The organism is Shinella pollutisoli (assembly GCF_024609765.1).
Taxonomy (GTDB): domain Bacteria; phylum Pseudomonadota; class Alphaproteobacteria; order Rhizobiales; family Rhizobiaceae; genus Shinella; species Shinella pollutisoli.
Map to the genome: position 1 here is coordinate 111,593 of NZ_JANFDG010000006.1, position 54,506 is coordinate 166,098.

At 69.4% G+C, this 54,506-nt stretch carries 54 protein-coding genes, 1 tRNA gene, 2 pseudogenes and 2 riboswitches (2 of these 59 running past the window's edge); of the genes and pseudogenes, 29 read left to right on the plus strand and 28 right to left on the minus strand.

What is annotated here, in order from left to right; translation table 11 throughout:
* Both NNZ72_RS06880 and NNZ72_RS06885 read right to left on the minus strand, forming a co-directional pair.
* A protein-coding gene (locus NNZ72_RS06880; protein WP_257314396.1) for a bifunctional diguanylate cyclase/phosphodiesterase crosses the window boundary here: on the minus strand, positions 1-697 show its 5' end (the start). 1,892 nt of this gene lie to the left of the window's left edge; only the first 697 of its 2,589 coding nucleotides appear in the window; the start codon lies at positions 695-697; its stop codon lies beyond the left edge, outside the window.
* Positions 698-785: 88 nt separating this feature from the next.
* Positions 786-1,346, minus strand: a complete 561-nt coding sequence (locus NNZ72_RS06885; protein WP_257314397.1) for an RBBP9/YdeN family alpha/beta hydrolase — start codon at positions 1,344-1,346, stop codon at positions 786-788.
* A gap of 193 nt (positions 1,347-1,539) precedes the next feature.
* On the opposite strand from NNZ72_RS06885, the gene NNZ72_RS06890 reads away from it, so the two are divergent.
* Positions 1,540-2,343, plus strand: coding sequence for a DUF2189 domain-containing protein (locus NNZ72_RS06890; RefSeq protein WP_257314398.1), 804 nt, complete (start codon positions 1,540-1,542; stop codon positions 2,341-2,343).
* Between the two features lie 73 nt (positions 2,344-2,416).
* Here NNZ72_RS06890 and purB read toward each other — a convergent pair whose 3' ends face one another.
* The 6 genes from purB to NNZ72_RS06920 form a co-directional block, all read right to left on the minus strand.
* Positions 2,417-3,724: an adenylosuccinate lyase gene (gene purB, locus NNZ72_RS06895; protein ID WP_257314399.1), complete on the minus strand. Its 1,308-nt coding sequence runs from the start codon at positions 3,722-3,724 to the stop codon at positions 2,417-2,419.
* A gap of 64 nt (positions 3,725-3,788) precedes the next feature.
* Positions 3,789-4,295 carry a hypothetical protein gene (locus tag NNZ72_RS06900; RefSeq protein ID WP_257314400.1) on the minus strand — a complete coding sequence of 169 codons (507 nt, stop codon included), beginning with the start codon at positions 4,293-4,295 and terminating at the stop codon, positions 3,789-3,791.
* 2 nt (positions 4,296-4,297) lie between these two features.
* Positions 4,298-5,032: a DUF2259 domain-containing protein gene (locus tag NNZ72_RS06905; protein WP_257314401.1), complete on the minus strand. Its 735-nt coding sequence runs from the start codon at positions 5,030-5,032 to the stop codon at positions 4,298-4,300.
* Entirely contained in the window at positions 5,029-5,706 is a 678-nt protein-coding gene (rpe, locus tag NNZ72_RS06910) for a ribulose-phosphate 3-epimerase (RefSeq protein ID WP_257314402.1), read from the minus strand. The genes NNZ72_RS06905 and rpe overlap by 4 nt, the downstream gene beginning before the upstream one ends.
* 229 nt (positions 5,707-5,935) lie before the next feature.
* Entirely contained in the window at positions 5,936-6,931 is a 996-nt protein-coding gene (locus NNZ72_RS06915; RefSeq protein ID WP_257314404.1) for a P1 family peptidase, read from the minus strand.
* On the minus strand, positions 6,928-7,992 hold the full coding sequence (locus NNZ72_RS06920; protein ID WP_257314406.1) for an ABC transporter substrate-binding protein: 1,065 nt from the start codon (positions 7,990-7,992) through the stop codon (positions 6,928-6,930). Before NNZ72_RS06920 ends, NNZ72_RS06915 begins: the two co-directional genes overlap by 4 nt.
* A 144-nt stretch (positions 7,993-8,136) precedes the next feature.
* On the opposite strand from NNZ72_RS06920, the gene NNZ72_RS06925 reads away from it, so the two are divergent.
* The 8 genes from NNZ72_RS06925 (at position 8,137) to NNZ72_RS06960 (ending at position 16,102) form a co-directional block, all read left to right on the plus strand.
* Positions 8,137-8,619: a flavin reductase family protein gene (locus NNZ72_RS06925; protein WP_257314542.1), complete on the plus strand. Its 483-nt coding sequence runs from the start codon at positions 8,137-8,139 to the stop codon at positions 8,617-8,619.
* A 78-nt stretch (positions 8,620-8,697) separates the two neighbouring features.
* Positions 8,698-9,573 carry an AAA family ATPase gene (locus NNZ72_RS06930; RefSeq protein ID WP_257314544.1) on the plus strand — a complete coding sequence of 292 codons (876 nt, stop codon included), beginning with the start codon at positions 8,698-8,700 and terminating at the stop codon, positions 9,571-9,573.
* Between the two features lie 3 nt (positions 9,574-9,576).
* A complete protein-coding gene (locus NNZ72_RS06935; protein ID WP_257314408.1) occupies positions 9,577-10,806 on the plus strand; it encodes a vWA domain-containing protein in 1,230 nt (409 codons plus the stop codon).
* Positions 10,799-11,131, plus strand: a complete 333-nt coding sequence (locus NNZ72_RS06940; protein WP_257314410.1) for an XdhC family protein — start codon at positions 10,799-10,801, stop codon at positions 11,129-11,131. Before NNZ72_RS06935 ends, NNZ72_RS06940 begins: the two co-directional genes overlap by 8 nt.
* Complete coding sequence (locus NNZ72_RS06945) at positions 11,131-11,829, plus strand: XdhC family protein (RefSeq protein WP_257314412.1); 699 nt, start codon at positions 11,131-11,133, stop codon at positions 11,827-11,829. Before NNZ72_RS06940 ends, NNZ72_RS06945 begins: the two co-directional genes overlap by 1 nt.
* A complete protein-coding gene (locus NNZ72_RS06950) occupies positions 11,826-13,439 on the plus strand; it encodes an NTP transferase domain-containing protein (protein WP_257314414.1) in 1,614 nt (537 codons plus the stop codon). The genes NNZ72_RS06945 and NNZ72_RS06950 overlap by 4 nt, the downstream gene beginning before the upstream one ends.
* Positions 13,440-13,442: 3 nt before the next feature.
* A complete protein-coding gene (locus NNZ72_RS06955; RefSeq protein WP_257314415.1) occupies positions 13,443-13,763 on the plus strand; it encodes a TfoX/Sxy family protein in 321 nt (106 codons plus the stop codon).
* A 215-nt stretch (positions 13,764-13,978) separates the two neighbouring features.
* A complete protein-coding gene (locus NNZ72_RS06960; RefSeq protein WP_257314417.1) occupies positions 13,979-16,102 on the plus strand; it encodes a TonB-dependent receptor domain-containing protein in 2,124 nt (707 codons plus the stop codon).
* Between the two features lie 3 nt (positions 16,103-16,105).
* On the opposite strand, the gene NNZ72_RS06965 is transcribed toward NNZ72_RS06960, so the two are convergent.
* From NNZ72_RS06965 to NNZ72_RS06985, 6 genes and pseudogenes are all read right to left on the minus strand, one after another.
* Positions 16,106-16,519, minus strand: coding sequence for an NUDIX domain-containing protein (locus NNZ72_RS06965; protein ID WP_257314419.1), 414 nt, complete (start codon positions 16,517-16,519; stop codon positions 16,106-16,108).
* Positions 16,520-16,530: 11 nt separating this feature from the next.
* A pseudogene (locus NNZ72_RS25650) lies at positions 16,531-16,740 on the minus strand (DEAD/DEAH box helicase); the annotation flags it as partial.
* A gap of 68 nt (positions 16,741-16,808) precedes the next feature.
* Positions 16,809-18,036, minus strand: a pseudogene (locus NNZ72_RS06970) (DEAD/DEAH box helicase); the annotation flags it as partial.
* A gap of 186 nt (positions 18,037-18,222) precedes the next feature.
* A complete protein-coding gene (locus NNZ72_RS06975; protein ID WP_257314422.1) occupies positions 18,223-19,509 on the minus strand; it encodes a M23 family metallopeptidase in 1,287 nt (428 codons plus the stop codon).
* Positions 19,510-19,598: 89 nt separating this feature from the next.
* Positions 19,599-20,423 (minus strand): ferritin-like domain-containing protein, encoded by an 825-nt coding sequence (locus tag NNZ72_RS06980; RefSeq protein ID WP_257314424.1) that lies wholly within the window; start codon positions 20,421-20,423, stop codon positions 19,599-19,601.
* A gap of 25 nt (positions 20,424-20,448) precedes the next feature.
* Positions 20,449-20,916, minus strand: coding sequence for a peroxiredoxin (locus NNZ72_RS06985; protein ID WP_257314425.1), 468 nt, complete (start codon positions 20,914-20,916; stop codon positions 20,449-20,451).
* A 149-nt stretch (positions 20,917-21,065) separates the two neighbouring features.
* Here NNZ72_RS06985 and NNZ72_RS06990 point away from each other — a divergent pair, with 149 nt between their 5' ends.
* Positions 21,066-24,464, plus strand: a complete 3,399-nt coding sequence (locus NNZ72_RS06990) for a DUF3971 domain-containing protein (RefSeq protein ID WP_257314426.1) — start codon at positions 21,066-21,068, stop codon at positions 24,462-24,464.
* A gap of 23 nt (positions 24,465-24,487) precedes the next feature.
* Here NNZ72_RS06990 and tyrS read toward each other — a convergent pair whose 3' ends face one another.
* Positions 24,488-25,741, minus strand: coding sequence for a tyrosine--tRNA ligase (gene tyrS / locus NNZ72_RS06995; RefSeq protein ID WP_257314428.1), 1,254 nt, complete (start codon positions 25,739-25,741; stop codon positions 24,488-24,490).
* 88 nt (positions 25,742-25,829) lie between these two features.
* Here tyrS and NNZ72_RS07000 point away from each other — a divergent pair, with 88 nt between their 5' ends.
* Both NNZ72_RS07000 and NNZ72_RS07005 read left to right on the plus strand, forming a co-directional pair.
* Positions 25,830-26,966, plus strand: coding sequence for an anhydro-N-acetylmuramic acid kinase (locus NNZ72_RS07000; protein WP_257314430.1), 1,137 nt, complete (start codon positions 25,830-25,832; stop codon positions 26,964-26,966).
* A gap of 79 nt (positions 26,967-27,045) precedes the next feature.
* Complete coding sequence (locus tag NNZ72_RS07005) at positions 27,046-28,257, plus strand: GGDEF domain-containing protein (protein WP_257314431.1); 1,212 nt, start codon at positions 27,046-27,048, stop codon at positions 28,255-28,257.
* Between the two features lie 16 nt (positions 28,258-28,273).
* Here NNZ72_RS07005 and NNZ72_RS07010 read toward each other — a convergent pair whose 3' ends face one another.
* On the minus strand, positions 28,274-28,951 hold the full coding sequence (locus NNZ72_RS07010) for an alpha/beta hydrolase (RefSeq protein ID WP_257314433.1): 678 nt from the start codon (positions 28,949-28,951) through the stop codon (positions 28,274-28,276).
* Between the two features lie 197 nt (positions 28,952-29,148).
* Between NNZ72_RS07010 and NNZ72_RS07015 the strand changes: the two genes are divergently transcribed.
* From NNZ72_RS07015 to NNZ72_RS07055, 9 genes are all read left to right on the plus strand, one after another.
* Positions 29,149-30,318 (plus strand): cysteine desulfurase family protein, encoded by a 1,170-nt coding sequence (locus NNZ72_RS07015; protein WP_257314435.1) that lies wholly within the window; start codon positions 29,149-29,151, stop codon positions 30,316-30,318.
* A 139-nt stretch (positions 30,319-30,457) separates the two neighbouring features.
* Entirely contained in the window at positions 30,458-31,927 is a 1,470-nt protein-coding gene (gene sufB, locus NNZ72_RS07020) for a Fe-S cluster assembly protein SufB (protein WP_257314437.1), read from the plus strand.
* 121 nt (positions 31,928-32,048) lie between these two features.
* Positions 32,049-32,210, plus strand: a complete 162-nt coding sequence (locus NNZ72_RS07025; RefSeq protein ID WP_257314439.1) for a hypothetical protein — start codon at positions 32,049-32,051, stop codon at positions 32,208-32,210.
* Between the two features lie 45 nt (positions 32,211-32,255).
* Complete coding sequence (sufC, locus tag NNZ72_RS07030; RefSeq protein WP_257314440.1) at positions 32,256-33,011, plus strand: Fe-S cluster assembly ATPase SufC; 756 nt, start codon at positions 32,256-32,258, stop codon at positions 33,009-33,011.
* A gap of 22 nt (positions 33,012-33,033) precedes the next feature.
* On the plus strand, positions 33,034-34,308 hold the full coding sequence (gene sufD, locus NNZ72_RS07035) for a Fe-S cluster assembly protein SufD (RefSeq protein ID WP_257314441.1): 1,275 nt from the start codon (positions 33,034-33,036) through the stop codon (positions 34,306-34,308).
* 32 nt (positions 34,309-34,340) lie between these two features.
* Positions 34,341-35,582 (plus strand): cysteine desulfurase, encoded by a 1,242-nt coding sequence (locus NNZ72_RS07040; protein WP_257314443.1) that lies wholly within the window; start codon positions 34,341-34,343, stop codon positions 35,580-35,582.
* A gap of 11 nt (positions 35,583-35,593) precedes the next feature.
* On the plus strand, positions 35,594-35,974 hold the full coding sequence (locus NNZ72_RS07045; protein ID WP_257314444.1) for an SUF system Fe-S cluster assembly protein: 381 nt from the start codon (positions 35,594-35,596) through the stop codon (positions 35,972-35,974).
* 178 nt (positions 35,975-36,152) lie between these two features.
* Complete coding sequence (gene sufA, locus NNZ72_RS07050; protein ID WP_257314446.1) at positions 36,153-36,545, plus strand: Fe-S cluster assembly scaffold SufA; 393 nt, start codon at positions 36,153-36,155, stop codon at positions 36,543-36,545.
* 107 nt (positions 36,546-36,652) lie between these two features.
* Positions 36,653-38,497: a sensor histidine kinase gene (locus tag NNZ72_RS07055; protein WP_257314447.1), complete on the plus strand. Its 1,845-nt coding sequence runs from the start codon at positions 36,653-36,655 to the stop codon at positions 38,495-38,497.
* Between the two features lie 33 nt (positions 38,498-38,530).
* On the opposite strand, the gene gcvP is transcribed toward NNZ72_RS07055, so the two are convergent.
* The 4 genes from gcvP to NNZ72_RS07075 form a co-directional block, all read right to left on the minus strand.
* Complete coding sequence (gene gcvP / locus NNZ72_RS07060) at positions 38,531-41,392, minus strand: aminomethyl-transferring glycine dehydrogenase (RefSeq protein ID WP_257314448.1); 2,862 nt, start codon at positions 41,390-41,392, stop codon at positions 38,531-38,533.
* Positions 41,392-41,754 (minus strand): glycine cleavage system protein GcvH, encoded by a 363-nt coding sequence (gene gcvH / locus NNZ72_RS07065; RefSeq protein ID WP_257314449.1) that lies wholly within the window; start codon positions 41,752-41,754, stop codon positions 41,392-41,394. The genes gcvP and gcvH overlap by 1 nt, the downstream gene beginning before the upstream one ends.
* A 170-nt stretch (positions 41,755-41,924) precedes the next feature.
* Entirely contained in the window at positions 41,925-43,064 is a 1,140-nt protein-coding gene (gene gcvT / locus NNZ72_RS07070) for a glycine cleavage system aminomethyltransferase GcvT (RefSeq protein ID WP_257314450.1), read from the minus strand.
* A 78-nt stretch (positions 43,065-43,142) separates the two neighbouring features.
* Positions 43,143-43,220, minus strand: a riboswitch (glycine riboswitch).
* Positions 43,221-43,323, minus strand: a riboswitch (glycine riboswitch).
* A 103-nt stretch (positions 43,324-43,426) separates the two neighbouring features.
* Positions 43,427-43,690, minus strand: a complete 264-nt coding sequence (locus NNZ72_RS07075) for a hypothetical protein (protein ID WP_257314451.1) — start codon at positions 43,688-43,690, stop codon at positions 43,427-43,429.
* A gap of 212 nt (positions 43,691-43,902) precedes the next feature.
* Here NNZ72_RS07075 and NNZ72_RS07080 point away from each other — a divergent pair, with 212 nt between their 5' ends.
* The 6 genes from NNZ72_RS07080 (at position 43,903) to NNZ72_RS07105 (ending at position 47,832) form a co-directional block, all read left to right on the plus strand.
* Positions 43,903-44,139, plus strand: coding sequence for an Lrp/AsnC ligand binding domain-containing protein (locus tag NNZ72_RS07080; RefSeq protein ID WP_024271053.1), 237 nt, complete (start codon positions 43,903-43,905; stop codon positions 44,137-44,139).
* 59 nt (positions 44,140-44,198) lie between these two features.
* Positions 44,199-45,191: an RluA family pseudouridine synthase gene (locus tag NNZ72_RS07085; RefSeq protein WP_257314454.1), complete on the plus strand. Its 993-nt coding sequence runs from the start codon at positions 44,199-44,201 to the stop codon at positions 45,189-45,191.
* Positions 45,191-45,856: an HAD-IA family hydrolase gene (locus NNZ72_RS07090; protein ID WP_257314456.1), complete on the plus strand. Its 666-nt coding sequence runs from the start codon at positions 45,191-45,193 to the stop codon at positions 45,854-45,856. Before NNZ72_RS07085 ends, NNZ72_RS07090 begins: the two co-directional genes overlap by 1 nt.
* Positions 45,849-46,634, plus strand: a complete 786-nt coding sequence (locus NNZ72_RS07095) for an ATP12 family chaperone protein (protein WP_257314457.1) — start codon at positions 45,849-45,851, stop codon at positions 46,632-46,634. The genes NNZ72_RS07090 and NNZ72_RS07095 overlap by 8 nt, the downstream gene beginning before the upstream one ends.
* A gap of 76 nt (positions 46,635-46,710) precedes the next feature.
* The gene (locus tag NNZ72_RS07100; RefSeq protein WP_257314458.1) at positions 46,711-47,358 is read left to right on the plus strand and encodes a hypothetical protein; all 648 of its coding nucleotides are present in this window, start codon (positions 46,711-46,713) and stop codon (positions 47,356-47,358) included.
* Positions 47,359-47,439: 81 nt separating this feature from the next.
* On the plus strand, positions 47,440-47,832 hold the full coding sequence (locus NNZ72_RS07105; RefSeq protein ID WP_257314460.1) for a DoxX family protein: 393 nt from the start codon (positions 47,440-47,442) through the stop codon (positions 47,830-47,832).
* Positions 47,833-47,835: 3 nt separating this feature from the next.
* On the opposite strand, the gene sugE is transcribed toward NNZ72_RS07105, so the two are convergent.
* The 7 genes from sugE to NNZ72_RS07140 form a co-directional block, all read right to left on the minus strand.
* Positions 47,836-48,150 (minus strand): quaternary ammonium compound efflux SMR transporter SugE, encoded by a 315-nt coding sequence (sugE, locus tag NNZ72_RS07110; RefSeq protein WP_257314461.1) that lies wholly within the window; start codon positions 48,148-48,150, stop codon positions 47,836-47,838.
* Between the two features lie 162 nt (positions 48,151-48,312).
* Complete coding sequence (gene fghA, locus NNZ72_RS07115) at positions 48,313-49,149, minus strand: S-formylglutathione hydrolase (RefSeq protein ID WP_257314462.1); 837 nt, start codon at positions 49,147-49,149, stop codon at positions 48,313-48,315.
* A 23-nt stretch (positions 49,150-49,172) separates the two neighbouring features.
* Entirely contained in the window at positions 49,173-49,802 is a 630-nt protein-coding gene (locus NNZ72_RS07120) for a DUF1345 domain-containing protein (protein WP_257314463.1), read from the minus strand.
* Positions 49,799-50,278: a YaiI/YqxD family protein gene (locus tag NNZ72_RS07125; protein WP_257314465.1), complete on the minus strand. Its 480-nt coding sequence runs from the start codon at positions 50,276-50,278 to the stop codon at positions 49,799-49,801. Before NNZ72_RS07125 ends, NNZ72_RS07120 begins: the two co-directional genes overlap by 4 nt.
* Positions 50,275-50,736 (minus strand): hypothetical protein, encoded by a 462-nt coding sequence (locus tag NNZ72_RS07130; RefSeq protein ID WP_257314466.1) that lies wholly within the window; start codon positions 50,734-50,736, stop codon positions 50,275-50,277. Before NNZ72_RS07130 ends, NNZ72_RS07125 begins: the two co-directional genes overlap by 4 nt.
* A gap of 62 nt (positions 50,737-50,798) precedes the next feature.
* Positions 50,799-51,926 carry an S-(hydroxymethyl)glutathione dehydrogenase/class III alcohol dehydrogenase gene (locus NNZ72_RS07135; protein WP_257314467.1) on the minus strand — a complete coding sequence of 376 codons (1,128 nt, stop codon included), beginning with the start codon at positions 51,924-51,926 and terminating at the stop codon, positions 50,799-50,801.
* Positions 51,927-52,008: 82 nt separating this feature from the next.
* Positions 52,009-52,413, minus strand: coding sequence for a helix-turn-helix domain-containing protein (locus tag NNZ72_RS07140; protein ID WP_257314468.1), 405 nt, complete (start codon positions 52,411-52,413; stop codon positions 52,009-52,011).
* Positions 52,414-52,571: 158 nt separating this feature from the next.
* On the opposite strand from NNZ72_RS07140, the gene NNZ72_RS07145 reads away from it, so the two are divergent.
* Positions 52,572-53,525: a DMT family transporter gene (locus tag NNZ72_RS07145; protein WP_257314469.1), complete on the plus strand. Its 954-nt coding sequence runs from the start codon at positions 52,572-52,574 to the stop codon at positions 53,523-53,525.
* Here NNZ72_RS07145 and lipB read toward each other — a convergent pair.
* Positions 53,516-54,235, minus strand: a complete 720-nt coding sequence (lipB, locus tag NNZ72_RS07150) for a lipoyl(octanoyl) transferase LipB (RefSeq protein WP_257314470.1) — start codon at positions 54,233-54,235, stop codon at positions 53,516-53,518. The genes NNZ72_RS07145 and lipB overlap by 10 nt on opposite strands.
* Before the next feature lie 196 nt (positions 54,236-54,431).
* Here lipB and NNZ72_RS07155 point away from each other — a divergent pair.
* Positions 54,432-54,506, plus strand: a tRNA-Leu gene (locus NNZ72_RS07155) (it continues 10 nt past the right edge of the window).

Genomic DNA, 54,506 nt, shown 5'->3' on the forward strand with positions numbered 1-54,506 from the left:
CCCAATGGCCATCGCGGTGCTTCTCTCGGTAGGCGAAGACGCTGAACGGCGCCTCGCCCGTCTCCTGGCGACGGATCTGCTCGCGCACATGGGCGTGGTCGTCGGGATGGACGGTCTTGATCCAGCTTTCCAGCGCCGGCTCGATCGGATCCTCGGGCTTGAGGCCGCGGATCGCGCGCCACTGGCGGGAATAGAACAGGTCGCCGCGCGTGAAATCGTGGTCCCAGACGCCTTGGCCGGCGGATTCGAGGGCGTGGTTCCAGCGGCTCTCGCGCTCGGCGAGCTCGAGCGCGTTGCGCTTGCGCTCGTCGACGTCGACCGTCTGGACGATCAGGGCGGGGCCGTCCTCCCCGCCCGGGAGAAAGGGCGGCTCGATGAACGAGGCCAGCACCCAGAACTCGCTGCCGTCGGCGCGCCGGAAGCGCAGCTCCCACGGCGTCTGCCCGGGCAGGCGCGATTGCCGCGCGACGGAAAGCACGGCGCGATCCTTCGGCGACACGGCCTCCTCGAAAGGCGGCAGGTCGGCGATCCCCGCCGCGCCGAAGGGGCGGAGGAACGCCGCGTTCGCCTCGACGATGCGTCCTTGCCCGTCGATCGCCGCGTAGCCGAAGCCGGATCTGTCGAGGAGGTGCCGATGCGACGGCGCGCGGTCTGCTTCTCGCACGGGAATGGAGGTCGAACCGGATGGTTTGGCCATGAGATGCGGCGCCTGCTTGTAACTCGACCCTCGCAAGGTGGAGGAATTGTATGAAATTCCCCTTAATCGAGGACTCTCGGATCTGGGGTCAGGCGGGCGGCTTCAGCCGGCTCAGGAAGCGGGCGAAGACCATCGTGCCCTCCGGCCAGGGGCCGTGGCCGGACTCCGTGTTGATGTGGCCGGAAGGGCCGGCGTCGAGCAGCAGCGAGCCCCAGGCGGCGGCGATGTCGTCGGCGTGCTCGTAGGTGCCGAACGGGTCGTTGCGGCTGGCGACGACCAGCGAGGGGAAGGGCAGCGGATCGCGCGGGTAGGGGCCGAAGGTCATCAGGTGCTTCGGGCGGATCGCCGGATTGGCGACGTCGGGCGGTGCGACGAGGAAGGCGCCGGCGACCTTGCCGCCGAGCTGCGGCACGGCATGGACGGCGGCGGCGACGCCCAGCGAATGGGCGACCAGCACCACCGGCCGGGTCGCGGCGGCGACCTCCTCGACGACGCGGGCGACCCAGTCCTCGCGCACCGGCTTCGACCATTCGGCCTGCTCGACGCGGCGGGCGGTCGCGAGCTTGCCCTGCCAGCGGCTCTGCCAGTGGTCGGGTCCGGAATTGGTGTAGCCGGGGACGATGAGGATGTCTGCTTCGGAGGCTTTCATGCGCCGGCATGTGCGTTCACGAAGAGCTGAAGTCAAGAGGGGAGGACAAGCGGCCGCCCCGGTGTATACTTGCGCTTCATCAATGCCAGTCGCGGAGCCCGTCACGGGCGGCCGGGGTGGCGGACGATCGCCCTCCACCCGCAGCCCAGCGTGGCGGCTCCTGCCGGCGGCAGAACCGGCAAGGAGGACTACCATGGCGACGTTTCATGTGATGGCGGGGCCGGACGAGATGGTCGCGCGTCCGGCGATCCGGCGGATCGGCTTTTCCGACGTCTTCGACGCGTTGTCCCGCGGCTTCGACGATTTCCGCGCCAGGCCGTCCCACTACGCCTTCCTGTGCCTGATCTATCCGATCTGCGGCGTCGTGCTCGTCACCTGGAGCTCGGGCGCCAACATGCTGCCGCTGATCTTCCCGCTGATGGCGGGCTTCGCGCTGCTCGGACCCTTCCTCGCGGTCGGGCTCTACGAGATCAGCCGGCGGCGCGAGCTCGGGCTCGATGCCTCCTGGCGGCATGCGCTCGCGGTGCGCCATTCGCCGGCGCTGCCGGCGATCCTCGCCGTCGGGGCGATGCTGACGGTGCTGTTCGTCGCCTGGCTGCTGGTGGCGCAGGACCTCTATGTGAGCCTCTTCGGGCCGGAGCCGCCGCAATCGCTGGCGCTGTTCCTCGCCTCGATCTTCGCCCGCGAGGAGGGCACGCTCCTGATGCTGGCCGGCAACGCGATCGGCTTCTGCTTCGCGCTGGTCGCGCTGTCGACCACGGTGATCGCCTTCCCGCTGCTGATCGACCGCGACGTCGGCGCCGTCTCGGCGGTCGCGACCTCGCTGCGCGCGACGCTGCTCAACCCGGCGCCGGTGGCGCTCTGGGGCCTGATCGTCGCGGCGCTTCTCGTCGTCGGCACGATCCCGCTCTTCGTCGGCCTCGCCGTCGTCATGCCGATCCTCGGGCACGCGACCTGGCATCTCTACCGCAAGCTGGTGGCGGACGAGCGCGCTTGAAGGGCGTTCCGTGAATGCGGGCGCCCTCCGGAGGGGAGCGATGGCGCCACCGGCGCCATCGCCGCCGGCCCGGCTATGCCGTGCCGAAGACGCGGCGGAAGATCGTGTCGACGTGCTTGGTGTGGTAGCCGAGGTCGAATTTCTCGCGCAGGTCCTCCTCGGAAAGCGCGGCGCGCACCTCCGCGTCGGCGAGCAGCTCCTCGAGGAAATCCTTGCCCTGTTCCCAGACCTTCATGGCGTTGCGCTGGACGAGGCGGTAGCTGTCCTCGCGCGAGACGCCGGCCTGCGTCAGCGCCAGCAGCACGCGCTGCGAATGGACAAGCCCGCGGAACTTGTCGAGGTTCTTCATCATGTTGTCGGGATAGATCACCAGCTTGTCGATGACGCCGGCAAGCCGGTTCAGCGCGAAGTCGAGGGTGATGGTCGTGTCCGGACCGATGCCGCGCTCGACGCTCGAATGGGAGATGTCGCGCTCGTGCCAGAGCGCCACGTTCTCCATGGCGGGCGTGACGGCCATGCGCACGAGGCGGGCAAGCCCCGTCAGGTTCTCGGTCAGCACCGGGTTGCGCTTGTGCGGCATGGCCGAGGAGCCCTTCTGGCCGGGCGAGAAATATTCCTCCGCTTCCAGCACCTCCGTCCGCTGCATGTGGCGGATCTCGATCGCGACGTTCTCGATCGACGAGGCGATGACGCCGAGCGTGGCGAAGAACATGGCGTGGCGGTCGCGCGGGATCACCTGGGTCGAGACGGGCTCCGGCACGAGGCCGAGCTTCGCGCAGACGTGTTCTTCCACGCGCGGGTCGATATTGGCAAAGGTGCCGACGGCGCCGGAGACCGCGCCGGTCGCGACCTCCGCGCGGGCGGCGACAAGGCGGGCGCGACCGCGCGCCATCTCGGCATAGAAGCGGGCGAGCGTCAGGCCCATCGTCGTCGGCTCGGCATGGATGCCGTGGCTGCGGCCGATGCGCACCGTGTCCTTGTGCTCGAAGGCGCGGGCCTTCAGCGCGGCGAGCAGTCGGTCCATGTCGGCGATGAGGATGTCGGCGGCGCGCACGAGCTGGATGTTGAAGGTCGTGTCGAGCACGTCCGACGACGTCATGCCCTGGTGCACGAAGCGGGCGTCGGGGCCGACGATCTCGGCGAGATGCGTCAGGAAGGCGATGACGTCGTGCCTGGTGACGGCCTCGATCTCGTCGATGCGGGCGACGTCGAAGGTGGCAGCCCCCCCTTTCTCCCAGATCGTCTTCGCCGCTTCCTTCGGGATCACGCCGAGCTCGGCGAGCGCGTCGCACGCATGCGCCTCGATCTCGAACCAGATGCGGAACTTCGTTTCGGGCGACCAGATGGCGACCATGTCCGGTCGGGAATAGCGAGGGATCATCGGCTCGGGACTTTCTTGGGCTGGGAGAGGATTGGCGCCGCTTTAGCAAAGATGGCGGGCAAGCTCAACGCATGGTCTTCGCAAGCCACAGGCTGGCGCCGGCGAGCAGCGGCAGGCCGACCGGCAGGTAGAGCGAGAGCCCCATCACGGCGAACTGGTAGACGGCGCCGGCCGAGGTGAAGACGAACTGGTACACCCAGATGCGCGTGCCGAAGGGCTGGTGCCACTGCGCGTAGAACAGCCGGTACTGCATGGCGAAGAGGAAGGCCGTCATGGCGATAGTGCCGACGCCGAGCAGCACGAAATGGGCGGCGAAGCGCGTTTCGGCGGCGTGGCGGCGGGTGAGCCAGCGGGCGAGCGGCAGCACGATCGGCCAGGCGGCGACGCCGCCGCAGAAATAGAGCGCCAGCAGCTTCGCCAGATGGAAGGTCTGCCAGCGCTCGTGCAGCAGGAGCGAGACGAGGGCGCAGGCCGCCATCAGGAGCCCCCAGCCGACCGCCCCGCCGAGACAGAGCGTCAGCGACGGGAACACCGCCGCCGTCCGCCGCTCCGTGCCGGGGGGGACCGCCATCGTCACGGCCGGAAGGGGACCGCGAGCCAGCGTCCGTCGCTGCCCTCGAAGCCGAAGCTGCGCACCAGCACCAGCGCGACATGGACCGGCTCGCCCGGATACGGATGGAAGGTCACGGCGCCGGAGATCTGGTAGGAGAGCGGGCAGTTGCGGCTGTCGGGGATGCGCGTGTCGGCGTGGAGGACGCGGTCGGCGGGCGCGCCGTCCCGCTCGACGAGGCGGAGGCGGAAGCCCTTGCCGCCCTCGGGCGTCAGGTCCCTGCATTTCTCCGGGACGGGGAGGGCGATCTCCTCCAGTTCCAGCGCATAGCGCCCGCCCGGCATCGGCTCGACCGCGTGCGGGAAATAGGCGATGCGGCTCCGGTCGACGCCGGCCTCGCCCATCGGGTTGAAGGCGGCGAGCACGCCGGGATTGGCAAGAAGCCCGTGCGTCCCGATCAGTGCGTCCGCCGTCTCACGGCTCTTGGCGCGCGCGGTCGCGAGGTCGGCGGCCTCGTCGTCGAGGCGCACGCGCACCGGCGTGCCGGGAAGGAAGGCGTCCTTCTCCGTGTCGAGGAAATAGAGACTGGAATAGGGAAAGCCGGAGCCGTCCTGGACGCCGAATTCCTCGAAGGCGAAGACCTTGCCGTCGGCGGAGAAGCCGATGGGCTGGAAGGCCGCGAAATCGCCCGCCCCGGCCGGGGCGGCGAGAAGCAGGCAGGCGGCGAGGCCCGCCGCCAGGCCCGCGCGGGCTCTCATGCCCGCGCCCCTTGCGCATTGGCGCGCAGCGTCTCGACGGTCTTGCGGTAGGCGTCGACATGGCCGCCGCCGAAGATCGCCGAGCCGGCGACGAAGGCGTTGGCGCCCGCGCGCGCCGGCACGGCGATCGTGTCCAGCGCGATGCCGCCGTCGACCTCGATGTCGATCGGCCGGTCGCCGACGAGCGCGCGCACGCGGCGGATCTTCTCCTCCATCGCCGGGATGAACCTCTGGCCGCCGAAGCCCGGGTTCACGGTCATGACGAGGATGAGGTCGATCTTGTCGAGGAGATAGTCGAGCACGCTTTCCGGGGTCGCCGGATTGATGGCGACGCCCGCGCGTTTCCCCAGCGCCTTGATCGCCTGCACGGAGCGGTCGAGATGGGGGCCCGCCTCCGCATGCACGGTGATGCCGTCGCAGCCGGCCTTGGCGAAGGCCTCGAGATAGGGATCGGCGGGCGCGATCATCAGGTGGCAGTCGAAGAAGGCGTCGGTCTGCGGGCGCAGCGCCTTGATGACGTCCGGGCCGAAGGAGATGTTCGGCACGAAATGGCCGTCCATGATGTCGAGATGGACCCAGTCGGCGCCCGCCGCCACCACGTCGCGCACTTCCTGCCCCAGTTTCGCGTAGTCGGCGGCGAGGATGGACGGGGCGATGCGGATGGGCTGGCTCATGTCTGGCTCCGTGAGGATGGGGTCGGCGACGGCATAGCATCGCCGGCAGGGGCGAACAACGGGGCAATTGGAATGCATCTTCTCCGCTCTCCCCTTCTCTCCGGCGGGAGAAGGCCGCGGCAGCGGGATGAGGGGGACGCCGAAGGCGGGATTGCGGTACGTTCCACCCCCTCCTCATCCGACCCTTCGGGCCACCTTCTCCCGCCGGGAGAAGGAGAAAGGCGCACCGTCAGAGTGTCGACGCCCAGGCGGGCGAAAGGTCGCCGGGGCGCGGCTCGGCGTCGTGCACGCCGCGGGCGATGGCGCGCGCCATGGTGGCGGCCGCCGCCGCGCAGAGGTCGATGAAATCCATGGGCTCCGGCGTGCGGCCGGCCCGGCCGGTGGCGAGCGCGAAGACGAGGTCGCCGTCGAGCGGCGTGTGCGCCGGCCAGAGCGCGCGGGAAAAGCCGTCATGGGCGGCGATCGCCAGCCGCTTCGCCTCCGCCTTGGTGAGGGCCGCGTCGGTGGCGACGACGGCGATGGTGGTGTTCTCCGGGCCGGCGGAAAGCTTGGTGCGCGGCAGCCTTGCCTCGGCGGGGAAGGGCGAGGGCAGGCCGAGGCCGCCGAACTCGCCGTCCTCCTCGAAGGGGGCGGCCCAGAAATGGCGCGTGCCGCCGACCGTCGCCGAGCCGAGCGCATTGACGGCGACGAGTGCGCCGACGGTGAAGCCGTTTCCAAGCGCGGCCGACGCGGTGCCGAGCCCGCCCTTGAAGGTGGCGGTCGTCGCCCCCGTGCCGGCGCCGGCGCTGCCGGTCGCAAAGTCCGCCGCGACCGCGGCGAGGGCCGCGTGGCCCAGCTCGCGGTAGGGCGGGAAGCGGCCCCAGCCCTTGTCCCCGCCGTTCGCAAGGTCGAAGAGGATGGCGGCCGGCACGATCGGCACGCGGAACGGGCCGACTTCGAAGCCGCGCCCCCGCTCGCGAAGGCCCGCCTGCACGCCGGAGGCCGCGTCGAGCCCGAAGGCCGAGCCGCCGGACAGCACGACGGCATCCACCGCCGCGACCGTGTTGTGCGGCTCGAGCAGGTCCGTCTCGCGCGTGCCGGGCGCGCCGCCGAGCACCTGCACGGCCGCCGTCGCCGGCTCCTCGCAGAGGACGACGGTGACGCCGGAGCGCAGCGCATGGTCGGTGGCGTTGCCGACCAGGAGGCCCGCGACGTCGGTGATGCGGTTGCGCGGCCCAGGCCTCATCGGGCGGCACCCTCCGCGGGCACGAAGGCGCCGTCCCGCCATTCCAGCAGGCGGTAGGGGTTTTCGCGAAGCTCGTGGTCGGCGCCGAAGGCGACGGGGCCGAGCGCCGTGGCGAAGGTCTTTCCCTCCAGCGCCCCGGCGAGCGCGCCGCCGTCCTTCGCCGCGGCCGCAAGCAGCGTCACGGCGGCATGGGCCGGCAGCACGTAGCCTTCGGCGACGATCTTCTCCTCCTTCAGCGCCGCGGCGACCGGTGCGCCCTCGGGAAGGGCGGCGTAGTCCGGAAGGGCGATCGCCTGCACGCCGTCCGTCATCGGCACGAGCGGATCGGCCGCGACGAGCTGCTCGCCGCCGAGCAGGCGGAAGCTCGCGCGCTCGGCCGCGGCATCGCGGGCGATGATCGCCGTGTCGGTGCGGTCGCCGCCGACGAAGACGCGGGTGACGCCGGTCTTGGCGAGCCGGCGCACCAGCGTGATCTGCTGCTCCTGCGCCGGGCGGAACGTGTCGACGAAGGTCGCCTTCATGCCGATCTCCTCCAGCCTCAGGCGGATCGCCTCGGTGAGCTCGCGCGCATGGATCGTGCCGTCGTCGATCAGCGCGAAGGGTTCCGCGACCCAGTCGCGGGCGATGACCTCGACGGCCTTCTCCGCCTCGGCCTTCGGCGCGGGGGCGAGCCGGAAGAGGGGCCAGCCCTTCTTCAGCGCGTCCTCCATCAGGATGCCGGAGCGCACGGAGAGCGTGACCGCCGGCACGCCCGCCTCGGCAAGGGCGGGCAGCGAGGCCGCGAGCCCCTCTGTGCAGAGGAAACCGACCGCCGCCGATGCTTCCGCCGCGAGGACGGCGCGGGCGATGCGGTCGTCGTCCGTCTCGTCGCAGGCCTCGGCCACCTCGACGATCCGGTCGCCGGCGGCCTCCGCCGCGGCCCGCGCGCCGGCCCGCACCTGGTCGCCGAGGACGGCAAGCGGCCCTTCCGCCGGCGCTACGACGGCGACGGTCAGGCCGTCGGCGAGGGCGGGTGCTGCAAGGAGGAATGCGGCGAAACTGGCGAGAAGCGCGGTCTTCATGGTGGTCCCATAGCTGCAACCCAAGCCTTTGTAAGGATCGCGCAAGACGCGTCAAAGAAAAAGATCGACCGCAGGGGTTACATTTTTCTTCATTTCCGCCATGTATCACCTGTGTCAAAGGAGACTGCCGTGTTGGACAGGTTGATGCTGGAGCCGTCGCTCTACCGCGATGCGATGAGCCGTTATGCCGGCCATGTGCAGATCGTGACGACGGCGCATGAGGGCGAGCGGCGCGGGGTGACGATCACCGCCGCCTGCTCGGTGTCCGACGGCCCGCCGACCGTGCTCGCCTGCCTCAACGCCTCCAATGCCAACAACGACATCTTCCGCAGGGCCGGCCGTTTCGCGCTGAACTCGCTGTCGGCCGACCAGATCGAGCTCGCCAACGCCTTTTCCGGCCGCGACCCGACGCTGTCGTCGGCGGACCGATTCGCGCACGGCGACTGGCGCGAGCTCGTGACCGGCGCGCCGGTGCTCGCCGATGCGCTCGCCGCCTTCGACTGCCGGCTCGTCGAGATCAAGGTCGTGGCGACGCACATGATCCTGATCGGCGAGGTCGCGGGACTGTCCTTCGGCCCGCAGAAACCGGCGCTCCTCTATATGGACCGGGGCTACCGCGCGTTGTAAGTTCTCACCCGAGGACGGAGGAACGGCGTGGCTTATCGGCGCGGGACGATCCCGCAATCGATCGACGAGACGGTGGACATGCTGTCGGCGGGCGACTATCTCGCCGGGCGCCCGCTCGCCACCGTGCTGTTCCTCTCCCTGCGCATGAAGCGGCCGCTCTTCCTCGAAGGCGAGGCGGGCGTGGGCAAGACCGAGATCGCCAAGGTGCTGGCCGGGGCGCTCGACCGGCCGCTGATCCGGCTGCAATGCTACGAGGGCCTGGACATCGCCTCGGCCGTCTACGAGTGGAACTATCCGGCGCAGATGCTGGAGATCCGCCTTTCCGAGGCGGCCGGCACCACCGACCGCGGCCGCATCGAGGCCGACATCTTCTCCGAGCGCTACCTCATCCGCCGGCCGGTGCTGCAGGCGCTCTCCGCGCCGGACGGGCGCGCGCCGGTCTTCCTGATCGACGAGCTCGACCGCACCGACGAGGCCTTCGAGGCCTTCCTGCTGGAGGTGCTCTCCGATTTCCAGGTGACGGTGCCGGAACTCGGCACGATCCGCGCGGGCGAGCCACCGATCGTCATCATCACCACCAACCGCACGCGCGAGGTGCACGACGCGCTGAAGCGCCGCTGTCTCTATCACTGGGTCGACTATCCGGAGGCAGCGCAGGAGCTGGAGATCATCCGCCGCAAGGTTCCGGGCTGCAACGCGGCGCTGTCGCGTGAGGTCGTCGCCTATGTGCAGAAGCTCCGGACGCTCGACCTCTTCAAGAACCCCGGCGTCGCCGAGACGATCGACTGGGCGAGTGCGCTCACCGAGCTCGACCGGCTGGCGCTCGATCCCGAGACGGTGTCGGACACGCTCGGCGCGCTGCTCAAATACCAGGACGACATCGCCCGGATCGACGGGGCGGAGGGCCGAAAGCTCCTCGCGGACGTCAAGGCCGAGCTGGCGGCGGCGGGCTGAGCCATGGTGGCGGCGGAGGTCGAGGCCGACGGATGTCTTGCCGACAACATCGTCCATTTCGCCCGCGTGCTGCGCAAGGCGGGGCTCAGGATCGGGCCGGCGGCGGTGACGGACGCGATCGAGGCCGTGCAGGCGGTCGGCATCGGCGACCGCGACGAATTCTACACCGCGCTGCATGCGACCCTCATCAAGCGCCACGAGGACGACCCGGTCTTCGACGAGGCGTTCCGGCTGTTCTGGCGCGCCCGCGACTTCGTCGGCAAGATGATCGCCATGATGTCGCCGGTCGTCGCGCGCCACGAGGAGCGCGAGAAGCGCAAGGCCGGCGAGGCGCGCGTCTCCGACGCCCTTTTCGGCAGGCAGGACGACAGGCGGCGCGTACGCGAGGAGCCGGAGATCGAGATCGACGCCCGCTTCACCGCCTCCGGCAGCGAGCGGCTGCGGAAAGCCGATTTCGCGCAGATGACGGCCGCCGAACTCGCCGAGGCCAAGCGCGCCATCGCCGGCCTCGCGATGCCGTGGGACCGCGTGCGCACCCGCCGCTTCCGCCGCTCGACCCGGCCGGTCGCCATCGACGCCCGCGCCACCATGCGCCACGCCATGCGCACCGGCGGCGCGCTGATCCTGCCGCGCCACCGCGCGCCGAAGCGGGTGCATCCGCCGCTCGTGGTGCTCGCCGACATCTCCGGCTCGATGAGCCAGTACACCCGCGTCTTCCTGCATTTCCTGCATGCGCTCGGCGAGCGGCGGCGGGTGCATGCCTTCCTGTTCGGCACGCGGCTTTCCAACGTCACCCGGCAGATGCGCCACCGCGATCCCGACGCTGCCGTCGAGGCCTGCAGCGCGACGGTCGCCGACTGGTCCGGCGGCACGCGGATCGGCGAGACGCTGAAAAGCTTCAACCGGCTGTGGTCGCGCCGGGTGCTGGGGCAGGGGGCCGTGGTGCTGCTCATCACCGACGGGCTGGAGCGCGACGGGATCGAGCTGCTCGACCGGGAGATCGACCGGCTGCACCGCTCCTGCCGCCGGCTGGTCTGGCTCAATCCGCTGCTGCGCTTCGACGGCTTCGAGGCGCGGGCGCGCGGGGTGCGGGCGATGCTGCCGCATGTGGACGAGCTGCGCCCGGTGCACAATCTGGAGGCCATGGCGGACCTCGTGGCGGCGCTCTCGGGCGAGGCGCCGCGCGGACGGGGCGATCCGCGGCGATTCCCGGCGGGAGGGCATCATGGATGAGGCGACGGACGACAGGCTCGATCCGCTGGCGGTCGCGGAGCGCTGGATGGACGAAGGGCGGACGCTGGCGCTCGCCACCGTGGTCGAGACCTGGGGCTCGGCGCCGCGCCCGGCCGGCAGCCACCTGGTGATCGACGGCGACGGCAATTTCCACGGCTCCGTCTCCGGCGGCTGCGTCGAGGGCGCGGTGATCGGCGAGGCGATGGAGGTGATCGGCGACGGCGAGCCGCGCATGCTGGAATTCGGCGTGGCCGACGAGACCGCCTGGCGCGTCGGCCTTTCCTGCGGCGGGCGCATCCGCGTCTATGTGGAGCGGATCGGCTGATGGACCCCTATCTCCTGCGCAAGCTGAACCGGGAGCGCGCCGCCCGCCGCGCCGTCATCCACCTGACCGACCTCGGCGACGGCCGCGACCGGGTGATCCGCGAGGGCGACCCGGTGGCGGGCGATCTCGGCGCGGCGGTGGCGGCGGCCTTCCGCTCCGGCCGCTCCGGCATCGTCGCGGCCGAGGGGCGGGAATTCTTCCTCAACGTCCACCTGCCGCCGGCGCGCATCGTCGTCATCGGCGCGGTGCATATCAGCCAGGCGCTCGCCGTCATGGCGCGCACCGCCGGCTTCGACGTCACCGTCATCGACCCGCGCACGGCCTTTGCCACGGAGGAACGCTTCGCCGGGGTCGATCTCGTCGCCGACTGGCCGGAGGATGTGCTGAAGGCGCGCCCGCTCGATGCCTATACGGCGCTCGTCGCCGTGACGCACGATCCGAAGATCGACGATTTTCCGCTGTCCGCGGCGCTCAAGACGGGCTGTTTCTACATCGGCGCGCTCGGCAGCCGGAAGACCCATGCGCGGCGCGTCGAGCGGCTGACGGCGCTCGGCCACGGCGCCGACGAGATCGCCCGCATTTCCGCCCCCATCGGCCTCGACATCGGCGCGGCGAACCCGGCGGAGATCGCCGTGGCGATCCTCGCCGACATCGTCCGGGCGCTGCGGCGGCGGCCGCTTGCGGGGGACGGCGCATGATCTACGGCGAGGTCCCCGTCTGCGAAGCCGTCGGCACGCGGCTGGCGCACAGCGTGCGCGCCGAAGGCCTGTCGCTGCGCAAGGGCCATGCGGTCACCGAGGCGGACCGGGCGGCGCTCGAGAGGGCGGGGGTAGAGCGCGTCATCGCCGTGCGGCTGGAGGCGGGCGACATCGGCGAGGACGAGGCGGCCGTGATGATCGCGCAGGCGATCCCGCCGGGCAACGTCTCGCTCGGACCCGCGGCGACGGGACGAATCAACCTGCATGCGACGGTGAACGGGCTCTTCGTCGCCGACCGCTTCGCCATCGACCGGCTGAACCGCATCGACCCGGCGATCACCATCGCCACCCTGCCGGATCATTCGACCGTTGCGGCCGGCGACATGGTGGCGACGATCAAGATCATCCCGCTCGCCGTCGCGGGCGACCTCGCGCGCCGCGCCGCGGCGGTGATGGCGGAGGGCAGGGCGCTGCAGGTGAAGGCCTTCTCGCCGCGCCGTGTCGGGCTCGTGGCGACCGAGCTGCCGTCCCTGAAACCCTCCGTGATGGACAAGACGCGGCGGCTCCTCGAACAGCGCCTGAAGCCCTCCGGCAGCCGGGTGACGGGCGAGCGGCGCGTGCCGCATGCGACGGCGCCGGTGGCGGAGGCCATCGCCGGGGCCGTGGCGGAGAACGACCTCGTCGTCGTCTTCGGCGCCTCGGCGGTCGCCGATCCGAACGACGTGATCCCGGCGGCGATCCGTGCCGCGGGCGGCGAGGTGGAGCACCTCGGCATGCCGGTCGATCCCGGCAACCTGCTGGTGCTGGGCCGCGTCGGCGCGGTGCCGGTGCTCGGCGCGCCGGGCTGCGCGCGAAGCCCGAAGGAGAACGGCTTCGACTGGGTGCTCGCCCGCATCTTCGCCGGCGAGAACCCGGGGCCGGAGGAAATCACCGGCATGGGCGTCGGCGGGCTGCTCGCCGAGATCCCGAGCCGGCCGCAGCCGCGCGAGGCGCAGGAACGGGCGGAGAAACCGCTTGCCGTCGCCGCGCTGGTGCTCGCCGCCGGCCGCGCCAGCCGGATGGGCGGACGCCACAAGCTGCTCGCCGAATTCGACGGCACGGCGCTGGTGCGGCGCACGACCGAGGCGGCGCTGGCGGCAGGGCCGGAGCGCGTCGTCGTCGTCACCGGCCACCGGGCCGACGAGATCGAGGCGGCGATCGGCGGCCTGCCGGTCATGATCGTGCGCAACCCGGACCATGCGGCGGGGCTGTCGACCTCGCTTCGCGCCGGTGTCGCGGCCCTGCCGGCGGATTGCGACGGGGTGGCGGTGGTGCTCGCCGACATGCCGCATCTCGCTGGTGCCGACCTTCGCAGGCTCCTCGACGCCTTCGCCGACGCAGGCGGGCATGCCGTGGTGCGGGCCGTCTCCGGCGGGCGGCGCGGCAATCCGGTGATCCTGCCGGCGGCCGCCTTTCCCGCCGTGCTGCGGCTCGAAGGCGACGTCGGCGCGCGCCATATCGTCGAAAGCGCCGGCCTCGAGATTGTCGACGTCGAGATCGGCGAGGCGGCGCGCGTCGACGTCGATACGCCCGAGGCGGTCGTCGCCGCGGGCGGCGTGCTGAGGGACTGAGCGATGGACCGCGACGAGATCGAGGAGATGTTCCAGGCGATCGGGCCGGTGACGGTGCGGCGCATGTTCGGCGGCAAGGGCATCTATCGCGACGGCCTGATCCTGGCCATCGAGTTCCAGGGCGAGATCCTGCTCAAGGCCGACGCGGAGAGCGCGCCGGACTTCGAGGCCGCCGGCTGCCGGCAATGGACCTACGAGGGCAAGCGTGCCGGAAGGCCGGTGAGGATGCCCTACTGGTCGATTCCCGACGACGCCTTCGACGATCCGGACATCATGGCCGAATGGGTGCGGCGCGCCCACGCCGCGGCGCTGCGCGCCCGCTAGAACGCGGTTCGCCGCATCGAAATCCGCGAGGGGCGCTCCGCGCGCCGAATCCGGAGCGGCCTGTCCGTATGCGGGCGATTTCCCGCGGGGTGCGGAATGCTCCGAGCTTTTTTCGTTGCGATTTCATTGCGATGAAACTTGACTTGTTTGGTCAAGTTGGCCATTAGCAAAGGGAGCCGCACACATCCGGCGGCCGCTTTCGGGTGAGGTTTTCCATGCAGGTCCATCGTTTCCACGCGTCGGCGCTTCTGGCCGGTACGGCCATGGCGATCGCTCTTCTCGCCGTTTCGGGTCCGGCAAAGGCGCAAGAAGCCGCCGCCGGCGGCAATGCGACGGAGCTGGAGCAGATCACCGTCGACGGCGCGCGCGAGGGCGACATCGTCGACGTCCCGGCCGCCGTGTCGAGCGCCGACCGCGACACGATCCAGGACAGCTATGCCGGCAACGTCACGCAGGTGCTGCGCTCGACGCCCGGCACCTTCACGCGCGAGCCGCCGGACCAGGCGGGCGTCGTCGTCAACATCCGCGGCCTGCAGGGCATGGGCCGCGTCAACAGCATGATCGACGGCGTGCCGCAGACCTTCCGCAACCTCTCCGGCCACAGCGGCACCTTCGACGACATGCTCTACGTCGAGCAGAACCTCCTCGTCGGCGTCGACGTGACGCGCGGCGCGGTCTCGGGCGCCGAGGGTATGGGCACGCTCGCGGGCGCCGCCAATTTCCGCACGCTCGACGTGGACGACGTGCTGCTTCCCGGCCGGGACTACGGCGTCATGACCACCGTGCGCGTCGGCACGAACGGCTTCGACTATTCGCGCCTGCTCGCGGGTGCGGCGCGCACCGACATGGGCGAGGGCGAGATCGGCGTCGTCGGGGCGCTCAGCGACACCAAGCGCAGCCCCTACGAGAACGGCGACGGCATCCTCTATCCCAACGGCGGCGCGCAGCATCCGAAGTCCGGCCTGTTCAAGGTGAACTTCGCGCCCGATTCCGACCACAGGCTCTCGCTCGGCGGCATCTGGTACGACAACGAGTTCCTGCCCGGCAGCTCCGGCTACAACTGGCTGATCAACAACCAGACCTACACGGCGAAATACACCTACCGGCCCGGCAGCGACCTGATCGATTTCAGCGCCAACGCCTATCTGAACATCACCGACATGGAGTTCGACGGCAGCAACGGCACGTCGACGGTGTTCGACGGGCGCAAGGGCACCAACACGACCACCGGCTTCGACGCGGCCAACCGCATGCGCTTCGATCTCGGCGAGGAGACGGAGCTGAAGCTCCTCTACGGCTTCGCCTTCAGCCACGACGAATACGAGGGCAACGCCAAGCGCGGGGCCAACCCGGACGGCACGCTCGTCAAGGCCGGCGCCTTCGGCGAGGCGACGGTGAGCCATGGCATCTTCGACGTGACCGGCGCCCTCCGCTACGACTACTGGTCGCTCGAGGGCATCAGCGGCTACGAGGCGGCGGGGACGGGCGGCTGCCCGGCCGGCGGCGATCCCTGCCCGATGGACGCCCTGTCGCGCTCGGGCGGCGACCTCAACCCGAAGATCACCGTCGCGGCCCGTCCGCTCGACTGGTTCCAGCCCTATGTCACCTACGCCCACACCTCGCGCCCGCCGACGGCGTCGGAGATGTTCTATCCGGGCGGCCACAGCTTCGACGGCTCCTCGGACCCGATCAACAACAACCCGAACCTCGTGCCGGAAACCAGCCGCGGCTGGGAATTCGGCGTCAACCTCGCCGGCGAAGACGTCCTTGCCGGCGGCGACCGGGCCTGGCTGAAGGCGGGCTACTTCCACAACCGCATCAAGAACTACATCACCTACGACGTCGACACGGACGGCTCCGCCCGCTGGGTGAACGCCGGCGGGACGACGATCATGCGCGGCGTCGAGATCGATGGCGGCTACGACGCCGGCCGCTACTATGCCGGCTTCTCGCTGACGATCGCCGACACCGAGCAGCCCGAGGCGGTGATCTCCGGCGTCGGCAACGACACCGGGCAGCTTCCCGACGACTTCGCGACGATCGACGTCGGCATGCGCTTCTTCGAGGAGGCGCTGACGGTCGGCGGGCGGATGCGCTATGTCGGCGAGAGCAAGCAGGCCTATATCAACGAGGCCTCGTCCTTCCGCCTCGACGACTACACGCTCTTCGACGTGCACGCCTCCTGGCAGGTCAACGAGAACGCCAAGGTCTTCCTGAACATCGAGAACGTGTTCAACCGCACCTACATGCAGGCGAATTCCGGCCTGGCGGACAATCTCGCCGGCATCGCCAACGGCCGCGGCCGCACCTTCATCGTCGGCGCGACGGCGAAGTTCTGACGATCAGCGGGCGGAAAGCGCCCGCACCGCGTCGGCGGCGAAGCGGGAGAGCGGCGAGGGGAGCGCGTCGAGCGCGAACCAGCCGAATTCCGGCAGCCTGTCCGGCTCCATGACGCGCGGCTCGCCGGAGATGTCCTCGGTCACGTAGATGAGCGACAGCCAGTGCTGGTTCTCCTCGGCGAGGATCTGCTCGGACAGGCACAGGAAATCCACCGCACCGATCGACAGCCCCGTTTCCTCGCACGCCTCGCGGCGGGCGGAATCGACGGCGCGCTCCATATGGTCGATCTTGCCGCCGACGATGTTCCAGTGGCCGGCCTCGGGCGGGCGCGTGCGGTGGTAGAGCAGGAGCCTGCGCCCACGCAAAATGGCCAGGCCGCAACCGAGGCCTGGCACGTCGATGCCGGGAACCGCCATGGATCGGCCGGTCAGGCCTTGCCGGCGATCAGCATGAAGGCCGGGATGTCGTCGCCGAAGCCGAGCGGCGTCGGGCCGTCGTCCTCGTCGCGGCGGTAGCGGCTGCGGCGCTCGCGGTTGTCGTCGTTGGCCGGACGCGGGGCGGCGTGGTTGCCGGCACGCGGGGTGCGGGCGGGATTCTGCGGCCGCCCTTCCGCCTTGCGTTCAGCTTTCACGGCTTCCACCTTCTCTTCCGTCTCGCTCGTCTCGATGCGGGCGCTCGGCGCCGCACGGCTCTCGCTCCTGCGGCTGCCGGAGCGGTCACGGTCGCGGCCGCCCCGTTCGCTGCGCTCGCGGCCCCGGCGGGGCCGTTCGCGCTCCTCGCCCTCGACGGCCGGCGGCAGCGATTCGACGTCGCCGGCAAGCCACTCGATCTTCTGGTCGATCAGTTTCTCGATGGCGTCGAGGAATTTGGCATCGCGCTTGGCGACCAGGGTGAAGGCGGCGCCCGACCGGCCCGCGCGGCCGGTGCGGCCGATGCGGTGGACATAGTCTTCCGGATGGATCGGGACGTCGAAGTTGAAGACGTGGCTCACGTCGGGGATGTCGAGGCCGCGCGCGGCGACGTCGGAGGCGACGAGCAGCTTGATGTTGCCGTCCTTGAAGTTCGCCAGCATGGTCGTGCGCGAGCGCTGGTCCATGTCGCCGTGCAGCGCGCCGACGGAGAAGCCGTGGCGGTCGAGCGAGCGGAAGAGGTCCGCGACGTCGACCTTGCGGTTGCAGAAGATGATGGCGTTCTTGAGTTCTTCCTGGGCGCGGATGAGGTCGCGCAGCGTGGCGCGCTTCTCGTAGTCCTTGCCGTGGGTGGCGACGAGGCGCTGCGTCACGGTCTTGGCGGTGGAGGAGGGCGGCGCCACCTCGATCCGCTCCGGGTTCTGCAGGAAGCGGTCGGCGAGCTTCTGGATCTCCGGCGGCATGGTGGCCGAGAAGAACAGCGTCTGCCGGGTGAAGGGGATGAGCTTGGCGATGCGCTCGATGTCGGGGATGAAGCCCATGTCGAGCATGCGGTCGGCCTCGTCGATGACGAGGATTTCCACGCCCGTCATCAGGAGCTTGCCGCGCTCGGTGTGGTCGAGCAGGCGGCCGGGGGTGCAGATCAGCACGTCGGCGCCGCGCTCCAGCTTGCGGTCCTGCTCGTCGAAGGAGACGCCGCCGATCAGCAGCGCCACGTTCAGCTTGTGGTTCTTGCCGTATTTCTCGAAGTTCTCCGCCACCTGGGCGGCGAGCTCCCGCGTCGGCTCCAGGATCAGCGTGCGCGGCATGCGCGCCCGGGCGCGGCCCTTTTCGAGCAGCGTCAGCATCGGCAGCACGAAGGAGGCCGTCTTGCCCGTGCCGGTCTGGGCGATGCCGAGGATGTCGCGCCGCGACAGCGCCGGGGGAATGGCGCCGGCCTGGATGGGCGTCGGGATCGTGTAGCCCGCGTCGGTGACGGCGGAGAGGACTTTCGGGCTCAGGCCAAGATCAGCAAAAGTGGTCAAAGGGAAAACTGTTTCCGTTCCGGTTCTTGCGAACACACTGGGTTTCGGCGGCGGATGCCGCGTCAGAGGATGGAGCGCACATATGCCGAAAGTGCCGGAAAGTCAAGGAAATCGCTGAGTTCCGCGAATCAGCGAATGAAATGAGGGCGATCCGGGGCGAAAACGGGCCCGCAGGCTTGCGCTGCGTCAATCCATGTAGGTGGTGAGCTTCATGCCGGCGGTCAGGAAACGCATGGGGTCGACGGCCTTGCCGCCGCGCCGCACCTCGTAGTGGAGATGCGGGCCGGTGGAGCGGCCGGTGGTGCCGGACAGGCCGACGACGTCGGACGCCTCGACGCGCTCGCCGACCCTGACGAGGACCTTGGAGAGATGGGCGTAGCGCGTCGTCAGGCCGTCGCCGTGGTCGATCTCGACCATGTTGCCGTAGCCGCCGTTGCGGCCGGCGACGGTGACCGTGCCGGCGCCCGTCGAGCGGATCTCGGTGCCCGTGCTGACGCGGAAGTCGATGCCGGCATGCAGTGCAAGCCGGCCGAAGAACGGGTCGGTGCGGTTGCCGAAGCGGCTGGTGATGCCGCTGCCGGGCGAGGGGTTGCCGAAGGGCAGCTTGCGCGCGGTCTGGCGCGCGGCCTCCAGGCGGGCGAGCGCGCTGTCGAGGTCGTTGATCGATTCCTCGAAGGGGTCGGGCAGCTCGGGCTCGACGAAGGGGCCGCCGATGGCGTTCGCCCCGTCCTCCTGCGGGATCGCCTCCTCGGCGACCTCGACGCCGGTGCGGCGCAGGATCGTGCGGATCGCGTCCGCCGTCTCGGAGGCGCCGGCCGCCAGCGACTGGATGCGGTCGATCTGCTCGCGCTCCAGGTCCTTCAGCGACAAGGTGACGCGGGAGAACAGCCGGTCGGCCCGGTCGGCGACCGATTCGCGCTCGGCCGCGTAGGCGAGCTTGCCGGTGACCGGCGCTTCGCCGCCCGTCGCGCCCATGATCGCGCCGATGGCCTTGACGGCGTCCGCGCGGCGTCCGTCCGCGGCGGGCTTCTCCTCCGGCAGCGGCACGCCGTCCGGCGCGGCAAGGCCGGCGTCGCCGGCGCGGTTAAGGAGCGCGTCGAGCTTGCCGTGGCGGGCGGAGAGCGCGAGCTGCTGCTGCATCAGCTTCTCCACCTTCTCCTCGACGACCTGCTGGTCGAGGAGCTGGCGGCTCGTCACGCGGTCGACCTGGGCGCGCAGCGCCGAGATGCGGTCCTCGTAGTCATGCTGCATGCGCGCCTGGCGCGCCATGGTGGCGCCGATCAGGTCGTCGCGCAGCACGAGGTAGGAGGTGGCGCCAAGGTAGCCGACGGTGAACATGCCGGCGAAGCAGAAGGCGACCGCCGCCATCCAGGGCCGGATCGTCATGTGGCGGATGCGGTCGCCGCTTGCGAGAATCACGACATGCTGCTGCGCGCGTTTTCCGAAGACGCGGTTTTCAGGACGCTCAGGCACAGACGACGACTCCCCGACCGGTTATGCTGGTCTCGTGCCGGGGATTACACATCGTTAGGGTTAACAAAGCCTTTCGGCGGCGCCGGATGTCAGCTCTGGCTCACGGAAACGAGCGCGCGGTAGAAGGAGGGCGTGAGGCCCGCCTCGGCGCGCGCGACATCGTTGAAGGGCGGCTTCAGCGGCCCGCGGAAATTGGCCCTCACCAGCGCCTTGAAGGTGGCGGACGGGTCCTTGCGCTCGCGCGCGCAGAGGAAACGGAACCATTTCGCCCCGACGGCGACGTGGCCCTTCTCGTCGTTGTAGATGATGTCGAGGATGTCCGCGCTCCTGTCGTCGCCGGTCTCGCGCATCTTCGCCTGCAGCACCGGCGTCACGTCGAGGCCGCGCGCCTCCAGGATCAGCGGCACGACGGCGAGCCTTGCGGTGAGGTCGTTGCGCGTGTCGTGGGCGGCCTGCCACAGGCCGTCGTGGGCGGGCAGGTCGCCGTATTCGGCGCCGAGCTCGCGCAGCCGGTCGCGCACCAGCCGGAAATGCTTCGCCTCCTCGAAAGCCACCTGCATCCAGCCGTCGAAGAAGGAATGCGGCACGCGCTCCGTCGTGAAGCGGGCGACGATGTCGAGCGCGAGGTCGACGGCGTTGAGCTCGATATGGGCGAGCGCATGCAGGAGCGCCACGCGGCCCTTCAGCGTGTGGAGCGAGCGCTTCTCCATGTGCTTCGGCGGGATCAGCTCCGGCTTGTCCGGACGGCCCGGCCGGTCGGCGAGCGCCGGATCGCGCGGCGAGCGGATGGAAAGCGTGCGGGAGAACCACCGGCGCGCCGTCTCCTGGGCGAGCGCGGTCTTCAGGTCAAGGTCGGCTGCGGCGATCGCGGCCGTCGCGCCACCGCGCAGGCTCTCGATTGGAGGAAGGGACATCATTACAGCCTGTTGCCTCGGTTTCCTAAAGCTTCCTGGCAGCCGTGAGCACCGCCTCGGCGTGGCCCTTGACCTTCACCTTCGGCCAAATTTCCGCAATCCGGCCCGCGGCGTCGATCAGCAGCGTCGTGCGCTCGACGCCCATGTAGGTGCGGCCGTAGAGGCTCTTCTCCTTCCACACGCCGTAGGCCTCCAGCACGTCGTGGCTCTCGTCGGAGGCGAGCGGCACGGCGAGCGCGTGCTTGGCCACGAATCGATCGTGCTTCTTCACCGGGTCGGGCGAGATGCCGAGAAGGGCGACGCCCGCGGCGTCGAATTCCGGCTTCATCGCCGTGAAGTCCTTCGCCTCGACGGTGCAGGCCTCGGTGTCGTCCTTGGGATAGAAGAAGAGGACGAGCGGACGGCCGCGGAAATCGGCAAGCGACACCGTGCCGCCGCCGTCTCGTTGGAGGGTGAAGTCCGGCGCCGGCATGCCCGTTGTCAATTCCGCCATGGGATTTCCTTTCTTTGGCCGGTTTCTTGAGTAAGGGAACCGGCTTCCCGCATATATACTGGCGGAGGGAATCGTCCAGCGGCGAAGGGACGATGCGCATCGATTCTCAGAGGATTCGGTGCCTCAGGGGCAAAGGAAGCACGCAGGGAATGGGAGAAATCCGCGGCGAGAAGGTCGTATTCCGCAGGCAGGACATCGTGCCGCTGCATGCGCTGCCGTCCGCGCAGGCGCACGAGCCGCTCGTGCTGCGCTGCGCCGGCCGCTCGCGCTCCGGCTTCGCCTTCCGCGTCCTCGCCGCCGTCTTAGCCATCACGGCGGCGCTGGCCGCGCTGCTTGCCGGCCTCGTCGAGAGCGGCATGTTCGACCGGACGCTGAACGCGCGCGCCGTCGCCGCGCTCAACCACGCGCTCGGCCCGCGCTATTCGGCCTCCGTCGAGCACACCGTGCTCAGGCTCGCAGGCTTCGACGGGTTCGCGCTCAAGGCGGAGAACGCGCGGATCGTCGAGGCCGGCTCGGCGCGCGAGCTCGCCACCACCGAATCGGTCGCCATGGTGCTCGATCCGATCGCGCTGATGTCCGGCCGGATCGCCATCTCGCGCCTCGACATCGCCGGCGCCCGCTTCGACGCGGCGCTCCTGCCCGAGAGCGCGCCGCTCGACCTTGCGCAACTGCGCGTCTCCGACGTGCCGGACTATCTCGAGGCGACCTTCGGGCAGCTCGACGGGATCCGCCGCCTGATCGTCGACAACGGCATGGAGACGGTGAGCGTCTCCGACCTCGGCGCCGTCTTCAGGGGGCCGGGCGGCAGGCCGGTCGAGATCGCGGTCCCGCGCCTCGATTTCAGCCGCGACGCCGACGGCGTGATGCGGATCGGCGGGCGCTTCGCCATGAACGGCGACGAGGGCGAGATCGACCTGTCGGCGGCCGGCGGCGACGAGAGCGCGATCGACAGGCTGGACGGGGCGATCCGCAGCGTGGCGCTGGAGACCTTCCTTCTCGAGCGCGACGATGCCGGCGCGCCGCGGGCGGGCGTGCAGTCGGTCGCCGACATCCGTGTCCACGCGCGGCGCGAGGCGGAGGGCGGCGCTCCGGCGCTGGGCCTCGACATCGCGCTTGCCGAGGGCGCACTCTACGCCGACGGGATCGCCGCCCTGCTGCGGCCCGCCACGCTGCAGGCGAGCTACAATTTCGACAAGGGATCGATCGAGCTCGCCTCGAAGGGGATCGGCGTCGGCCAGTCGCTCTTTCCCTTCACCGGCGGCCTCATCGACCTCGACCGCATCTCCGACCGGGGCGAGAAGGGCTTCGCCATCGATCTCCTGTTCCGCAACGCCGTCAGCCGGCCGGAGGACACGGGCGAGGCGCCGATCCGCTTCGACGCCAAGGCGAGCGGGCGCTATCTGCCGGGTGCCGGCAGCCTGCTCTTCGAGGAGCTCGCTGTGTCGAGCGAGAAGGGGGCCTTCGCCGGCTCGCTCGCGCTCCGTTTCGGCGGGCCGGCGCCGGAGGTGAGCTTCGTGATGATCGCCGACCGGGTCGATTCGGCCGCCGTCAAGCAGTTCTGGCCGTTCTGGCTGGGCAAGACGGCGCGCGCCTGGGCGGCGAAGAACATTTTCGGCGGCACCGTCACCAACGGCCGCATCGAGCTGTTCATGGCCGGCGACCGCAAGCGCGAGCCGGGCGTGCCGCTCGATCTCGGCCCGGAGGAGCTGAAGATCGACTTCGAGCTCGAAGGGGCGCGGATGAACGTCGCAGGCGATATCCCGCCGCTGCGCGACACGTCCGGGAAATTCCGCCTGCGCGGCGGCCGCACGGAGGTCACGATCGCGGGCGGCACGGCCTATCTGTCCTCCGGCCGCTCGGTGGCGCTCAAGGGCGGCACCTTCGTCCTGCCGGAAGGCTACCGCAAGCCGCTGATGGCGGAGATGGACATCGAGGTCGCCGGGAAGGCGGACGCGGTCGCCGAGCTCGTGACCTACCGGCCGATCCGCGCCCTGCCGCCGACCGGCTTCGTGCCGGAGGACTTTTCCGGCGCCGTGACGGCGAAGGTGAAGGCGCGCTTCGGCCTCATCGGCAGGCAGAATCCGCCGCCGCCGGAGTGGACGGCGGCACTGGCGCTCGACGGCGTCGACGTGAACAAGCCGGTGTCCGGCCACCGCATCGCCAATGTCCGCGGCACGCTCGCCATCGACGCGAACCGCGCCGACCTCGACGCCAAGGGCGAGATCGAGGGGGTCCCGCTCGGCATCCGGCTCACCGAGCCGGTGGCGAAGGACGCGGGCGTCACCCGGCAGCTGGTGCTGTCCGGCACGCTCGGCGACGCCGACCGGCGCAAGCTGCTGCCCGGCCTCGACGATATCGTGAGCGGCAAGGTGGAGGTCCGCCTCGAGCAGACCGGCGACGGGCCGCGGCTCGTCGAGGCGGACGTGGGGGCCGCCGCCGTCTCCGTGCCGTGGATCGGCTGGACCAAGGGCAGCGGGATTGCCGCCAAGGTCTCCTTCCGCGCCGAGACGAAGGACGCCGTGACGCGGGTGTCCGGCTTCAGCTTCACGGGCGACGGCTTCTCCGTCGCCGGCGACATGGTGCTGCGCGGCACAGCGCTGGACACGGCGGATTTCTCCACCGTGCGGCTGTCGGCGGAGGACCGCTTCCGCCTGCGGGTGGAGCGCGGCAAGTCCGGCTATTCGGCCGTGGCGACGGGCGAGGTCGCCGACATCCGCCCGGTGCTGGCGCGCCTCAAGACGGCGGGCGGCGGCGGCAAGTCGGGCGAGAGGGGCCAGAGCGCCAGCGTGCGGGCGACGCTGAAGCGGGCGATCGGCTTCAACGGCGAGGGGCTCTCCAACGTCAGCCTGACCTACGAGACGAACGGCCGGCGCGTTTCCGGCCTCGGCCTGGAGGCGCTGACGGACGGCGGCGCGCCGGTGGTGGCGAACCTCGCGCGCCGCGGCAAGAACGACGTCATCGAGCTGACGAGCGGCGACGCGGGCGCCGTCGCGCGCTTCACCGACATCTACCGGCACATGCGCGGCGGCCTGCTCAACGTGCGCCTCCGGGAAACGGCGGGGCAGGGCTGGTCGGGGACGGTGGACATCCGCAAGTTCTCGCTGGTCGGCGAGGAGCGGCTGCGCTCGCTCGTCTCCACGCCCACCGGCGAGGGCGGCAAGAGCCTCAACGACGCCGTGCGGCGGCAGATCGACGTGAGCACGGTGAGCTTCGACCGGGGTTTCGCTCGGCTCAAGGTAAAGGACGGCACGCTCGCCGTCGAGAACGGCGTCGTGCGCGGCCAGACGGTCGGCGCGACCTTCCAGGGGACCGTGCGCGACGCCGGCGGCCGGACCGACATGACCGGCACGTTCATGCCGGCCTACGGCCTCAACCGCCTCTTCGCCGAGCTGCCGCTGATCGGCGTCATCCTAGGCAACGGCCGGGACCGCGGCCTGATCGGCATCACCTTCAAGCTCAGCGGCGCCTTCGAGACGCCGCGGTTGACGATCAACCCGCTGTCGATCATCGCCCCCGGCGTCTTCCGCAACATCTTCGAGTTCCAGTAGAGCGCGGCCGCGGGGCCGCCTTCTCAGGCCGGCCGCACGAGGATGTGCTTCTTCCTGCCGAGCGACAGCTTGATCACGCCGTCGGCCGAGACGTCGGCGGTGCCGACGAGGCGGCGCTCGTCGGAGACGGCGACGTCGTTGACGCGCACCGCACCGCCCTGGACATGGCGGCGCGCCTCGCCGTTGGAGGCGGCGAGCCCCGCCCGCACGACCAGCGTCAAGAGGCCGAGGCCGGCGTCGAGCTCTGCTGCCGGAACCTCGATCGACGGCAGGTTCTCGGCGATCGCCCCTTCCTCGAAGGTTTTCCGCGCCGTCTCGGCGGCCTGCTCGGCGGCCGTGCGGCCGTGCAGCATGGCGGTGACCTCGGTTGCGAGGATCTTCTTCACCTCGTTGATCTCGGCGCCGCCGAGCGCGGAGAGTTTTCCGATCTCGTCCATCGGCAGCGTCGTGTAGAGCTTCAGGAAGCGCGACACGTCGGCGTCCTCGGTGTTGCGCCAGTACTGCCAGAAGTCGTAGGCCGACAGCATCTCCGGGTTCAGCCAGACGGCGCCCGACAGCGACTTGCCCATCTTGGCGCCCGAGGCGGTGGTCAGCAGCGGCGAGGTCAACGCATAGAGCTGCGGCGTGCCGAGGCGGTGGCCGAGGTCGATGCCGTTTATGATGTTGCCCCACTGGTCGGAGCCGCCCATCTGCAGGCGCACGTCGTAGCGGCGGTTGAGCTCCACGAAGTCGTAGGCCTGGAGGATCATGTAGTTGAATTCCAGGAACGAGAGCGACTGCTCGCGCTCCAGCCGCATCTTCACGCTGTCGAAGGAAAGCATGCGGTTGACGGAGAAATGCCGGCCGACGTCGCGCAGGAATTCGAGATAGTTGATGGAGAGCAGCCAGTCGGCGTTGTTCACCATCAGCGCGTCCTTCGGGCCGTCGCCGTAGGCGAGGTAGTTGGAGAAGACCTTCTTGATGCCGGCGATGTTGGCCTCGATCGTCTCGGCCGTCAGGAGCTGGCGCGATTCCTCCTTGAAGGACGGGTCGCCGACCATGCCGGTGCCGCCGCCCATCAGCGAGACCGGCCGGTGGCCGGTCTGCTGCAGCCAGTGCAGCATCATGATCTGGATGAGGCCGCCGGCATGCAGGCTCGGCGCGGTCGGGTCGAAGCCGATATAGGCCGTCACGGTTTCCTTGGCGAGCAGGTCGTCGAGGCCGGTTTCATCGGAGATCTGGTGGATGAAGCCGCGCTCTTTCAGCGTGCGGAGGAAATCGGACTTGAATTCGGACATTGGCCTGTTTCTCTGGTGGAACGTTTCGGGCGGGCGTTTATCACCTTTAACACGCATTATCACTGCAAAAGTGAGTCTGGAGCGACGGATGACGGTTATGCGGACGGCTATCGGTTTGATGAGCGGCACGAGCCTCGACGGCATCGACGTGGCGCTGCTGCGCACGGACGGCGAGGCCGTCGTCGAGCGCGGCCCCTCCCTGGCGCGCCCCTACGACGCCGCCTTCCGCCGCCGCCTGCAGGGGGCGCTGGAGACGGCGAAGGCGATCGCCGCGCGGCACGAGCGGCCGGGCGACCTCGCCGACATCGAGCGCGAGCTGACGCTGCGGCATGCGGAGGCGGTGCGCGCCTTCCTCGCCGGGAATGCGCTGGCACCCTCCGACATCGACGTCATCGGCTTCCACGGCCAGACGGTGCTGCACCGGCCCGACGCCGGCCTCACCGTGCAGATCGGCGACGGCCCGCTCCTGGCGCGCAAGACGGGGATCGACGTCGTCCACGACATGCGCGCCAACGACATGGCGCATGGCGGGCAGGGCGCGCCGCTGATCCCGGCCTATCACGCCGCGCTTGCCGCCGGCCTGCCGCGGCCGCCGGCGCGCGCCGTCGTCTTCGTCAATATCGGCGGCATCTCGAACCTCACCTTCGTCGGCGGCGACGGCGGGATCGTCGCCTTCGACAGCGGGCCGGGCAACACGCTGATCGACCAGTGGGTCGAGGCCCATGCCGGCATTCCCTTCGATCAGGGCGGCATGATCGCCTCCGAGGGGCGGGTCGATACGGCGCTGGCGGCGCGCTACCTCGACCATCCCTTCTTCACCGCGCCCCTGCGCCGCTCGCTCGACCGCAACGATTTCCGCCCGCCGGAAGGCAACGAGGCGAGCCTGGAGGACGGTGCGCGCACGCTCGCCCACGTCACGGCGGCGGCGATCCTGCGCTCGGCCCGCCACCTGCCGGAACGGCCGGCGCTCTACGTCGTCAGCGGCGGCGGCCGGCTCAACCGGACGATCATGGCCGATCTGCGCGCGCTTGCGGCGGCGGCAGGGGCGGAGGTGGCGGCGGCCGAGGCCTTCGGCCTCGACGGCGACAGCATGGAGGCGGAGGCCTGGGCCTATCTCGCCGTGCGCTCGCTTGCCGGCCTGCCGCTCACCTTTCCCGCGACGACGGGCGTCGCCGCACCGGTGACCGGCGGCCTCCTCGCGCCGAAAGAGGGGGGAAGCGGTTAACCCTTTGTTCGGCAGCCGCCTCTAGCATCCCGTCCCCGGCGGTTCCGGTGCGGCCGTTCGTTCTTGCGTAAGGTGACCCATGAGCGGCGCGGGTTTTCTGCTGGCGGTGAACTTCCTCATCGCGCAGTGCTTCTGCCTGTTTTTCCTGGCGGTTTCCGCCAGAAGCCGCAACCGCGTCGCCGCCCGATGGTTCGCGGCCGCCTATGCGGTGGCGTCGCTCTCCGCGCTCTTCGAGCTGCTGGTCGCCTTCCTGCCGCCGCCGAAGCCGTGGGCGATCCTCGCCTTCGCCTCGATGCTCGCCGGCATGCTGATGCTCCGGCTCGGCATCGGCCATCTCTACGGCCTGAAGACGAACCGGGCGCTCCTGGTGGTGCTGTTCGCCGTGTCCGTCGCGCTGGACTATGCGATCTACGACCTGCCGCGCGGCACGCTCGCGCATGCGCTGCCCTACCAGGCGCCCTTCGCCGTGGCGCTCGGCATGAGCGCCGCCGCGGCGTGGCGGGCGGGGCGGACGGCCGTCGTCGACCGCGCGCTGACGGCGGTGCTCGCCATCGCCAGCGTCCATTTCCTCCTCAAGGCCTTCGCGGCGGTCGCGGCCGGGGCGGGCAGCGACGCGAAGGACTACATCGCCAGCCAGTTCGCGCTGTTCTCGCAGAGCATGACCGCCGTGCTGATCGTCGCCGCCGGGCTGATGCTGCTCTGCGTGCTCGTGCTGGAGATCGTGGCCGAGGAGAAGGTCAATGCCGAGCTCGACGCGCTGTCCGGCCTGCTCAACCGGCGCGGCTTCGACAACCGCATCGTTGCCGCGCTCGCCGCGCCCGGCCCGCACAGCCTCGTCCTCTGCGACCTCGACCGTTTCAAGTCGGTCAACGATACCTACGGGCATCAGGGCGGCGACTGCGTCATCCGCGCCTTCGGCGAGATGCTGCGCGAGGCGGCGCCTCCCGGCGCGTTGGTCGCCCGCGTCGGCGGCGAGGAATTCGTGCTCTTCCTGCCGAAGACGGGCCGCGAGGCGGCCCTCCTCTTTGCGCAGGCGCTGCGGGCGAGCCGCGCGGTGGCGCCGATCCCGGGCCTGCCCGCCGGCGTGCGGGTGACGGCGAGCTTCGGCGTCGCCGAGATCGGCCGTGACGAGCCGCTGCGGCTCGCCATGCGCCGGGCCGACGACGCGCTCTACGCCGCCAAGGCCGCCGGCCGCGACTGCGTGCGCGAGGCCGAGCCGCCCATGCGGCCGCGGCAGACCGGCGGACGGCAAGGAAAAAGCCCGCCGGCGGACCCGACGGGCTTTCCCTGAACGCGGCAGGCTTTCCTCAGCGGATGCGCTTGGCGGCGGGCTCCGGCGTCAGCTCGCCGGCAAGGCGCCGGTCGAGATAGTCCTCGCACTCGGCCATCAGCGTCTCGACATGGCCGTTGAAGAAGTGGTTGGCGCCCGGCACCGTGCGGTGGGTGATGAGGATGCCCTTCTGCGCCTTCAGCTTCTCCACGAGCCCGTTGACGTCCTTTTCCGGCGCCACCTTGTCGGCGTCGCCGTTGATGATCAGGCCCGAGGACGGGCAGGGGGCGAGGAAGGAGAAATCGTAGATGTTCGGCTGCGGCGCGATCGACATGAAGCCCTCGATCTCCGGCCGGCGCATCAGAAGCTGCATGCCGATCCACGCGCCGAAGGAATAGCCGGCGACCCAGCAGCTCTTGGAATCGGGATGGAGGCTCTGCACCCAGTCGAGTGCGGAGGCCGCATCCGACAGCTCGCCCGCGCCATGGTCGAACTCGCCCTGGCTGCGGCCGATGCCGCGGAAATTGAAGCGCAGCGTGGTGAAACCACGCTTCTGGAACATGTAGAAAAGCTGGTAGACGATCTGGTTGTTCATCGTGCCGCCGAACTGCGGGTGCGGGTGCAGCACGATGGCGATGGGCGCGTTCTTCTGCTTGGACGGCTGGTAACGGCCTTCGAGGCGACCGGCGGGTCCGTTGAAGATGATTTCGGGCATTCTTACTCCGGGTGTTCGGGCTCCGGACCGGATTTCTGTCAATTGCAGTCTTGACGAAACAAGTCAGCTTTTCTAGAACCAGTTTAGAACCGTTCAAAACTTTGTGGCGCCGGGCGCCGTGAGCTTGGTTCATAAGGCAAGCCCGACGGAAATTTCAAGAAAAATGCACCGCGCGCGCGATGGGCCGGGAGCGAGGGATGACGAAGACGGAGCGGACATATCTGGACTGGAACGCGACGGCGCCGCTCTTGCCGGCGGCGCGCGAGGCCATGGTCGCCGCCCTCGATCTTGTCGGCAACCCGTCCTCCGTCCACGGCGAGGGCCGGGCGCTGCGCATGCTGGTCGAGGCCGCACGGCGCGACGTCGCCGCGCTCGTCGGCGCGAAGCCCGCCCATGTCGTCTTCACGAGCGGGGCGACGGAGGCGGCGAACCTGGTGCTGACGCCCGATTACCGCATGGGGCGCACGCCGCTTGCCGTCGGCCGGCTCTATGTCTCGGCGATCGAGCATCCCGCCGTGCGCGAGGGCGGCCGCTTCGCCGCCGGAAGTGTCGAGACGATACCGGTGACGCGGGACGGCGTCGTCGATCTCGCCGCGCTGGAAACGCAGCTTTCCGCCCACGACAAGGCTGCCGGCCTGCCGATGGTCGCGGTCATGCTCGCCAACAACGAGACCGGGATCGTCCAGCCGGTCAGGACGGCGGCGGAGATCGTCCGCCGCCACGGCGGCCTGCTGGTGGTCGACGCGGTGCAGGCGGCAGGCCGCATGCCGGTCGATATCGCGGCGCTCGATGCCGATTTCCTGATCCTCTCCTCGCACAAGATCGGCGGGCCGAAGGGGGCAGGCGCGCTCGTCACGCGCGGCGAGGTGCTGATGCCGGTGCCGCTCATCCGCGGCGGCGGGCAGGAGAAGGGTCATCGCTCCGGCACGGAGAACCCGGCCGCCCTTGCCGGCTTCGCCGCTGCCGCCCGCGCCGCGGCGGAGGATCTCACCGGGCGCAATGCCGGCATCGCGGCCCTGCGCGACCGGATCGAGGCGGGCATGCGCCAGGCGGCGAGCGACGTGATCGTGCATGGCGCGGCGGTCGAGCGGCTCTGCAACACCGCCTTCTTCAGCCTGCCGGGCCTGAAGTCGGAGACGGGGCAGATCGCCTTCGACCTCGAGGGGATCGCGCTGTCGGCCGGTTCGGCCTGCTCGTCCGGCAAGGTCGGCGAGAGCCACGTGCTGACGGCGATGGGCTTCGACGCCGGGCTCGGGGCGCTCCGCGTCTCGCTCGGTGCCGCGACGGGCGAGGCGGAGGTGGAACGCTTTCTGGCGGCCTTCGGCCGGGTCGTCGCACGGCGGCGGCGGGCCGTGGACGCGGCCTGACGGGAATCCGGGCGGAAACACCAGTTTTCGCTTGCCAAAGGGTGGGAAAAGCCGCCTTTGGCGCTTACATAACCGGCGGGAGGACCGCCAGACGTTGACAAACCGCCGGACCTTGTCTCCGGCGAGATTGGAGAACGACATGCCTGCGGTGCAGGAAACGATCGACCAGGTCCGTCAGATAGACGTCGACCAGTACAAATACGGCTTCGAGACGAAGATCGAGATGGACAAGGCGCCGAAGGGCCTGTCCGAGGACATCATCCGCTTCATCTCGGCCAAGAAGAGCGAGCCGGAATGGATGCTCGAATGGCGCCTCGACGCCTATCGCCGCTGGCTGACCATGGACGAGCCGACCTGGGCGCGCGTCGACTATCCGAAGATCGACTTCAACGATCTCCACTACTATGCCGCGCCGAAGAACCAGACCGGCCCGAAGTCGCTGGACGAGGTCGACCCGGAACTGCTGAAGACCTATGAGAAGCTCGGCATTCCGCTGCGCGAGCAGGAAATCCTCGCGGGCGTGGAAAAGTCCAAGATCGCCGTCGACGCCGTCTTCGATTCCGTCTCGGTCGTCACGACCTTCAAGGCGGAGCTGAAGAAGGCCGGCGTGATCTTCATGTCGATCTCCGAGGCGATCCGCGAGCATCCCGACCTCGTGAAGAAGTATCTTGGCTCCGTCGTGCCGACGACCGACAATTTCTACGCGACGCTCAACTCCGCGGTCTTCACCGACGGTTCCTTCGTCTTCGTGCCGAAGGGCGTCCGCTGCCCGATGGAGCTTTCCACCTATTTCCGCATCAACGAGAAGAACACCGGCCAGTTCGAGCGCACGCTGATCATCGCCGAAGAGGGGGCCTACGTCTCCTATCTCGAAGGCTGCACCGCGCCGCAGCGCGACGAGAACCAGCTTCACGCCGCCGTCGTCGAGCTGGTCGCGCTGGACGATGCCGAGATCAAGTATTCCACCGTCCAGAACTGGTATCCGGGCGACAAGGAAGGCAAGGGCGGCATCTACAACTTCGTCACCAAGCGCGGCGATTGCCGGGGGAAGAATTCAAAAATCTCCTGGACGCAGGTCGAGACCGGTTCGGCGATCACCTGGAAATACCCGTCCTGCATCCTGCGCGGCGACGGCTCGCGCGGCGAGTTCTACTCGATCGCCGTGTCGAACGGCCACCAGCAGATCGACAGTGGCACGAAGATGATCCATCTCGGCAAGAACACGTCGAGCCGCATCATCTCGAAGGGCATTTCCGCGGGCTTCTCCAACAACACCTATCGCGGCCAGGTTTCTGCGCATCGCCGGGCGGAGAACGCGCGCAACTTCACCCAGTGCGACTCGCTTCTGATCGGCGACAAGTGCGGCGCCCATACCGTGCCCTATATCGAGGCGAAGAACGCGACGGCCCAGTTCGAGCACGAGGCGACCACCTCGAAGATCTCCGAGGACCAGCTGTTCTACTGCCTGCAGCGCGGCATTCCGGAAGAGGCGGCGATCGCGCTGATCGTCAACGGCTTCGTCAAGGAAGTCATCCAGGAGCTGCCGATGGAATTCGCCGTGGAAGCGCAGAAGCTGATCGGCATCTCGCTCGAAGGCTCGGTCGGCTGACGGCCGAGCAGGAAGAATGCCCCGGCGGAACCCGCCGGGCGGCCGGCCGGCCGCCTCCGAAATGAACCGGGCCCGTCATCCGTCATAGAAGACGGATGCGGTCTCGACGGAGGAAGCGGTCATGGACCCGGTCAATCTGACGTATTACGCCGTGGTTTGCGGTGGACTTGCAGCCTATTCGCCTTCGCTTTCCAGCAGGATCGTGCGGCTGGCGATGGGCTTCGGAGTGGGGGCGCTTTCGGCGACACTCCTTCCGGCGGTCCACTTCCTCCTCGGCTTCTGAACGAAGACGGGAGCGTTGGTCGCTCCGAACGCAGGACCGAGAAACATGCTTGAAATCAAGAACCTCCATGCCCGCATCGCCGAGGACGGCACCGAGATCATCCGCGGCCTGAACCTTTCCGTGAAGGCCGGCGAGGTCGCCGCCATCATGGGCCCGAACGGCTCCGGCAAGTCGACGCTCTCCTATATCCTCGCCGGCCGCGAGGATTACGAAGTGACCGACGGCGACATCCTCTACAACGGCGAGAGCATCCTCGAGCTCGACCCGTCCGAGCGCGCCGCCAAGGGCATCTTCCTCGCCTTCCAGTATCCGGTCGAGATTCCCGGCGTCGCCACCATGCAGTTCCTCAAGGTGGCGATGAACGAGCAGCGCAAGGCCCGCGGCGAGGCGGAGCTTTCGACGCCGGACTTCATGCGCCGCGTCAAGGAGGCCTCCGCCGAGCTCAAGATCGCGCCGGAGATGCTGCGCCGCCCGCTCAACGTCGGTTTCTCCGGCGGCGAGAAGAAGCGCGCGGAGATCCTGCAGATGTCGCTGCTGGAGCCGAAGCTCTGCGTCCTCGACGAGACCGATTCCGGCCTCGACATCGACGCGCTGAAGATCGTCGCCGACGGCGTCAACGCGCTGCGCTCGCCCGACCGCGCCGTCGTCGTCATCACCCACTACCAGCGCCTGCTCGACTACATCGTGCCGGACAGCGTCCACGTCCTCTACAGGGGCCAGGTCATCAAGTCCGGCGACAAGACGCTGGCGCACGAGCTGGAAGCCAAGGGCTACGCCGACATCATCGGTGCGGCCGCCTGAGCGGGCGTGAAGGAGCGATCTCATGAACATGCAGACAGGAAAGACGCTTTCCGTCGCCGAAGCCGCCCTGTGCGAAGCCTATGACCACGCGGTCGGCGACCTGCCGGGCGACAGCGCCGTGCTCATCGCCCGCGACGGGCTGATCAGCGATTTCAAGGCCGCCGGCCTGCCGACGCGGCGCATCGAGGCCTGGCACTATACCGACCTCAAGGCGCTGCTGCGCAGCGTTCCCGACGTCGCGCCGGCGGCGTCCGCCGATGCGGTCGCGCCGCTGGTCGCGGGCTCCGCCGTGCTTTCCGTCGCAAACGGCGTCGCCGCCCGGGCGGCGTCCGCGGCCGGCGCCACCGTGCGGACCTTCGCCGAGGCGCTCGCCGACGGAACGGCCGCCGCGGGCCTCACCGCGCGCGACGGCGACGACGCGATCGGCCGCCTCAACGGCGCCTTCGTGCGCGACGGCTTCGTCCTCGACCTGCCGGAGGGCACCGAGCCCGACGCGCCGATCGAGCTGCAGGCCGTGCAGAACGGCGGCCAGACGCATGTGCGCTTCCAGGCGGGTATCGGCGCGGGCGTCAGGGCGACGGTGATCGAGCGGCATCTCGCCACCGGCGAGGAGGCGGCCTTCGCCACGGCCTTGAGCGAGCTGACGCTCGCCGACGGGGCGGACGTCACCTGGGTGATCCAGCAGGCGAAGGGCGTTTCCGACACGCATCTCGGCCAGATCCGCGTGCGGCTCGGCACGGATGCGCAGCTTCGCCTCTATGTCGTCAATGCCGGCGGCCGGCTGGTGCGCCAGGAGATCCATGTCGAGGTGGCGGGCGAGGGCTCCGACCTCAAGCTGCGCGGCATCAACCTGCTGGGCGGCGAGACGCACAACGACGTCACCTTCACCGTCGGCCACGACGTGCCGAACACGACCTCGACGGAGGTCCTCCGCAACGTCGTGTTCGACCGCGCCCGCGGCGTCTTCCAGGGCCAGATCCGCGTCGCCCCCGATGCGCAGAAGACCGACGCGAAGATGTCGTGCAACACGCTGCTGCTCTCCGACGAGGCCGACTTCTCCGCCAAGCCGGAGCTGGAGATCTTCGCCGACGACGTGCAGTGCGGCCACGGCGCGACCGTGATCGACATCGACCACACCCAGCTCTTCTACCTGATGGCCCGCGGCATCCCGGAGAACAAGGCGCGCGCCATGCTGGTCAACGCCTTCGTGGCGGAGATCGTCGAGGAGCTGGAGGACGAGCCGCTCGTCGAGGCGCTGGAAGGCGTCATCGGCGCATGGCTGGACAAGCACGCCTGACAAGGGCACGCCTGACAGGACAGGTTTTCGAGATGGAACACACGCTGCCGACGCCCGCCTACGATGTCGAGGCGATCCGCAAGGATTTTCCGATCCTGTCGCGGACCGTCTACGGCAAGCCGCTGGTCTATCTCGACAACGGCGCCTCCGCGCAGAAGCCGCAGGCCGTGATCGACGCGGTGGCGCACGCCTATGCGCATGAATATGCCAACGTGCACCGCGGCCTGCACTTCCTGTCGAACGCCGCCACGGACGCCTATGAGGCCGCGCGCGAAAAGGTGCGCCGCTTCCTGAACGCGTCTTCCGTGGACGAGATCGTCTTCACCAAATCCTCGACCGAGGCGATCAACACCGTCGCCTACGGCTACGGCATGCCGAAGATCGGCGAGGGCGACGAGATCGTCATCTCGATCATGGAGCACCATTCCAACATCGTGCCCTGGCATTTCATCCGCGAGCGGCAGGGCGCGAAGATCGTCTGGGCGCCGGTGGACGAGACGGGCGCGTTCCATCTCGAAGACTTCGAGAAATGCCTGACGGAGCGCACGAAGCTCATCGCCATCACCCACATGTCGAATGCGCTCGGCACCGTCGTGCCGGTCAAGGAGGTCTGCCGCATCGCCCGCGAGCGCGGCATCCCGGTTCTCGTCGACGGCTCGCAGGGCGCCGTCCACATGCCGGTCGACGTGCGCGACATCGATTGCGACTGGTACGTGATGACCGGCCACAAGCTCTACGGCCCTTCCGGCATCGGCGTGCTCTACGGCAAGATGGACCGGTTGCGCGAGATGCGGCCCTTCCAGGGCGGCGGCGAGATGATCGTCGACGTGACCGAGGACCTCGTCACCTACAACGACCCGCCGCACCGCTTCGAGGCCGGCACGCCGCCGATCGTCCAGGCGATCGGCCTCGGCTACGCGCTCGACTACATGGAGGCGGTCGGCCGCGCGGCGATCTCCGCGCACGAGGCGGATCTCCGCGACTATGCCTACGAGCGGCTGTCGGCGATCAATTCGCTGAAAATCTTCGGCACGGCGCCGGGCAAGGGCTCGATCTTCTCCTTCGAGCTCGAAGGCATCCACGCCCACGACGTCTCCATGGTCATCGACCGGGCGGGCGTCGCGGTGCGCGCCGGCACCCATTGCGCCCAGCCGCTCTTGAAACGCTTCGGCGTCACCTCCACATGCCGGGCATCGTTCGGCATGTACAACACGCGCGCCGAGGTCGACGTCCTCGCCGACGCGCTCGACCATGCCCGCAAGTTCTTCGCCTGAGGAGTTTTCCCATGTCCGCCGACGCCACCGAAGACAAGACCGACGCCCGCGAGGGCATCGTCAATTCGGCCATTCCCGCCGATGAGCTGGCGCGCCTCTCCGACGACATCATTGCCGCGCTGAAGACCGTCTACGACCCGGAAATCCCCGCCGACATCTTCGAGCTCGGGCTGATCTACAAGATCGACATCGAGGACGACCGGATGGTGAAGATCGACATGACGCTGACGGCGCCCGGCTGCCCGGTCGCCGGCGAGATGCCGGGCTGGGTGGAGAACGCCGTCGGCGCGGTCGAGGGCGTCTCCGGCGTCGAGGTGTCGATGACCTTCGATCCGCCGTGGACGCCGGACCGCATGTCCGAGGAGGCGCAGGTCGCCGTCGGCTGGTATTGAGAAGGCGCGGCAGGTGCCCCTCATCCCGCTGCCGGGACCTCTCCCCGCGTGCGGGGAGAAGGTGGCGGCAGCTGGATGAGGGGCCTGCCCGGCATCTTGATCCGGCGCCTTCATCTCACTAGATTCGGAATGAGCAAGCCCCGGGCCTTGAACCCGGCGGCGCAGGAGACGGACGATCATGGCCTTCGCCATCATGACACTCACGGATGCGGCGGCGGACCGCGTCAAGGCGATCGTCGCCAATGCGGGCGCGGACGCGAAGGGCATCCGCGTCGGCGTGAAGAAGGGCGGCTGCGCCGGCATGGAATATGCCATCGACCTCGTCACCGATCCCAATCCGAAGGACGACCTCGTCGAGAAGAGCGGCGCCAGCGTCTGGGTCGCGCCCGAGGCCGTGCTCTACCTGCTCGGCACCGAGATGGATTTCGAGGTGACGACGCTGCGCTCCGGCTTCACCTTCCGCAACCCCAACCAGACCTCGGCCTGCGGCTGCGGCGAATCCGTCGAGCTGAAGCCCGCCGATCTCGCGGCGCTTGCCGCCGCCGGCCGGCCGACCGTGCGCGCCGGCTGAGGCGCCCGCCTGTTTTCCCTCGACTTTTCCGCGGCCGGCCATTGCCTCGGCGCGGAATCCCGGCATGATGTCGCCCGCCTGAAATCGCGACCGGCGGAGGAGAGAGCGTGTCCGGCGAGACTGCTTCGAGCGACCGCTTTGCGGCCGCGCTCTACGAGAAACTGCCGTTTCCCGTGCTCGTCCTCGACGGCAACGGGCGCCTCCTCTCGCGCAATGCCGCCGCCGGGCGCGCGTTCGGCTGGGACGGCGGGGCGGGCGAGCCCGCGGACGGGCGCGTTCTCGACGGCGCGGCGGAGGGGATGCTTGCCCGCCATGCCGCGGACGGCGCCGCTCGCCCCCTTCGTTTCCTGCGCGCCGACGGCTCCGTTTTCGAGACGATGGCGCAGGCGATCGCGCTCGGCACGGCGGGCGCGGCCTACGCGCTGCTCCTGCCCGGCCTCGGCGAGGGCAATCGCGACGGCGACGCGGCGCTGAGCCGGCGCGTCAACGCCGCGCTCGACAGCGTGCCGGAGGGCTTCGCCATCTTCGACGGCGAGGAGCGGCTGGTGATGTTCAACCGCACCTTCAGGGAGATGTGCGGGGACGCGCGCGACACCGTCCGCATCGGCGCGAGCCTGGAGGAGATCCTGCGCGCCAATATCCGTGCCGGCACCTATCGCGACGTCCGCGAGGGCCTGCTGGACGGCGAGGCCTTCCTCCGGGCGCGGCTGAACGACCAGCGCAACGCCGCGCCCGGCGGCGTCGTCTTCGCCTATGGCGAGGACCGCTGGATGCGCGCCGAGAACCATCGCACCGCGCTCGGCGACATCGCCGCGCTGCGCGTCGACGTCACGGCGCTCAAGCGGGTGGAGAGGGAGCTGGAGGAGAAGCGGCGCGAATATCTCTCGCTGCTGCAGATCCTGCCGGACATGATCATCCGTTTCGACGACAGGCTGGTGATCCGCTTCATCAACGACAAGTATGCCGCGCGCTTCGGCATGACGGCCGAGCGGATGATCGGCACGACCCTCTGGTCGCTCGCCCGCACGCCCGCGCAGCGGCAGGTGCTGGAAAGCGTGCTGGATTCGTCGCCGGACACGCCGATCCGCACGCGCGAGCATCGCTACGAGGGCCCCGACGGCAGCGAGCACTGGGTGCTGTGGACCTCCGTCGCCACCTTCGACGAGGCCGGCAAGGTCCGCGAGGTCGTGGCGATCGGCCGCGACATCACCGAGGTCAAGCGCCAGCACCAGAAGCTCGAGGCGCAGGCGCGGGAGCTGAAGAAGAAGAACGAGGCGCTCGACCAGTTCACCGCCACGGTGTCGCATGATCTCAAGGCGCCGCTGCGCCATCTGTCGATGTTCTCCGAGATGATCGCCGACGACGTGCATGCCGGCCGCTTCGATGACGTGCCGGAGTATGCCGCGCAGTTGCGCAAGAGCACCGCGCGCATGCGGCGCATCATCGACAGCCTGCTGGACTATGCCCAGATCGCCTGGCACATCGCCGAGCTGCGGCCGGTTCCGCTCGCCGAGGTGGTGCGCGACGCGCTCGCCTTGCTCGAGGGGCACGTCGCGGAGAGCGCGGCGGAGATCGAGGTCGGCGCGCTGCCCGAGGTGATGGGCGATCCGGAGCTCCTGCGGCGGCTGGCGCAGAACCTCATCGGCAACGCGATAAAATACCGCCGCCCCGATACGCCGCCGCGCGTGCGCGTCTACGGGCACGCGGAGCGGGACGGCGTGCGCTTCGTCGTCGAGGACGAGGGGATCGGCATCGAGCCGCAGCATGCCGAGCGCATCTTCGAGGTCTTCTACAGGCTGCACCGCGACGAGACGGTCTATCACGGGACCGGCATCGGCCTCGCGCTCGCCCGGCGCATCGCCGAGAGCCATGAGGGCACGATCACGGTCGACGCGGGCTACGGGCCGGGCGCGCGCTTCGTCGTGACCTTCCCGCGCCGTGCCGCGGAGTAGGGCCGGGCGCGTGCGGCGCCCGGCCGGGTTCCGTTACTCGGCCGCTTCCGCGTAGTCCTCCAGCGGCGGGCAGGAGCAGACGAGGTTGCGGTCGCCGTAGACGTTGTCGACGCGGTTGACGGGCGACCAGTACTTGTCGACCCGGAAGGCGCCCGGCGGATAGCAGGCCTGCTCGCGCGTATAGGGCCGGTCCCATTCGCCGACGAGGTCCTCCACTGTGTGGGGCGCGTTCTTGAGCGGGTTGTTCTCCCGGTCCATCCGGCCCTCCTCGATGGCGCGGGCCTCCTCGCGGATCGCCAGCATCGCCTCGCAGAAGCGGTCGATCTCCGCCTTGGTCTCCGATTCGGTCGGCTCGATCATCAGCGTGCCCGCGACCGGCCAGCTCATGGTCGGCGCGTGGAAGCCGCAGTCGATCAGCCGCTTGGCGACGTCGTCGACGGTGACGCCGGCGCTCGCCGCGAGCGGCCGCGTGTCGATGATGCATTCGTGCGCGACGCGACCCTTCTTCGAGGCGTAGAGCACGTCATAGGCGCCCTTCAGCCGCGCGGCGATGTAGTTGGCGTTGAGGATCGCCACCTTGGTCGCCTGCGTCAGCCCTTCGCCGCCCATCATCAGGCAGTAGCTCCAGGAGATCGGCAGGATCGAGGCCGAGCCGAAGGGCGCGGCCGACACCGCGCCGGCCTCGCCCGCGGCCGGGTTCGCCGGCAGGTAGGGGGCGAGGTGCGCCTTGACGCCGATCGGCCCCATGCCGGGGCCGCCGCCGCCGTGCGGGATGCAGAAGGTCTTGTGCAGGTTGAGGTGCGACACGTCGGAGCCGATGTCGCCGGGCCGGGCGAGGCCGACCATGGCGTTCATGTTCGCCCCGTCCATGTAGACCTGTCCGCCGTGCTTGTGGACGATCTCGCAGACCTCGCGCACGTTCTCCTCGAAGACGCCGTGCGTGGAGGGGTAGGTGATCATGCAGCAGGAGAGGTTTTCCGCGTACTGCTCTGCTTTCGCACGGAAATCCTCCATGTCGATGTCGCCGTTCTCCGACACCTTGACGACCACGACCTTCATGCCGGCCATCTGCGCGGAGGCCGGGTTGGTGCCGTGCGCCGAGGTCGGGATGAGGCAGACGTCGCGATGCGCGTCGCCGTTGGCGCGGTGATAGGCGCGGATCGTGAGCAGGCCGGCATATTCGCCCTGCGCGCCGGAATTCGGCTGCATGGAGACGGCGTCGTAGCCGGTGATGTCGCAGAGTTTTTGCGACAGGTCCTCGATCAGGTGGCGGTAGCCCTGCGCCTGGTCGGCCGGCACGAAGGGATGGATCTCGGAGAATTCCGGCCAGGTGATCGGCAGCATCTCGGCCGTCGCATTGAGCTTCATCGTGCAGGAGCCGAGCGGGATCATCGCCCGGTCGAGCGCGAGGTCGCGGTCCGACAGCCGGCGGATGTAGCGCACCATCTCGCTCTCCGCCCGGTTCATGTGGAAGATCGGGTGGGTGAGGTACTTGCTCGTGCGCAGCAGGTCCTTCGGCAGCCGGTAATCCGGCTCGAATTCCGCCACCTCGAAATCGCCGCCGAAGGCGCGCCAGACGGCCTCCAGCGTGACCGGGCGCGAGCGCTCGTCGAGGCTGATGCCGATGCGGTCGTCGCCGATCCTGCGCAGGTTCACCTGCTCGGCGACCGCCGTCTTCAGGATGACGCCCTGCAGCTTGCCGACATGCACGGTGATCGTGTCGAAGAACACCTCGGGCTCGACGGTGAAGCCGAGCTTCTCCAGCCCCATGGCGAGGCGAACCGTCTTCTGGTGCACGCTCTGCGAGATCGCCTTCAGCCCTTCCGGCCCGTGGAACACGGCGTACATCGAGGCCATGACGGCGAGCAGCACCTGTGCGGTGCAGATGTTCGACGTCGCCTTCTCGCGGCGGATGTGCTGCTCGCGGGTCTGCAGCGACAGGCGGTAGGCGCGGTTGCCGCGCGCGTCGATGGAGACGCCGACGAGGCGGCCGGGCATCGAGCGCTTGTAGGCGTCCTTCACCGCCATGTAGGCCGCATGCGGCCCGCCGTAGCCCACCGGCACGCCGAAGCGCTGCGTCGAGCCGACGGCGATGTCGGCGTCCATGTCGCCGGGCGACTTCAGGAGCGCCAGCGCCAGCGGATCGGCGGCGATGACGGCGATGGCGCCGGTCTGGTGGAGGCGGGCGATCAGCCCCGAGAAATCGCGGACATGGCCGTAGGTGCCGGGATACTGGAAGATCGCGCCGAACACGTCGACGGGATCGAGGTCGGCGAAGGGATCGCCGACGATCACCTGCCAGCCGAGCGGTTCCGCGCGGGTCCTGACGAGCGCGATCGTTTGCGGATGGCAGTTCTCGTCGACGAAGAAGGCGTTGGCCCTGGATTTCGCCACGCGCTGGGCCATGGCCATGGCCTCGGCGGCGGCCGTCGCCTCGTCGAGCAGCGAGGCGTTGGCGACGTCGAGGCCGGTCAGGTCGCAGACCATGGTCTGGTAGTTGATGAGCGCTTCGAGGCGCCCCTGGCTGATCTCCGGCTGGTAGGGCGTATAGGCCGTGTACCAGGCGGGGTTCTCCAGGATGTTGCGCTGGATGACCGGCGGCGTGATCGTGCCGTAGTAGCCCTGGCCGATCAGCGAGACGAGCTTGACGTTGCGGTTGGCCGTCTCGCGCAGCTTGTCGAGCGCCTCGCGCTCGGTCATCGGCGCGCCCCATTCGAGCGGCTTCTCCTGCCGGATCGAGCGCGGCACGGTGTCGTCGATCAGCGCGTCGAGGCTGTCGTAGCCGATCACCTTCAGCATCGCCTCCATCTCCTTCGGCGAGGGGCCGATGTGGCGGCGGTTGGCGAAGTCGTAGGGCTGGTAGTCGGTGAAGGCGAAATCCTTGGGAAGAGACATCAGCCGACAAGCTCCTTGTAGGCGGCCTCGTCGAGCAGGGCGTCGGCGTCGGCCGCGTTGGCGAGCTTCAGCTTGAAGAACCAGCCGGCGCCCTGCGGATCGGAATTGACGAGGGAGGGGTCGCTCGTGATCGCCTCGTTGATCTCGACGATCTCGCCGTCGAGCGGACAATAGACGTCGGAGGCCGCCTTGACGCTCTCGACGGTGGCCGCGTCGCCGCCCTTGGAGAAGGTCGCGCCGACCTCGGGCAGCTCGACGAAGACGAGGTCGCCGAGCTGTTCGGCCGCATGCGTGGTGATGCCCACGGTCGCGACGTCGCCCTCGATCTTCAGCCACTCGTGCTCTTCGGTGAATTTCAGCATAGTTGTTCCTCTCTATGGGAAGGTTCTGTGATCGGGCCCCCTCATCCGGCCCTTCGGGTTCCCTTTCCCCCGAGGGGAGAAGGGGACGCCGGAGCTTGCCTTTTTCACCTTCTCCCCAGCGGGGAGAAGGTGCCGGCAGGCGGATGAGGGGGGCGAAGCGCGCATATCTGTCAGCGTTTGAAGGTGTTCTTGACGAAGGGCGTCGCCGCCACGGCGACCGGCAGGAATTTTCCGCGCACGCCGGCGTAGAGCTGCGTGCCGATGTCCGCCGCGCTCGTGGAGACGAATCCCATGGCGACCGGGCCGTCGACGCTCGGGCCGAAGCCGCCGGAGGTGACGGTGCCGACGATGTCCTCGCCCTCTGGGTCGGTGGCGAGCACCGCGCCGGCGCGCACCGGCGCGCGGCCCTCCGGCCTGAGGCCGACGCGGCGGCGGGACGCGCCGTTTTCGAGCTGTTCGAGGATGACGCCCGCGCCGGGGAAGCCGCCTTCGCGCGCGCCGCCTTTGCGGCGGACCTTCTGGATCGCCCATTCCAGCGCCGCCTCGACGGGCGTCGTCTTCGTGTCGATGTCGTTGCCGTAGAGGCAGAGGCCGGCTTCGAGGCGCAGCGAATCGCGCGCACCGAGCCCGATCGGCAGCACGTCCGGATGGTCGAGCAGGCGGCGACAGACGCCCTCGGCAAGCGCGGCCGGCACCGAGATCTCGAAACCGTCCTCGCCGGTGTAGCCGGAGCGCGAGACGATGCAGTCGGCGTCGTGCAGGTCGCAGGCGCGCACGTCCATGAAGCGCATCGAGGAGACGTCGGCCCAGAGCTCGGCGAGCACGGCCTCGGCATGCGGGCCCTGCAGCGCGACCAGCGCGCGGTCGTCGTGGAGCACGATCTCGCAGCGGTCGCCGATCTTCGCCTGCATGTGGGCGACGTCGGCCTCCTTGCAGGCGGCGTTGACCACGACGTAGAAATGGTCGCCGCGGTTGGCGATCATCAGGTCGTCGAGGATGCCGCCGTCGTCATTGGTGAAGAGCGCGTAGCGCTGGCGGCCCTCGGCGAGGCCGGCGACGTCCACCGGCACCAGCGTCTCCAGCGCGCGGGCTGCATCGGCATTGTCGCCGGAGCGGGCGCGCACCGTCACCTGGCCCATGTGCGAGACGTCGAACAGGCCGGCGGCGGCGCGGGTGTGCTGGTGCTCCTTCATGACGCCCGCCGCATATTGCACCGGCATCTCGTAGCCGGCGAACGGCACCATGCGGGCGCCGAGCGAGAGGTTCAGCGCGTGAAGCGGGGTTTTCTTGAGGTCTGACGGTCCGTCCAAAAGGCGCCCTCCGGTCGTGGCGCCCGTCTCTTGTCGAGGGCACCGGCTCACAATCTCGGCGCGGATGCGCCGCTCTCCTGAGCCCCCTCTGTCCCTTCGCCTGAGATTGTTATCCCTTCGGCGGGCGCTTGCGCGCCACTCTCCAGAGTTCCTGACGGCACCTTGCTGGTCCTTTTGCCTGAGAGTTTCCGGGGCGGTTGCTCCTTCGGCACCGGCCATGCCCTTCGGCAGGGCGGCCGGTTTCTCCCAGCGAGGTCGGCTCCAGATAACGGGCTTGCCTCGGCTTTGGCAAGAGCGAAGCGTCGCGTGCGAACAATTTTTTGTCGTAGGCGGAGAAGGGGGCGGACCGATGCCGCCGGCGGCTAGCCGGCGTTCTCGTCGTAGAGGCGCTGGGCCTCGGCGAGCGTGCGCTGCGGCTCGCCGGCGGCGGTGATCAGCGCCAGCGCCAGGGCGGGCGGCTTGATCAGCGTGACGAGGGCGAGCGTGCGCGCGTCGCCGCTCACCCGGGCATCCTCGCTCCACATATGGATGCGCTGCTCGAAGGGCGTGCGGTTGCGCGCCTCGGGCTTCATGGCCTGCGATGCATAGGCTGCCGTCGTCGGCGATACGGTGACGATCTGGGTCATGGTGCTCGACGTCGCTCGTTCGTGGTCCTGCAATTTATCATTTGCGACTTTCGCGGACATGAAGATCGGCGGTTGCATTTTAGCGGTCTTTTAACGATCGCGGGGCGCTCTTGCGCGCCCTTGCCAGGGCGGGCGCACTTCCGCCATAAGGAGGCGACGGGCCGCCGGAATCGCGCGGCCGAACGGATGCCGCCACCGGCGGGAGGATAGCGATGAAGCCGATTTTCGTGCAATTGCAATGCGCTCCGGGCAAGACCTACGAGGTTGCCGACGCCCTTTACGCTACGGAACTCATCTCCGAGCTCTACTCGACCAGCGGCGACTACGACCTGCTCCTGAAGATCTACGTCGACAGTGAGGAGGACATCGGCAAGTTCATCAACGACCACGTCGCTTCGATCCCCGGCATCGTCCGGTCGCTGACGACGCTCACCTTCCGCGCCTTCTGAGCAACCTTCCCCTTGGCCGGAACTTGCGCTAAAGCACCGCGCAACGAAAGAAGGCGAAGATGGCAGGCATCGAACACAGGCAGGTGGACGGCGAGGAGGCGGGCATGCGGCTCGACCGCTGGTTCAAGGTCCACTATCCGGGCCTCGGCTTCGGCCAGCTGCAGAAGCTGCTGCGCTCCGGCCAGATCCGCGTCGACGGCGGGCGGGTGAAGAGCGACACCCGCGTCCAGCCGGGCCAGTCGATCCGCATCCCGCCGATGGAAGTCGACGCCAGGGGGACGAAGGCCGGGCCGATCGGCGGGCGCGACCTGAAACATTCGCCCGACGGCGAGTTGCTCTCGCGCATGCTGCTGCACGAGGACGACAAGGTGTTCGTGCTCAACAAGCCGGCCGGCATCGCCGTGCAGGGCGGCTCGGGCGTCACCCGGCACATCGACAAGATGCTGGAGGCCTGGACCAGCCCGAAGGGCGAGAAGCCGCGCCTCGTGCACCGGCTCGACCGCGACACGTCCGGCGTGCTCGTCGTCGCCCGCACGCGCGGCGCCGCGCAGAAGCTTGCCACCGCCTTCCGCGAGCGCGACACGAAGAAAACCTATTGGGCGGTGGTCAAGGGCGTGCCGCGCAAGCGCGAGGACAAGATCTCGACCTGGCTCGTCAAGGAGCAGACGCCGGACGGCGACCGCATGCGCATCGCCAAGCACGGCGAGGAGGGGGCCGACCACGCGGTCTCCTACTACCGCATCGTCGAGCAGGCCGGTCAGACCTTCGCCTGGCTGGAGATGGAGCCCTATACGGGGCGCACCCATCAGCTGCGCGTCCACGCCGCCCATATCGGCCATCCGATCCTCGGCGACCCGAAATATTTCGAGGCCGACACCAACTGGACCTTTCCGGGCGGCGTGCAGAACCGCCTGCATCTCCATGCCCGCCATATCGACATCCCGCATCCGTCCGGCGGGCGGCTCAGGGTGACGGCGCCGCTGCCGCCGCACATGGTGCAGACCTGGAACCTGTTCGGCTTCGACCAGAGCGCGGCGGACGGAGACGACTGATGCGGCTCGTCCTTTTCGATTGCGACGGCACGCTCGTCGACAGCGCCGGGCTGATCCACGAGGTGATGGCGCGCACCTTCGCCGACCACGGCCATCGCCGCCCTGCGCTCGCCGAGACCAAGGCGATCATCGGGCTGACGCTCGACATCGCGATTGCCCGCCTGCTCGGCCGGCCGCATGTCGACGACGAGGCGCTGGCGATGACCGCCCATTACAAGGCGATCTATCTCGGCGTGCGCGCCGAGCCGGGCTTCCAGGAGCCTCTCTTTCCCGGCATCGCCGGCATGATGGCGCGGCTGGAGCGCGAGGAGGCGATGCTGCTCGGGGCCGTCACAGGCAAATCCCGTCGCGGCCTCGACCTCATCCGCGCGACGCACGGCTTCGAGCGCACCTTCTTCGTCTCGCGCACGGCCGACGACTGCCCGTCCAAGCCGCATCCGGCGATGGTGACGGAATGCTGCGGCGAGGCGGGGATCGACACGGCGCGCACCGTCGTCGTCGGCGACGCGGTCTACGACATGCAGATGGCGAAGGCGGCAGGGGCGGCGGCAATCGGCGTCGCTTGGGGCTATGCCTCCGTGCCCGAGCTGGTGGAGGCCGGCGCGGACCATATCCTCAGGACCCCCGCCGACCTTCTCGAATGGCTGGAGATTTCCGATGCGTGACATCCTGGGCGATCTTTCCGAGGCGATGAGCGATCCCGATCCGGTGCGCCGCGCGCAGATCCAGATGAAGCGGCCGCTGCCGAAGCGGTTCTACAAGGCGGCCACGTCCGGCGCGGTGGAGGGCGGCTACGGCATCCTGCTCGACGGCCGGCCGGTGCGCACGCCGGCCAAGAAGCTGCTCGCCGTGCCGGCGCTTGCCATCGCCGAGCGGCTCGCCGCCGAATGGGACGCGCAGGCCGAGGAGATCGACCCGGCGAAGATGCCGGTGACGCGCCTCGTCAACACCGCCGTCGACGGCGTTTCGGCCAATCTCGATGCGGTGTTCGAGGAAATCCTGCGCTTCGCCGGCACGGACCTCCTCTGCTACCGCGCCGATTCGCCGGAGGGTCTCGTCGCGCGCCAGCGCGAGGGCTGGGACCCGCTCATCCGCTGGGCGGCCGACGCCAAGGGCGCGCGCTTCATCCTCGTGGAGGGCGTGATGCACCGGGAACAGCCGCCGCAGGCGCTCGTCGCCTTCTCCGCCGCGCTCGACGCCTGGCGCGATCCGCTGGCGCTCGCCTGCCTGCACACCGTCACCACGCTCACCGGCTCGGCGCTGATCGCGCTGGCGCTCGCGGAAGGCGTGGTGAACGCCGAGCGGGCCTGGACGCTCGCCCATATCGACGAGGACTGGCAGATCGAGCACTGGGGCACCGACGAGGAGGCCTTCCGCCGCCGCGAACTGCGGCGCGAGGAGATGGACGTCGCCGCCGCCGTGCTTTTCGAAATCCCCCGCTAGACGCCGGGATCGCCGCAACCCCCGGGCCCGTGCGAGCGGGGCGGGTTTCCTTCGACATCGCATACCGGACAGTTTCATGCAGCATCTCTTCCGCATCCTTCTCTCCGCCTGCCTCCTCCTCACCCTGCCGGCCGGCGCCGGCGCCGTGGAGGCCCATCCCGTCAAGGACATCCGCAAGGTCGTCGTCAGCGGCGACGGCACGGCCTCGCCGACGGTGCTGAAGCGCACCGGCGAATATCTGCGCGCGGCCGCCCGGGCGACGCGGCGCCCGGTGCAGCTCGAGCGCGCGCAGATGGACGTGCGCGTCTCGCGCGTCGTGTTCGGCGCCGACGGCCACAACGCGGCGGCGGTCGCAATCACCGTCTCCGGCCTGAAGGGCGGAACCGCCCAGCGGCGCAGCCTCACCGTCAACAGCTTCATGGAAGGCCGCGGCCGCGACGCGGCACTCGCCGAGGCGATCGCCCGGCGCGTGGCGATCGCCTACAATCTCGCGCCGGTGAAGGCCGTAAAGGCGGTCGGCAAGCGTGCCGGCAAGGGCCGCAAGCACGCGGGCAGGGAACGCCGGACCTCGGCCCGCAGCTCGATGCACGCCTATTCCGCCGACAAGCGGCCGCTCGTCATCCCGACGGAGGCGGCGCTGACGGTGCGCTCGCGCGCGCTGCCGGCCGGCTCGAAGCAGAAGGTCGCGCCCTGCGTCGTCACGCGCACGATCAGCTGCGACTGAGTGCTGCGCAACAAGCCTCTGGAAAATCGCCGGGAGAAACACGACAATGCCCTCCTCTGACAACCCGAGAGGAGATGCGGAATGGACATGTTCGACCGGCTTTCGACCTATCGCCCGCAGGCGCTGGCCGTGCTGAGAATCATGGCGGCGCTGCTTTTCATCGAGCACGGAACGCAGAAGGCCTTCGATTTCCCGGCGGCCGCCCAGCCGTTCGGCAGCCTGTCGGGGCTGATGCTCGTGGCGGCGGCGCTGGAGATCCTCGGGGGACTCGCGATCCTCGTCGGCTTCCTCACGCGGCCCGTCGCCTTCGTGCTGTCGGGCTTCATGGCGGTCGCCTATTTCATGGCGCATGCGCCGCAGAACTTCTTCCCGGTCAACAACCACGGCGACGCGGCGATCCTGTTCTGCTTCGTCTTCCTCTACCTGACCGCGGCGGGGCCGGGCGCCTGGGCGCTCGACACCCGCCGGGCGTGAGGCTCAGGCGACGAATTTCAGGCCGAGGATGCCGAGGACGATGAGGGCGATGCAGCCGAGGCGCATCGCCGTCACCGGCTCGGCGAAGAGGACGATGCCGAGGATCGCCGTGCCGACCGTGCCGATGCCGGTCCACACGGCATAGGCCGTGCCCATCGGCAGCGTCTTCACGGCAAGCCCGAGCAGAACCATGCTCGCGACGAGCGAGACGGCGGTGAGCGCGGTCGGCAGCGGCCGCGTGAAGCCGTCGGTATATTTGAGGCCTATGGCCCAGCCGATCTCGAGAAGGCCGGCGAGCGTGAGAAGTATCCAGGACATGAAACCTGACTCCGTTTCAAGGGAGCGAGGCCGTCCCCGCGTTCGTGACCGGATTCGTCCTCCGGCGGCAGCCGTCTGCCGGTTGCACTATCGCCGAACGGAGCGGCATCGGCAAGATCGGGGGACGCAGGCGAGCCATGCGCCCCCGCCATGGCATCCTGCTCAGGCGAGAAGCCGCTCGGCATGCCACTTGAGATGGTCGTCCATGAAGGTCGAGATGAAATAGTAGGAATGGTCGTAGCGCTCGTGCATGCGCAGCGTCAGCCCGATGCCCCTGCCCTCGACCGCCTTCTCGAACAGCCACGGGCGCAGGCCGTTCTCGAGGAAGCCGTCGGCCTTGCCCTGGTCGATCAGGAATTCCGGGAAGCGCGCGCCGTCGGCGACCAGCGCGCAGGCGTCGTACTCCCGCCAAGCCTTGCGGTCGGGGCCGAGATATTTCTCGAAGGCGGGGGCCGACCAATCGGCCGTCGACGGCTCGACGATCGGGGCGAAGGCCGAGCAGCTCCTGAAGCGGTCGGGGTTCTTGAGCGCGATCGTCATGGCGCCGTGCCCGCCCATGGAATGGCCGAAGATGCCCTGGCGCTCCATGTCCATGCGAAAATGCTGGCTGACGAAATCCGGCAGTTCCCCGGTGACGTAGCTGTACATGCGGTAGTTCTCGGCCCAGGGCTTCTCGGTGGCGTCGAGATAGAAGCCGGCACCCTTGCCCATCTGCCAGTTGGTGAGCTCGTCCGGCACGTCGTTGCCGCGCGGGCTCGTGTCCGGGCAGACGACGACGAGGCCGAGCTCGGCGGCCATGCGGCGGTATTCGCCCTTCTCCATGACGTTGGCATGGGTGCAGGTGAGGCCGGAGAGATACCACAGCACCGGCCGCGGCTCGGCGATCGCCTGCGGCGGCACGAAGACGGCGAAGGTCATCTCGCAGTTGCAGGCCTCGGATTGATGGGCGAACACGCCCTGCATGCCGCCGAAGGCCTGGTTCTGGGAAAGCACTTTCATGGGAAGCTCCGTATCTGTGGAAATCAGGAAGCGAGCGAGACGGCCGCGTTGACGGCGGCGGCGACCAGCACGGTGTTGAAGAAGAAGGAGACGACGGCGTGCAGCAGGTTGACCCTGCGCATCGCCGTCGTGGTGATGGCGACGTCGGAGGTCTGCGCGGTCATGCCGATGACGAAGGCGAAATAGACGAAGTCCCAGGCGGAGGGGCGGTCGGTGCGCGGGAAGTCCAGTCCCTCGCGGGTGCCGCTCCCGGCGCGCGAGGGGCGCCAGTAGAGATGGGCGTAGTGCATCGCCGCCATCAGGTGGATCGTCAGCCAGCCGAGCGCCACGGAGGCGAAGGCGAGCAGGAGCTCGGCGAGCGACGCCGCGCGCGCGGCGTTGAGCACGGAGAAGAGCGAGGCGACCGAGACCGCGACGGCGGCGAGCGTGACGGCGAGGATGATCCACACCGGCTCGTCGGCGTCGACGGCATGCCGCTCCAGCCGCTCGGCGGTGAGCGAGGAGAGGCGGCGGAAGGTGAGCACGAGATAGGCGAGGAAGAAGGCGACGGCCGGGATCTCGACCGCAAGGTTCGGGGCGAGGCCAAGGACGAGCGCGAGCGCGACGCCGGCCGCGCCGATCCCCGCATAGAACGGCATGTGCCGGCCGGTCATCGGCCCTGCCTCTCGTTCTTCGCGCGCCGGCAGAGCCGGTCCAGCGTCTCCAGGAAGGCCGAGCGGTCGCGGGGCGTGAAGGCGGCGTTGTAGCCCTTGCTCTCGCCCGTCTCGCGCAGGTGGGCGCCGAGGTCGCGCAGGGCGGTCGCCATGCCGATGTTGCTCCGGTCGAACAGGCGGCCGGACGGGCCGGTGACATGGGCGCCGGCGGCCACGCAGCGCCCGGCGAGCGGCACGTCGGCGGTGACGACGATGTCGCCCGGCCCGGCATGCCCGGCGATCCAGTCGTCGGCCGCGTCGAAGGCACCGGAGACGACGACGTTGCGGACCATCGGGTCGCGCGACGGGCGCAGGCCCGAATTGGCGACGAAGACGACGGGCAGGCCGTGGCGCTCGCCGACCCGGAGGATCTCCGCCTTCACGGGGCAGGCGTCGGCATCGACGTAGATGGTCGGTGTCGCTTCGGCCGTCGTCACGGGCGGACCGCGCCCATGTCCTGCGGCGCGGCGTCGTTCGCGGGGATCGCCCCGCGGGTCGCCGTGCCGCTTGCCCGCGGGCGCCAGACCTCGCTCCCGAGCGCCTTTCCGCCCCCGTTCGCCCAGGCACCGGACCAGGAGCCGTCGGGCTGCCGCGTGTAGAGCGCGATGCCGTGGCCGCTCGGCGTGGCGTAGCTGACGGCGAAGGTGTCGCCGGCGCCGGCCGCAAGCACGCCGACGCCCTGCGTCTCGTCGCTGCCGAAGCGCCAGGTGACGGCATAGGTCTCGCCGGTCCTCTCGACGAGGATCGTGCCGGTGTAGGGGCTGCGGTCGCCGGGATTCGTGCCGGTCATGTCGTAGGCGCCCTCGGGCCCGGCCGAGGCCGGAACGGCGCCGGCGAGCAGGGCGGCAAGGGTGACGACGGTGCGCATGGCCTGCGGACGGACGGCGGTTCTCATCGCTTCCTCCTCGATCGCCGCCCGGAAGGCCCGCGGCCCTCCGGACGGATCCGCGCCGGATATCAGTAGACCACGACGCTCCGGATGGACTTGCCCTCGTGCATGAGGTCGAAGCCCTTGTTGATGTCGTCGAGCGGCATGGTGTGGGTGATCATCGGGTCGATCTGGATCTTGCCCTCCATGTACCAGTCGACGATCTTCGGCACGTCCGTGCGCCCGCGCGCGCCGCCGAAGGCCGTGCCCATCCAGGTGCGGCCGGTGACGAGCTGGAACGGACGCGTCGAGATCTCCTGACCCGCACCCGCGACGCCGATGATCACCGACTTGCCCCAGCCGCGATGCGAGGATTCCAGCGCCTGGCGCATCACCTTGGTGTTGCCGGTGCAGTCGAAGGTGTAGTCGGCGCCGCCGATCTGGTCGGCGCCGCGCTTCGTCATGTTGACGAGATGGGCGACGACGTCGCCGTCCACCGCCTTCGGATTGACGAAATGCGTCATGCCGAAGCGCGTCCCCCATTCCTTCTTGTCGTCGTTGAGGTCGACGCCGATGATCATGTCGGCGCCGGCGAGCCTCAGGCCCTGGATGACGTTGAGGCCGATGCCGCCCAGCCCGAAGACGATCGCCGTCGAGCCGATCTCGACCTTCGCCGTGTTGATGACGGCGCCGATGCCGGTCGTCACCCCGCAGCCGATGTAGCAGATCTTGTCGAAGGGCGCGTCCGGATTGACCTTGGCGACGGCGATCTCCGGCAGCACCGTGTAGTTGGCGAAGGTGGAGCAGCCCATGTAGTGGAAGATCCTGTCCTTGCCGATCGAGAAGCGGGAGGTGCCGTCCGGCATCAGGCCCTGGCCCTGGGTGGCGCGGATGGCGGTGCACAGGTTCGTCTTGCGCGACAGGCAGGACGGGCAGGACCGGCATTCCGGCGTGTAGAGCGGGATGACGTGGTCGCCCTTCCTGACCGACGTGACGCCCGGTCCGACGTCGACGACGATGCCGGCGCCCTCGTGGCCGAGGATCGCCGGGAAGATGCCTTCCGGGTCGGCGCCCGACAGCGTGAACTCGTCGGTGTGGCAGATGCCGGTCGCCTTGACCTCGATCAGCACCTCGCCCTCGCGCGGGCCTTCCAGCTGCACGGTCATGATCTCCAGCGGCTTCCCAGCCTGCACGGCAACCGCGGCGCGTACGTCCATCGTCTTTCTCCCTCTTCCGGATTCGCGTTCCGGCCGACCATCGCAGAGCCGGCCCGCCGTCTCAAGTGCATGGATGCCGAAATCAGCCGCGGCTTCTTCCGGCGAGGCGGGCGATCTCGGCTTCCAGCGCGGCGATCGCCTCGCCCGTCTCCTCGTGCAGGCGGCGTACCGCGTCGAGATGGCGGTGGACGAGGCGCATCTCGTCGCCGTCGGGCAGAAGGGACGGCGCCCCGCCGATGCCGGCGACCAGCCAGGAGGGGGCGACCGACAGCACGCCCGCAAGCCGGGCAAGCGCGTCAGCGCGCGGCTCGGCGCGGTCGCATTCCCATTCGCCGACCGTCTCCTCCGGCAGGCCGAGCCGGGCGGCGAGGTCCGCCAGCGTCAGGCCGAGGGCGTCGCGCGCCCGCCAGATCCGCCCGCCGAGCGTGTCGGAATCGGTGCGCATCACGGGGAAGGGGATCGTGTTGCTTTCTCCGGAAAAGGTCATCGTGGTCTCTCCGTTGTTCTGCGCCCCGAGGATACAGGCGGCGGCCCGCACGCCGCTACCCCGAACGCGCCGTGCCGTGCCGCTCGGGGATCGCTGCATTTTGCGGATTGCCAGACGCGGCAAAAGCGATATGCAGGGGGCTCACGAAGGAACAGGGCATGACGAGCGGCGCATCGACGGAGCATGGGTCTGCGGGATCGGAGACCATGAAGGGCGTGGCGCTGATGATGGGCGCGATGACCGTGCTGCCCTGCATGGACGCGATCGCCAAGTACATGGCGACCGTCGAGGGCATGTCGCCGGGGCAGGTGACGTTCTACCGCTTCTTCTTCCAGATCCTCTTCACGCTGCCGCTGCTGTTCACCGTCGCGGGCGCGGCGTCGCTCAAGCCGAAGCGGCCGTGGATGAACCTCCTGCGCGGCGCGCTGCACGGGGCGGCGAGCCTGCTCTTCTTCACGGCGGTCAAGTACATGCCGCTCGCCGACGTCTTCGCCATCTATTTCGTCGAGCCCTTCATCCTGACGGCGATGTCGGCGGCCTTCCTCGGCGAGAAGGTCGGCTGGCGGCGCTGGCTCGCCATCGTCGTCGGCTTCGGCGGCGCGCTGATCGTCATCCAGCCGAGCTTCGCGCTGTTCGGCTGGACGGCGCTGCTGCCGGTCGGCTGCGCCTTCCTGTTCTCGCTCTATCTCTTCATGAACCGGGCGATCGGCGAGGCCGATTCGCCGCTGACCATGCAGACGGTCGCGGGCTTCGGCGGCGTGCTCTTCGTCGGCGGCGCGCTCAGCGCCGGCAACGCGGCGGGAGCCGTCGACTTCGTGCCCTCGCTGCCGACGTCGTGGCTGGGCCTCGCGCTGCTTCTCGTCCTCGGCTCGCTGTCGGGCTACGGCCACATCCTCGTGGTGCGCGCCTTCCGGCTGGCGCCGCTCTCGCTGCTGGCACCGTTCCAGTATTTCGAGATCATCTCCGGCGTCGTGCTCGGCTATGCCATCTTCGGCGATTTCCCGAGCCCCTCGAAGTGGCTCGGCATCGCCGTCATCGTCGCCTCCGGCCTCTTCATCATCTGGCGCGAGCAGAAGGTGCGGCGCGCCGCGCGGCCCGTCGCCTACGAGTGATCCGTCACCGTCGGGCCGAACACGCGCTCGAAGGATTCGCGGATGCGCATGTCGACGTCGCTCATCATCACCGGCAGGCCGAGGTCGACCAGGCTGGTGACGCCGTAGCCGCGGATGCCGCAGGGCACGATGCCGGAAAAATGCTCGAGGTCGGGATCGACGTTGAGCGAGAAGCCGTGGAAGCTCACCCAGCGGCGCAGCCGGATGCCGATCGCGGCGATCTTGTCCTCCGCGGGCGAACCGTCGGGAAGCGGCGGGCGCTCTGGCCGGCGCACCCAGACGCCGACGCGATCCTCCCGCCGCTCGCCGCGCACGTTCATGGCCGCGAGCGCGCCGATCACCACCGATTCGAGCCCCGCCACGAAGGCGCGGATGTCCGGGCGGCGGCGCTTCAGGTCGAGCATGACGTAGACGACGCGCTGGCCGGGGCCGTGATAGGTGTATTCGCCGCCGCGCCCCGTGGCGAAGACCGGGAAGCGGTCGGGCGCGACGAGGTCGGCCGCATCCGCGCTGGTGCCGGCGGTGTAGAGAGGCGGGTGCTCCACGAGCCAGACGAGCTCGTCGGCCTCGCCCCGGGCGATCGCCTCCGCCTCGGCCTCCATGGTCTCGACGGCGCGATCGTAGGGCACGAGATCGCGCGCCACGCGCCAGCGCACGGGGGCGGCGCCGGCCGGCGCGAGGAGGGATAGGGAAATGTCTTGGCGTTGCATCCGAGTGTCCTTCTTCCGGTCCGTTCTGCCAGATATGGGCGCGAAGATGCAAGGATTTCAGGGCTTTCGCGGGCGGTGCCCGGGGCCTGTTGAAATTGTTCGGCTTTTCGTCACTTTTCTTGTCGGACGGCCTTGTGCACCCCAGAGGCTTTTGCTACATGCAGCCGCGCCGGAGCAATTCGGCATCTACCACGATGCGGTCGTGGCGGAATTGGTAGACGCGCAGCGTTGAGGTCGCTGTGGGGCAACCCGTGGAAGTTCGAGTCTTCTC

Bases quoted from the DNA above. Each gene is read 5' to 3' on its own strand.
- NNZ72_RS07140 (WP_257314468.1), bottom strand. From the start codon at position 52,413: ATGACCTTTTCCGGAGAAAGCAACACGATCCCCTTCCCCGTGATGCGC.
- NNZ72_RS06990 (WP_257314426.1), top strand. From the start codon at position 21,066: ATGGGAGAAATCCGCGGCGAGAAGGTCGTATTCCGCAGGCAGGACATC.
- NNZ72_RS07075 (WP_257314451.1), bottom strand. From the start codon at position 43,690: ATGACCCAGATCGTCACCGTATCGCCGACGACGGCAGCCTATGCATCG.
- NNZ72_RS07040 (WP_257314443.1), top strand. From the start codon at position 34,341: ATGGAACACACGCTGCCGACGCCCGCCTACGATGTCGAGGCGATCCGC.
- sufC (WP_257314440.1), top strand. From the start codon at position 32,256: ATGCTTGAAATCAAGAACCTCCATGCCCGCATCGCCGAGGACGGCACC.
- NNZ72_RS06955 (WP_257314415.1), top strand. From the start codon at position 13,443: ATGGACCGCGACGAGATCGAGGAGATGTTCCAGGCGATCGGGCCGGTG.
- NNZ72_RS06980 (WP_257314424.1), bottom strand. From the start codon at position 20,423: ATGTCCCTTCCTCCAATCGAGAGCCTGCGCGGTGGCGCGACGGCCGCG.
- NNZ72_RS07130 (WP_257314466.1), bottom strand. From the start codon at position 50,736: ATGAGAACCGCCGTCCGTCCGCAGGCCATGCGCACCGTCGTCACCCTT.
- NNZ72_RS06950 (WP_257314414.1), top strand. From the start codon at position 11,826: ATGATCTACGGCGAGGTCCCCGTCTGCGAAGCCGTCGGCACGCGGCTG.
- NNZ72_RS07085 (WP_257314454.1), top strand. From the start codon at position 44,199: ATGGCAGGCATCGAACACAGGCAGGTGGACGGCGAGGAGGCGGGCATG.
- gcvH (WP_257314449.1), bottom strand. From the start codon at position 41,754: ATGCTGAAATTCACCGAAGAGCACGAGTGGCTGAAGATCGAGGGCGAC.
- sufD (WP_257314441.1), top strand. From the start codon at position 33,034: ATGAACATGCAGACAGGAAAGACGCTTTCCGTCGCCGAAGCCGCCCTG.
- NNZ72_RS06945 (WP_257314412.1), top strand. From the start codon at position 11,131: ATGGACCCCTATCTCCTGCGCAAGCTGAACCGGGAGCGCGCCGCCCGC.
- NNZ72_RS07100 (WP_257314458.1), top strand. From the start codon at position 46,711: ATGCAGCATCTCTTCCGCATCCTTCTCTCCGCCTGCCTCCTCCTCACC.
- NNZ72_RS07080 (WP_024271053.1), top strand. From the start codon at position 43,903: ATGAAGCCGATTTTCGTGCAATTGCAATGCGCTCCGGGCAAGACCTAC.
- NNZ72_RS06985 (WP_257314425.1), bottom strand. From the start codon at position 20,916: ATGGCGGAATTGACAACGGGCATGCCGGCGCCGGACTTCACCCTCCAA.
- NNZ72_RS06885 (WP_257314397.1), bottom strand. From the start codon at position 1,346: ATGAAAGCCTCCGAAGCAGACATCCTCATCGTCCCCGGCTACACCAAT.
- NNZ72_RS07045 (WP_257314444.1), top strand. From the start codon at position 35,594: ATGTCCGCCGACGCCACCGAAGACAAGACCGACGCCCGCGAGGGCATC.
- NNZ72_RS07105 (WP_257314460.1), top strand. From the start codon at position 47,440: ATGGACATGTTCGACCGGCTTTCGACCTATCGCCCGCAGGCGCTGGCC.
- NNZ72_RS07005 (WP_257314431.1), top strand. From the start codon at position 27,046: ATGAGCGGCGCGGGTTTTCTGCTGGCGGTGAACTTCCTCATCGCGCAG.
- NNZ72_RS06965 (WP_257314419.1), bottom strand. From the start codon at position 16,519: ATGGCGGTTCCCGGCATCGACGTGCCAGGCCTCGGTTGCGGCCTGGCC.
- NNZ72_RS06925 (WP_257314542.1), top strand. From the start codon at position 8,137: ATGCTGGAGCCGTCGCTCTACCGCGATGCGATGAGCCGTTATGCCGGC.
- lipB (WP_257314470.1), bottom strand. From the start codon at position 54,235: ATGCAACGCCAAGACATTTCCCTATCCCTCCTCGCGCCGGCCGGCGCC.
- NNZ72_RS07095 (WP_257314457.1), top strand. From the start codon at position 45,849: ATGCGTGACATCCTGGGCGATCTTTCCGAGGCGATGAGCGATCCCGAT.
- NNZ72_RS07025 (WP_257314439.1), top strand. From the start codon at position 32,049: ATGGACCCGGTCAATCTGACGTATTACGCCGTGGTTTGCGGTGGACTT.
- purB (WP_257314399.1), bottom strand. From the start codon at position 3,724: ATGATCCCTCGCTATTCCCGACCGGACATGGTCGCCATCTGGTCGCCC.
- NNZ72_RS07000 (WP_257314430.1), top strand. From the start codon at position 25,830: ATGACGGTTATGCGGACGGCTATCGGTTTGATGAGCGGCACGAGCCTC.
- NNZ72_RS06940 (WP_257314410.1), top strand. From the start codon at position 10,799: ATGGATGAGGCGACGGACGACAGGCTCGATCCGCTGGCGGTCGCGGAG.
- NNZ72_RS07090 (WP_257314456.1), top strand. From the start codon at position 45,191: ATGCGGCTCGTCCTTTTCGATTGCGACGGCACGCTCGTCGACAGCGCC.
- tyrS (WP_257314428.1), bottom strand. From the start codon at position 25,741: ATGTCCGAATTCAAGTCCGATTTCCTCCGCACGCTGAAAGAGCGCGGC.
- NNZ72_RS06960 (WP_257314417.1), top strand. From the start codon at position 13,979: ATGCAGGTCCATCGTTTCCACGCGTCGGCGCTTCTGGCCGGTACGGCC.
- sufA (WP_257314446.1), top strand. From the start codon at position 36,153: ATGGCCTTCGCCATCATGACACTCACGGATGCGGCGGCGGACCGCGTC.
- fghA (WP_257314462.1), bottom strand. From the start codon at position 49,149: ATGAAAGTGCTTTCCCAGAACCAGGCCTTCGGCGGCATGCAGGGCGTG.
- NNZ72_RS06915 (WP_257314404.1), bottom strand. From the start codon at position 6,931: ATGAGGCCTGGGCCGCGCAACCGCATCACCGACGTCGCGGGCCTCCTG.
- rpe (WP_257314402.1), bottom strand. From the start codon at position 5,706: ATGAGCCAGCCCATCCGCATCGCCCCGTCCATCCTCGCCGCCGACTAC.
- NNZ72_RS06900 (WP_257314400.1), bottom strand. From the start codon at position 4,295: ATGGCGGTCCCCCCCGGCACGGAGCGGCGGACGGCGGCGGTGTTCCCG.
- NNZ72_RS07010 (WP_257314433.1), bottom strand. From the start codon at position 28,951: ATGCCCGAAATCATCTTCAACGGACCCGCCGGTCGCCTCGAAGGCCGT.
- NNZ72_RS06905 (WP_257314401.1), bottom strand. From the start codon at position 5,032: ATGAGAGCCCGCGCGGGCCTGGCGGCGGGCCTCGCCGCCTGCCTGCTT.
- sufB (WP_257314437.1), top strand. From the start codon at position 30,458: ATGCCTGCGGTGCAGGAAACGATCGACCAGGTCCGTCAGATAGACGTC.
- NNZ72_RS07135 (WP_257314467.1), bottom strand. From the start codon at position 51,926: ATGGACGTACGCGCCGCGGTTGCCGTGCAGGCTGGGAAGCCGCTGGAG.
- NNZ72_RS06920 (WP_257314406.1), bottom strand. From the start codon at position 7,992: ATGAAGACCGCGCTTCTCGCCAGTTTCGCCGCATTCCTCCTTGCAGCA.
- NNZ72_RS07145 (WP_257314469.1), top strand. From the start codon at position 52,572: ATGACGAGCGGCGCATCGACGGAGCATGGGTCTGCGGGATCGGAGACC.
- NNZ72_RS06930 (WP_257314544.1), top strand. From the start codon at position 8,698: ATGCTGTCGGCGGGCGACTATCTCGCCGGGCGCCCGCTCGCCACCGTG.
- NNZ72_RS06890 (WP_257314398.1), top strand. From the start codon at position 1,540: ATGGCGACGTTTCATGTGATGGCGGGGCCGGACGAGATGGTCGCGCGT.
- NNZ72_RS06935 (WP_257314408.1), top strand. From the start codon at position 9,577: ATGGTGGCGGCGGAGGTCGAGGCCGACGGATGTCTTGCCGACAACATC.
- NNZ72_RS07120 (WP_257314463.1), bottom strand. From the start codon at position 49,802: ATGACCGGCCGGCACATGCCGTTCTATGCGGGGATCGGCGCGGCCGGC.
- sugE (WP_257314461.1), bottom strand. From the start codon at position 48,150: ATGTCCTGGATACTTCTCACGCTCGCCGGCCTTCTCGAGATCGGCTGG.
- gcvP (WP_257314448.1), bottom strand. From the start codon at position 41,392: ATGTCTCTTCCCAAGGATTTCGCCTTCACCGACTACCAGCCCTACGAC.
- NNZ72_RS07015 (WP_257314435.1), top strand. From the start codon at position 29,149: ATGACGAAGACGGAGCGGACATATCTGGACTGGAACGCGACGGCGCCG.